The sequence below is a fragment of the Chlamydiota bacterium genome, assembly GCA_012729785.1.
Lineage (GTDB): Bacteria > Auribacterota > Tritonobacteria > UBA1439 > UBA1439 > UBA1439.
Genome location: JAAYCL010000036.1, coordinates 113,294 through 155,645, shown reverse-complemented (window position 1 = coordinate 155,645; position 42,352 = coordinate 113,294). Strand labels below are relative to the sequence as shown.

Annotated in this window: 37 protein-coding genes (1 of these 37 only partly in view); 19 read left to right on the top strand and 18 right to left on the bottom strand. The window is 69.7% G+C overall.

Features of this window, described 5'->3' with window-relative positions; genetic code table 11:
- Nucleotides 1-629 (bottom strand): hypothetical protein (locus GXY35_08935; protein NLW94702.1); only part of this gene is annotated, 629 nt, incomplete at its 3' end.
- A 185-nt stretch (nucleotides 630-814) separates the two neighbouring features.
- On the opposite strand from GXY35_08935, the gene GXY35_08930 reads away from it, so the two are divergent.
- The 6 genes from GXY35_08930 to GXY35_08905 are packed head-to-tail and all read left to right on the top strand — an operon-like array spanning nucleotide 815 to nucleotide 9,776.
- Entirely contained in the window at nucleotides 815-3,148 is a 2,334-nt protein-coding gene (locus GXY35_08930; protein ID NLW94701.1) for a glycosyltransferase family 39 protein, read from the top strand.
- Nucleotides 3,145-4,341, top strand: coding sequence for a glycosyltransferase family 4 protein (locus GXY35_08925; GenBank protein NLW94700.1), 1,197 nt, complete (start codon nucleotides 3,145-3,147; stop codon nucleotides 4,339-4,341). Before GXY35_08930 ends, GXY35_08925 begins: the two co-directional genes overlap by 4 nt.
- A 39-nt stretch (nucleotides 4,342-4,380) precedes the next feature.
- On the top strand, nucleotides 4,381-6,300 hold the full coding sequence (gene asnB, locus GXY35_08920; protein NLW94699.1) for an asparagine synthase (glutamine-hydrolyzing): 1,920 nt from the start codon (nucleotides 4,381-4,383) through the stop codon (nucleotides 6,298-6,300).
- Nucleotides 6,279-7,250 carry an alpha/beta fold hydrolase gene (locus GXY35_08915; protein ID NLW94698.1) on the top strand — a complete coding sequence of 324 codons (972 nt, stop codon included), beginning with the start codon at nucleotides 6,279-6,281 and terminating at the stop codon, nucleotides 7,248-7,250. Before asnB ends, GXY35_08915 begins: the two co-directional genes overlap by 22 nt.
- A 25-nt stretch (nucleotides 7,251-7,275) precedes the next feature.
- Complete coding sequence (locus GXY35_08910; GenBank protein ID NLW94697.1) at nucleotides 7,276-8,355, top strand: radical SAM protein; 1,080 nt, start codon at nucleotides 7,276-7,278, stop codon at nucleotides 8,353-8,355.
- A 38-nt stretch (nucleotides 8,356-8,393) separates the two neighbouring features.
- Nucleotides 8,394-9,776 carry a 4Fe-4S dicluster domain-containing protein gene (locus tag GXY35_08905; GenBank protein NLW94696.1) on the top strand — a complete coding sequence of 461 codons (1,383 nt, stop codon included), beginning with the start codon at nucleotides 8,394-8,396 and terminating at the stop codon, nucleotides 9,774-9,776.
- Nucleotides 9,777-9,883: 107 nt separating this feature from the next.
- Here the strand turns inward: GXY35_08905 and GXY35_08900 are convergent, their stop codons facing one another.
- Nucleotides 9,884-10,522: a hypothetical protein gene (locus GXY35_08900; GenBank protein NLW94695.1), complete on the bottom strand. Its 639-nt coding sequence runs from the start codon at nucleotides 10,520-10,522 to the stop codon at nucleotides 9,884-9,886.
- A gap of 127 nt (nucleotides 10,523-10,649) precedes the next feature.
- Here GXY35_08900 and GXY35_08895 point away from each other — a divergent pair, with 127 nt between their 5' ends.
- From GXY35_08895 to GXY35_08875, 5 genes are all read left to right on the top strand, one after another.
- Nucleotides 10,650-11,477 (top strand): hypothetical protein, encoded by an 828-nt coding sequence (locus GXY35_08895; GenBank protein NLW94694.1) that lies wholly within the window; start codon nucleotides 10,650-10,652, stop codon nucleotides 11,475-11,477.
- Nucleotides 11,474-12,571 carry an FtsX-like permease family protein gene (locus GXY35_08890; protein ID NLW94693.1) on the top strand — a complete coding sequence of 366 codons (1,098 nt, stop codon included), beginning with the start codon at nucleotides 11,474-11,476 and terminating at the stop codon, nucleotides 12,569-12,571. Before GXY35_08895 ends, GXY35_08890 begins: the two co-directional genes overlap by 4 nt.
- The gene (locus GXY35_08885; protein NLW94692.1) at nucleotides 12,564-13,235 is read left to right on the top strand and encodes an ABC transporter ATP-binding protein; all 672 of its coding nucleotides are present in this window, start codon (nucleotides 12,564-12,566) and stop codon (nucleotides 13,233-13,235) included. The genes GXY35_08890 and GXY35_08885 overlap by 8 nt, the downstream gene beginning before the upstream one ends.
- 89 nt (nucleotides 13,236-13,324) lie before the next feature.
- Nucleotides 13,325-13,975: a hypothetical protein gene (locus tag GXY35_08880; GenBank protein NLW94691.1), complete on the top strand. Its 651-nt coding sequence runs from the start codon at nucleotides 13,325-13,327 to the stop codon at nucleotides 13,973-13,975.
- A complete protein-coding gene (locus tag GXY35_08875) occupies nucleotides 13,972-14,718 on the top strand; it encodes an outer membrane lipoprotein carrier protein LolA (protein NLW94690.1) in 747 nt (248 codons plus the stop codon). The genes GXY35_08880 and GXY35_08875 overlap by 4 nt, the downstream gene beginning before the upstream one ends.
- Before the next feature lie 34 nt (nucleotides 14,719-14,752).
- On the opposite strand, the gene GXY35_08870 is transcribed toward GXY35_08875, so the two are convergent.
- The 6 genes from GXY35_08870 to GXY35_08845 form a co-directional block, all read right to left on the bottom strand.
- Nucleotides 14,753-19,036: a CoA activase gene (locus tag GXY35_08870; GenBank protein ID NLW94689.1), complete on the bottom strand. Its 4,284-nt coding sequence runs from the start codon at nucleotides 19,034-19,036 to the stop codon at nucleotides 14,753-14,755.
- On the bottom strand, nucleotides 19,033-19,878 hold the full coding sequence (larE, locus tag GXY35_08865; GenBank protein ID NLW94688.1) for an ATP-dependent sacrificial sulfur transferase LarE: 846 nt from the start codon (nucleotides 19,876-19,878) through the stop codon (nucleotides 19,033-19,035). The genes GXY35_08870 and larE overlap by 4 nt, the downstream gene beginning before the upstream one ends.
- 72 nt (nucleotides 19,879-19,950) lie before the next feature.
- On the bottom strand, nucleotides 19,951-20,580 hold the full coding sequence (locus GXY35_08860) for an HNH endonuclease (protein ID NLW94687.1): 630 nt from the start codon (nucleotides 20,578-20,580) through the stop codon (nucleotides 19,951-19,953).
- A gap of 139 nt (nucleotides 20,581-20,719) precedes the next feature.
- The gene (locus GXY35_08855) at nucleotides 20,720-20,869 is read right to left on the bottom strand and encodes a hypothetical protein (protein NLW94686.1); all 150 of its coding nucleotides are present in this window, start codon (nucleotides 20,867-20,869) and stop codon (nucleotides 20,720-20,722) included.
- 86 nt (nucleotides 20,870-20,955) lie between these two features.
- Nucleotides 20,956-21,432, bottom strand: a complete 477-nt coding sequence (locus GXY35_08850) for an HIT domain-containing protein (GenBank protein NLW94685.1) — start codon at nucleotides 21,430-21,432, stop codon at nucleotides 20,956-20,958.
- A 26-nt stretch (nucleotides 21,433-21,458) separates the two neighbouring features.
- Nucleotides 21,459-21,692, bottom strand: a complete 234-nt coding sequence (locus GXY35_08845) for a zinc ribbon domain-containing protein (protein NLW94684.1) — start codon at nucleotides 21,690-21,692, stop codon at nucleotides 21,459-21,461.
- Nucleotides 21,693-21,867: 175 nt separating this feature from the next.
- Here GXY35_08845 and GXY35_08840 point away from each other — a divergent pair, with 175 nt between their 5' ends.
- Genes GXY35_08840 through GXY35_08830 form a run of 3 tightly spaced genes read left to right on the top strand, consistent with a single transcriptional unit; the run spans nucleotide 21,868 to nucleotide 25,155 of the window.
- The gene (locus tag GXY35_08840; GenBank protein ID NLW94683.1) at nucleotides 21,868-22,740 is read left to right on the top strand and encodes a hypothetical protein; all 873 of its coding nucleotides are present in this window, start codon (nucleotides 21,868-21,870) and stop codon (nucleotides 22,738-22,740) included.
- A gap of 49 nt (nucleotides 22,741-22,789) precedes the next feature.
- Entirely contained in the window at nucleotides 22,790-24,151 is a 1,362-nt protein-coding gene (locus GXY35_08835; protein NLW94682.1) for a hypothetical protein, read from the top strand.
- 35 nt (nucleotides 24,152-24,186) lie between these two features.
- Entirely contained in the window at nucleotides 24,187-25,155 is a 969-nt protein-coding gene (locus GXY35_08830) for a Ppx/GppA family phosphatase (protein NLW94681.1), read from the top strand.
- A gap of 84 nt (nucleotides 25,156-25,239) precedes the next feature.
- Here GXY35_08830 and GXY35_08825 read toward each other — a convergent pair whose 3' ends face one another.
- The 6 genes from GXY35_08825 to GXY35_08800 form a co-directional block, all read right to left on the bottom strand.
- On the bottom strand, nucleotides 25,240-25,707 hold the full coding sequence (locus GXY35_08825) for a hypothetical protein (GenBank protein ID NLW94680.1): 468 nt from the start codon (nucleotides 25,705-25,707) through the stop codon (nucleotides 25,240-25,242).
- 158 nt (nucleotides 25,708-25,865) lie between these two features.
- A complete protein-coding gene (argF, locus tag GXY35_08820) occupies nucleotides 25,866-26,804 on the bottom strand; it encodes an ornithine carbamoyltransferase (protein ID NLW94679.1) in 939 nt (312 codons plus the stop codon).
- Nucleotides 26,805-26,876: 72 nt separating this feature from the next.
- Entirely contained in the window at nucleotides 26,877-28,115 is a 1,239-nt protein-coding gene (locus tag GXY35_08815; protein ID NLW94678.1) for a threonine synthase, read from the bottom strand.
- Between the two features lie 94 nt (nucleotides 28,116-28,209).
- Complete coding sequence (arcC, locus tag GXY35_08810) at nucleotides 28,210-29,181, bottom strand: carbamate kinase (GenBank protein ID NLW94677.1); 972 nt, start codon at nucleotides 29,179-29,181, stop codon at nucleotides 28,210-28,212.
- Between the two features lie 56 nt (nucleotides 29,182-29,237).
- On the bottom strand, nucleotides 29,238-29,504 hold the full coding sequence (locus GXY35_08805) for a hypothetical protein (GenBank protein NLW94676.1): 267 nt from the start codon (nucleotides 29,502-29,504) through the stop codon (nucleotides 29,238-29,240).
- A 32-nt stretch (nucleotides 29,505-29,536) separates the two neighbouring features.
- Nucleotides 29,537-30,553, bottom strand: coding sequence for an ornithine carbamoyltransferase (locus tag GXY35_08800; protein NLW94675.1), 1,017 nt, complete (start codon nucleotides 30,551-30,553; stop codon nucleotides 29,537-29,539).
- Nucleotides 30,554-31,067: 514 nt separating this feature from the next.
- Here GXY35_08800 and GXY35_08795 point away from each other — a divergent pair.
- The 5 genes from GXY35_08795 to GXY35_08775 all read left to right on the top strand — a co-directional run bounded on the left by GXY35_08795 (nucleotide 31,068) and on the right by GXY35_08775 (nucleotide 37,718).
- Nucleotides 31,068-32,261, top strand: coding sequence for a hypothetical protein (locus GXY35_08795; protein NLW94674.1), 1,194 nt, complete (start codon nucleotides 31,068-31,070; stop codon nucleotides 32,259-32,261).
- A 292-nt stretch (nucleotides 32,262-32,553) separates the two neighbouring features.
- Nucleotides 32,554-34,029, top strand: coding sequence for a pyridoxal-phosphate dependent enzyme (locus GXY35_08790; GenBank protein NLW94673.1), 1,476 nt, complete (start codon nucleotides 32,554-32,556; stop codon nucleotides 34,027-34,029).
- A gap of 172 nt (nucleotides 34,030-34,201) precedes the next feature.
- Entirely contained in the window at nucleotides 34,202-35,773 is a 1,572-nt protein-coding gene (locus GXY35_08785; protein NLW94672.1) for a PQQ-binding-like beta-propeller repeat protein, read from the top strand.
- A gap of 63 nt (nucleotides 35,774-35,836) precedes the next feature.
- The gene (locus tag GXY35_08780; protein ID NLW94671.1) at nucleotides 35,837-36,739 is read left to right on the top strand and encodes a tetratricopeptide repeat protein; all 903 of its coding nucleotides are present in this window, start codon (nucleotides 35,837-35,839) and stop codon (nucleotides 36,737-36,739) included.
- A gap of 40 nt (nucleotides 36,740-36,779) precedes the next feature.
- Nucleotides 36,780-37,718 carry a hypothetical protein gene (locus GXY35_08775; GenBank protein ID NLW94670.1) on the top strand — a complete coding sequence of 313 codons (939 nt, stop codon included), beginning with the start codon at nucleotides 36,780-36,782 and terminating at the stop codon, nucleotides 37,716-37,718.
- A gap of 10 nt (nucleotides 37,719-37,728) precedes the next feature.
- Here the strand turns inward: GXY35_08775 and GXY35_08770 are convergent, their stop codons facing one another.
- The 4 genes from GXY35_08770 to GXY35_08755 all read right to left on the bottom strand — a co-directional run.
- Nucleotides 37,729-39,378, bottom strand: a complete 1,650-nt coding sequence (locus GXY35_08770; GenBank protein ID NLW94669.1) for a GDP-mannose dehydrogenase — start codon at nucleotides 39,376-39,378, stop codon at nucleotides 37,729-37,731.
- Nucleotides 39,379-39,575: 197 nt separating this feature from the next.
- A complete protein-coding gene (locus tag GXY35_08765; protein NLW94668.1) occupies nucleotides 39,576-40,862 on the bottom strand; it encodes a hypothetical protein in 1,287 nt (428 codons plus the stop codon).
- A gap of 16 nt (nucleotides 40,863-40,878) precedes the next feature.
- On the bottom strand, nucleotides 40,879-42,129 hold the full coding sequence (locus GXY35_08760) for a GTP-binding protein (GenBank protein NLW94667.1): 1,251 nt from the start codon (nucleotides 42,127-42,129) through the stop codon (nucleotides 40,879-40,881).
- Nucleotides 42,130-42,154: 25 nt separating this feature from the next.
- Nucleotides 42,155-42,352: the end of a sulfate adenylyltransferase subunit 2 gene (locus tag GXY35_08755; protein NLW94666.1), read on the bottom strand. 606 nt of this gene lie beyond the right edge of the window; the window shows 198 of its 804 coding nt (coding positions 607-804); the start codon falls outside the window, past its right edge; it ends in the stop codon at nucleotides 42,155-42,157.

The window sequence follows — 42,352 nt, the reverse complement described above, 5'->3', positions numbered from 1 at the left end:
CCGGCTCCCCCGCTCCAGGTGGGAAGGGCCTTGCGGAACGCGTACAGGACGAGCAGGGCCGCGGGGAGTTCCGGGTAGATCAGGTTGGCGTAGAAGATCACCGGCGGGGTGAGGACGACCGCCGCCACGGCCAGCAGGGGGGAAACGAGCGGCACGCAGCCGGGTCGGTCCAAAGAGGCCCGGCCACCGGCCAGGTCGACGCAGAGGAGCCAGGTGTTGACGGCGAGGAGGGCGGCGAGGAGGTTCAGGAGGATACAGGCGAGGGCGCGGGGGGAAAGGCCCGTCCGCAATGCCAGCGCGTAGACGGGCGCGATGAGGAGCGGGAGGCCGGGGGTGTGGATCGACCATGCCTCGCCCCGGGCACAATCCCTCCGCGCGATGTGCCCGCCGCACCGCTCGACGCCGAAACGGCGCCCGTCCCGGTTCAGCGCGTTGTTGTGCAGGTTGAGGTCCCCGTCGACGGCGAGGCTGTGCGCGAGCAGCAGGTACGACGGCTCGTCGCCGGCGAACGCCCTCGTCGCGCGAACGCCCTCCGCCCGGATCCCGACGAGGAGCGAGCGGCAGAACGAGAAGACCGCCAGCGAGGCGACAAACACGGCGAGCGGCGCGAAGGCGGCGCGGGTCTTCATCGGGCGCATTGTACCACGGGCGGCGGATGAGGGACAGGCCGGCGCGGCGCCTCCTCCGCGGTCGCGTATCGGCGCCGCCCCCCCCACGACGGAAGGAATGTGTGGGGGGCCGCTGACCATGCGCCCGCCTTATCCGCCCGGGGCGGCGTTTGCCCTAAAGGGGCGCATTCTGTATACTGGCGTCCGTGAACGCACGACGCAGGGTGTCCCCGCTCCTTCTCGGGGCGGCACTCGCCTTCCTCGCGGGGGTCCCGCGGCTGTGGGACCTGGGGGGGACCGACCTCAACGCCGACGAGCTCACCTGGATCACCCGCGGGCGCCGGTCCGTGGCGTCCCTCGCGGCGGGCAGGCTCAGGGAGGCCACCGCCCCGTTCGGCCACCCCGGGGTCGTGCCGGGGGTCCTGATCGGCGCATCGCACGCCTTTCTCGGCGAGGGTGCCGCCGGACGCTCGCTCGAACTGATGGACCCGATCGCCGCCGCGCGGCTGCCGATCGCACTCGTCGGCACGGCGACCTGCGTCCTCCTCTTCGCCGTCGGCAGGAGATATTTCGGGGACGCGTCGGCGTTCTGGGGGGCCGTCTTCCTCGCCCTCCTCCCCTCGCACATCGCCCTCTGCCGGATCGCGCACATCGACTCCACGCTCACCCTCTTCTTCGCCCTCTCCCTCCTCCTCTACCTCCTGTACACCGCCCGCCCCTCGCCGCTCCTGCTGGCCGCCTCCTCCGCGGCGTGGGCGTTCGCCCTGCTCAGCAAGTCCCCCGCCTTCATCCTTCCGGCCATCCTCCTCTCCTGGAAGCTGTGCGTGCGGCTCCGCGATGGCCGCGGGGGCGCGCCCGTCGCGTCGCCCGCCGACGCGGCGTGGCTCGCCGGCGGCCTCCTCCTGTACGCCCTGCTCTTCACCAAGCTCTGGTACGAGCCCGCCCAGCTCCATTGGAGCGGCTACGGCTCCCGCCTTCTCCCCGCGCGGCGGGCGGCGGAGCTTTTCGAGCGGGCGGCGTCCGTTCCGATCCCCCTCGCCCTGGGCGCGGCGGCGCTCCTGTTCGCCGCCGCGCAGGCGGCGCGGGCCGCGCGCCGCCGGGCGGTCGCCGCCGCCGCCTCGTGCCTGGCCGCCGTCGCCCTCCTCCTCGCCGCCGCGGGGATCTTCCGGAGGCCGCTCCTCAACCACCTCAATCTCGCCTCGAAGGTCTACGCCATCGGCGAGGCGGGGCACATGAAATACTGGATGGGAAGGGTCGTCACGTCGCCGCCGTCGTGGTTCTACCCGTTCATGCTCCTCATCGCCACGCCCCCGGCGCTGCTGGCGTCGCTCTTCGTCGGACTGTTCCTCGCCGGACGGGCGTTCGTCCGCAGGGAGCCGCGCTGGCAGGGGTTGCTGCTCTGCGCGGTCGCGGCGACCGTCTTCATCGCGGTGATGAGTCTCGGCCGAAAGATGGGGTTCCGCTACCTCAGCCCGGTCCTCCCGTTTCTCTGCCTGCTCGCCGGCGAGGGGTTCGCCGCGGCGGGGGCGTTTCTCGGGCGCCTCCTCGGCCCGAGGCGCGCCGTGCAGGCGGCCGCGGGCGCGATCGTCATCGGCGCGCTCTGCGTCCCCCTCCTGAACGTCTTCCCGGAGTTCGACATCTACTACAACGCCCTGGTCGGGGGGCCGGCGGGGGCGGTGAGGATCGTGGCGGTCGGGGCGCGGACCGGGACGCGCGAGGCGGTCGAGCATATCCGCGCCCGCGCCCGCGAAGAGGACGCGGTCTACGCGATGGGGCTCTACAGCGAGTTCCGCCACTACTGGGAGCGCGGGCGGCCCGGCCCCCCGTGCGACATACTCATCAACCGGGCCGCGCCCGCCGACTCCGACTGGCTCGTCGTCCCGCTCGGCCACCGGCTGAAGAACCTCGAGCGGGAGACGCTGCGGCTCTCCCGAGGCCTGCGCAGGGTCCACACCGTCTCCCGCTGCGGCGTCGACTTCATGGAGGTGTACCGGCTGGACGCCGCCCCGCGCCAAGACACCGGAGGCTACGAGGCCGAGCGGATCCGGGCGGCGGGGGGCGCGCAGGTCGAGGACGCGGGCGCCTCGGGCGGGGCGGCGGTGGAAGCCCGGGACGCGGGCGGCAACGAACTGCTCACGGCCGGGCCGTACGCGCGCTACGCGGCGGGACGATGGCGGGCGACCTTCAGGGTCAAGGCGCGCACGATCCCCCCGGGCGGGCCGTTCGGAACGGTCCTTGTCACCGGCGTCTCCGCGGCGGACGCGCTCGCCTCCGCCGACCTGGACCCGTCCTCCGTTCCGCGCGCGGACGTCTGGCTCGACGTCCCGGTCGCGTTCGAGAACGACCGGCCCCGGCGCCTGCAGTTCCGCGTCGAGTCGCGCCTCCCCGCGGGCCTTCGCGTCGACTCGATCCTTGTCGAGCGAATCGGGGCGTTTCCCCCCCTCCCCTCGCCCGAGCGGCGGGCGCCGAACAATCCGCTTCACTTCGAGGAGGAGCGGGGGGTATACTCTCCCCGCACCCCGGAAACGGCGCTCCGATGAAAATCCTGATGCTCGCACCCGAACCGTTTTTCAGCGTCCGCGGTACCCCGTTCAGCATCCGCAACCGTGTGCGGGTCCTCTCCGAACTCGGCCACGAGGTGGACCTCGTCACCTACCACCTCGGCGAGGATATCGCCTTCCCCGGTTTGACGATCCGCAGGATCCCGGCCCTGCCGTTCATACGCCACGTGCGGGTCGGCCCCTCCCCCGCGAAGCTCCCGCTCGACCTCCTGCTGTTCTGGACCGCCGCGGCGTGCTGCGCCCGCACGAGGTACGACTGCGTGCACACGCACGAGGAGGCGGCGGCGATGGGGGTGGCCCTCCGCGTCCTCCTCGGCATCCCCCACATCTACGACATGCACTCGAGTTTGCCCGAGCAGCTCCGCAACTACAACTACCCGCGTCTCCTCCCGGGCCTCTGCGCCCGGGCCGCCCGGCTCTTCGAGCGCTGCGTCCTCCGGCACTCCGACGCGGTGATCGCCATCTGCCCCCACCTGAAGGAGATCGCGCTCGCCGCGGGCGCGCGCGGGAGGGTGGACGTCGTCGACAACCTTCCGCTCGGCCCCGACTCCTGCGAGACCGACCCCGCCGACGCGGCGCGGCTCAGGGCCGAACTCGGGCCGGAGGGGGCGGTGATCGCCCTGTACACGGGCACCTTCGAGTACAACCAGGGGCTGGAGGCGATCGTGCGCGGGATCCCGCGCGTGGCCGCGGCCTGCCCGGACGTCGTCTTCGTCTTCGTCGGCGGCGAACCTCCGCAGATCGAGGCGATCCGGGCGCTCGGGGAACGGCTGGGCGTCGGGAAGCGCCTGATCCTCCCCGGCAGGAAGCCGCCGGAGGAGATGCCGCGCTGGATGGCCGCCTGCGACATCCTCCTCTCCTACCGGCAGATAGGCACCAACACGCCGCTCAAGCTCTACTCGTACCTCCGCTCGGGGAAGCCGACCGTCGCCACCGACCTGCTCGTCCACACCCAGGTCCTCGACCGGGAGACGGCGATGCTGACGGAGCCGACCGTGGAGGCGTTCGCCGACGGGGTCGCCGCGCTGGCGCGCGACCCGGGACTCCGCAACCGCCTCGGGGCGAACGCGCGCCGGCTCGCGGAGCGGCGCTACTCGTACCGGGCCCATTTCGAACGGGTGCGCGACCTGTACGCCCACGTGCAGGCCCTGGCGCGCGCGGGGAGCGCCTGAGGCGCCGCCGTTTTCCGCGCGCTGATCGGGGGAGACGCGATGTGCGGCATCTGCGGCATCGTCGACCGGAACGGGCCTCCCGCGCCCGACGAGGCGCTCGTCGGGCGCATGGCGGCGACGCTCGCCCACCGCGGCCCCGATGACCGCGGCGCCGTGCTCCTCCCCGGCGGCCCCCCCTTCGTCGCCCTCGGCCACACGCGGCTGAGCGTCATCGACCTCTCCTCCGCCGGGCACCAGCCGATGCCGAACGAGGACGGCTCCGTCTGGCTCGTCTTCAACGGCGAGATCTTCAACTTCGCCGAGCTCCGGGCGGACCTCGAAAAACGCGGGCACCGGTTCTCCTCGCGGACGGACTGCGAGGTCGTCGTCCACGCCTGGGAGGAGCACGGCGAGGGATGCCTGGACCGTTTCGTGGGCCAGTTCGCCTTCGCCCTCTGGGATTCGCGCCGCGCAACCCTCTTCCTCGCGCGCGATCATACCGGGATCAAGCCGCTCTACTACCTCCACGAGGGGGGCCGTTTCGCATTCGCCTCGGAACTCAAGGCGCTCCTCGAGCGCCCCGGCATGCCGCGTGAGATCGACCCGCACGGCCTCGACGACCTCCTCACCTACGAGTTCATCCCCTCCCCCCGCACGATACTGAAGGGGATCCGCAAGCTCCCCCCCGCGCACCGCCTCTCCCTCAAAGACGGCGACGCCGTCCTGCGCCGCTACTGGGAGCCCCGCTACGAGCCGGTCCGGCGCCCCGAGGGCGAGCTGTGCGAGCGTCTCCTCTCGGTCCTGCGCGAGGCGGTGCGGAGCCAGCTCGTGAGCGACGTCCCGCTGGGGGCGTTCTTGAGCGGGGGGCTCGACTCGAGCACCGTCGTCGCCCTGATGTCCCAGACGGCCGCGGAGCCGGTGCGGACCCTCTCGATAGGGTTTCAGGACCGGAGCTACGACGAGCTCTCCTACGCGCGGGAGGTCGCGGCGCATTTCGGCACGCGGCACGAGGAGTTCATCCTGCGCCCCTGCGCGCCGGAGCTGGCCGAGAAGCTCGTCCGCCACCTCGACGACCCGATCGCCGACTTCTCCGTCTTCCCCACCTTCCTCGTCTCCCAGGCGGCGCGCCGCCGCGTCACGGTGGCCCTCACGGGCGACGGCGGCGACGAGGTGTTCGGCGGCTATGACACCTACTGCGCCCAGCGGTTGTCGACCCTCCTTTTCGGCGCGGCCCGCCTCCTCGGGAAACCGCCGCTCTCGCGCCTGATCTCTTCCCTGAGACCGCCCGAGAAGAAGAAGGGCGCGGTGAACCGCCTGAAGCGGTTCGCCGAGGGGATGGCGCTCCCCGCCGACCTCCGCCACTTCCGCTGGATGGTCTTCCTCTCGGAGCGCAACAAGCGGGCGCTCTACACCGACGCATTCCGGGACCGGCTCCTCGACGAGGAACCGTACGCCCCGATACGCGCGCAGTTCAGGCGTTTCGCCGGGGCGGACGGGCTGAACCGCCTCCTCGCCGTCGACCTGGCCACCTACCTGACGGACAACTGCCTCGTCAAGACGGACCGGATGAGCATGGCCTGCGCGCTCGAGACGCGCGTGCCGCTGCTCGACCACCGGGTGATCGAGTTCATGGCATCGGTCCCCCCGGAGATGAAGGTGCGCGGTTTCCGGCGCAAGTACCTGCTGCGCAGGGCGGTGGCGGGGATCCTCCCGCCGCGGATCCTCGCGCGCGGCAAGGAGGGGTTCAGCATCCCGATGCGGAGCTGGCTCAGGAAGGAGCTGCAGCCCCTGATGCGCGACCTGCTGTCGGAGGGGGCGTTGCGGCGGCGGGGCTTCTTCAGGCCCGAGGAGGTAGGGCGGCTCGTCACGGAGCATCTGGACGGGCGCGAGAACCACGCGCACCGCCTCTGGGCGCTGATGCTGTTCGAGATCTGGGCGCGGGAGTTCGTGGATCGGCGATGCGCACCATCATGTCGGTAGTGCGACGGATCCTCCCCGCCGCGGCGTGCCTCGCCGCGGGGATTTTCATCGGCGCGGAGGGGGAGCGTCTCTCGACCCTGTTCCGCTGCCGGATCAGGGAGGTCACCTTCTCCGGCCCAAAGCACCACGCGCTCGTGGGCAGGGTCTACCAGCCCCGCGGCCTCCCCGGGCGGCGATACCCCGCGATCCTGTTCGTCCACGGCCTTCTCCCGAAAGGGAAGGACACGCCGCTGTACGTGCACCTGATGCGGCGGCTGGCCCGCAAGGGCTACCTCGTCTTCGCGTTCGACCTGGGCGGCTTCGGCGAGTCGGGCAAGGCCGCCAACTACAACATCCCGCGCGACTGCGATTTCACCCGCGACACGGAGGCCGCCCTGTCCTACATGCTCCGGCACCTCCCCGTGGACCGAACGCGGCTGGCCGTCGCCGGCCATTCGATGGGGGCCAATCTCGCCGTCGCCGTCGGGACGAAAGACGAGAGGGTCGGCAGGATCATCGCGATCTCGCCAGGGAACTTCATGGATACGGCCGGCCCCGAATCGGAGGGGACATCCCCCCTGCAGCGCCGCTTCCAGCGCACCGTCCAATGCGAGATCACCCGCGAGCAGTGGGAGAGGATCAAGGGGCCGCTGAACATATTCCGGTACCTGCCGCTGCGGAGCTCGGCGCAGGTCCTCCTGATCGTCGCCGAGGCCGACGCGGCCAACATCATCGCGTACAGCGCCAGGTTCCACGACCGCCTCGAGGTCCCGAAACGCTTCGTCTCGATCCCCGACGTCAATCACAACTTCGGCTTCGACATCCTCTCCGCGGAGGAGATGCTCGAACCCGCCGGCGTCATCCGCCTCGCGCGGGCCATAGACAAATGGATGGCGGCCCCGTCGATCGGCCGAGGCGGCCGGGAGGGCGCACCGGAGTCGGCGCCGCCGCTCGACCGAGGCGGACGATGATGCTATACTGTGCACGGAAATGACCATGCACCCGGTGAAGATCGGACGCTACGCGTCCACCGCCTTCAATGTCCTGCGCAAGCCGCTCCGCATGCGGAACGCCCCCATCCACCTGATCCTCGAGAACACCACCGTCTGCCCGTTCAGCTGCATCATGTGCTCACGCGCCCGGGAGGTGGAGGATCCGCACCATATGGCGTTCGACCTGTACCGGCGGATCATCGACGAGGTCGATCCGCTCCATCTGTACCTCTCCGCGGCCGGGGAGCCGCTGCTCCACCCCGAGCAGCCAAGGATGATCCGCTACGCATCGGAGAAGGGGATCAAGACCTGCCTCGTGACCACGCTCGCCGCCCACGCCTTCCCCCTCGAGGAGCTCGTGCGCAGCGGCCTCGACCTTCTCAAGGTCTCGATGGACGGGGCGTCCGAGGAGACCTATCGGCGGATCCGCGGGACCGACTTCCACCCGCGCGTGCTCCAGAACGTCGCCCGGATCGGGGAGATCAAGAAACGGACCGGCTCCCCGACCCCGTTCATCCGCTTCCAGTTCGTCGTGCAGAAGGAGAACTTCCGGGAGGCGGCGGAGATCGTCCGCCTCGCGCACCGCTGCGGCGTCGGGGCGGTCTTCTTCAAGCCGCTGTCGATCTTCCGGATCGAGGATCTGGTCGCGGATTTGGTGGGCGGGATTGACCGCGGCGAGTTCGAGACGTCCTTGCGGGAGGCGCGGCGGGTCGCCCGCGAGCTCAAGGTGCGCACCAACCTCGACGACTTCCTCTCCTACCTGCTCCCCCGCCACTGGGAGGCCTACGCGGGGGGGGAGCAGTTCCGCACCCTGGCGCGGCACTGCATCGTGCCATGGTTCTCCACGTTCGTGCGGATACACGGCGAGGTCTCCTTCTGCTGCTACGCCAAGATCCAGGACGCCAAGGTCGGTTCGATGGCCGAGGAGTCCTTCGAACGCATCTGGGCCGGCGACCGCTACCGCGCGATGCGCGCCGTGCTGCGGACCGGGGGGTTCCCGATGCCGGACTGCCGCCTGTGCGTGCCGCAGCGGCTCTCCCATCTGTTCAACTACTGGAAGATCATCCCCGGCTACCACGGCTGACCGCGCGCGGCATCGCGGCGGTTTCCGGAAACGCCCCTATGCGCACCGCGGCGCTCCGAACAGTGAAGGCGATCGTCGAGGCCGGCCTCTGCCACCGGTGCGGGGCGTGCGCGGCGATCTGCCCGCGCGGCGTCCTCGCCCCCGGCGACGATGCCTACCCGTCGTGGACGGGGAGGGAGGAGGCCTGCACCGACTGCGGCCTCTGCGTCCGCGTCTGTACCGGGACCGGGTTCTCGTTCCCCGAGCAGTCGCGCCGCATCCTCGGCGGCGAAACCGGGGTCGGCGACGGGCACGGCCGCTTCCTCGCGGCGTTCCTCGGCCACGCGCGCGATCCCGAGGTGCGGGGAGGCGGGACCTCCGGCGGCGTCGCGACGGCCCTCGCGCTTCACGCGATCGACACGGGGAAGGCGCGCGGGGCGTTCGTCGTCGTCCCCGACGAAACGCGGGGGTGGAAGCCGAAGGCGGCGATCGCGCGCACGCGCGGGGAGGCGGCGGCGGGCGCTTCCTCCAAGTACCCGGCCTGCGCGGCGCTCCACCTGTTCCGGGGGATCGAGAAAAACGGGCCGTACGTCTTCACCGGGCTCCCCTGCCACGTGCAGGCGGTGCGCCGGCTCGCCGAGCTGAACCCCGCGGTCGGGGAATCGCTCGCGCTCGTGACCGGCCTCTTCTGCCACTCCTGCCTCGACCACCGGGCGCTCCGCGACCTCCTCGAGATCTACCGGATCGACGAGGCGGCCGTCGAGCGCGTCGAGTATCGCGGCGGGAAGCTCCCCGGCTACATCCGGGCCCGGATGAAGGACGGCGCCCTGCGGTACCTCCCCTACCCGCACCTCGGCCCCGACCGATACCGGCCCAACGCCAAGGAGTGTCTCACCCTCTTCTTCAAGCTCTACTCCCCCCCCCGCTGCCGCCTCTGCATCGACGCGACATCCGAGTTCGCGGACGTCGTCGTCGGCGATCCGTGGGTGAAGGGGTGGGAGGCGGAGGCGAAGCTCCGCGGCGGCTACAGCTTCATACTCGCCCGCACCGAGCGGGGGCTGGGCGCCCTCGAGAAGGCGCGCGCGGACGGGGCGCTCGTCCTCGAGCCGTTCCCCGCGGAGCGCGTCGCGTCGAGCCACCAGCCGATGGTGCGCATGAAACGCCTGCGCGCCTGCCGCGGCATCGAACGGAGGAGGCGGCGGGGTCTCCGGTTTCCCGACTACGGCTACGCGGCCGTCCCCGCCGCAACGGCAACGCTGCGGGAATCGCTGCGCGCGGCGACCTACCTCGCCGCGGACAGGCCGCGCCTGCGGCGTTTCCTGTTCAGGATTCTGCTCTCGCGGCCGGGACGCCTGCTCGTGGGGGCGATCTTCTTCAGACGGAGGGTCGTCCAAACGCTCGTGGAGAAGGCGAAGCGGCGGATCCGCCCCGCGGGCGCCTGAGCGGCCGCGCACAGGGGCGGATCGTCAACGATGGGGCGTGAAAAAACACCGGGGGCCCCGGAAAGCCGGCCCCCGGTCCGTTCAGGATGTTACAAAGCCGCCCGCGATCACTGCCCCAGCCAGACCTCCACCCGCCCGAGGACGGCCGGACCCTGCCCCGCCTCCTGGTCGAAGGTGATGCAGCCGGGCACCGCGTTCGAGCCGCAATGGAAGTAGCCGTCGAATTTCTCCTCTCCCGTCACGAGGTTCTTCAGGCTGAGCGCGTAGCGCCCCGTTCCCGGGAACCAGTACGAGGAGAGTTCGTACGGCGTGTTCAACTTGTAGCCGATCTTGGATGAGATCGGACGGTAGGTCGGGGGCTGGTCGTTCGCCTGCACGCTGTTGTAGGCCCCCATCGAGTACTTGTAGATCATCGCGCCGCCCGAGGTCCTGACGTTCACCGAGAAGCCGTTGCGGTTGCTCCCCTGCATCATGACCCGGGTCACCACCCGCAAGCGGACGGACGGGATGGTATTCGCGCGCAGCCCCATGCCGCAGCTCCCGCCGAAGTAGTACGCGTACTGGGCGAGCGGGTGCCCGACGAACATCCTCCTCGGCCATCTGAACCCGCCGATCCCGCCCCATGCGCCCTGGCCGCCGCTCCAGTCCTCCGAATAGATCCTCACCGGCGCAGCATCCGCGCCCGCCGCGCACAGCAGCGCGCCCAACCACAGCGCCACGACCGCACACCGCCTCTTCCAGACCATCGCCACCTCCGTTCCGCGCATCCGTTCGCGCGAGGGGGAAGTATACCATCCGGCCCGGGGCGGGGCAAGGGCCTGGGCGGCTTTGGGCTTCAACGGGAGGGGCGATTGTGCTATTCTGCCCCACGCCATGCGAGCGCACCCCCGTCGCCTTCCGCCGCTTCTCCGCGCCCCGCTCCTCGCGCTTACCGCCTTCGCGGTCGCGGGCTGCGCGATCCTCCCGCCGCGCGCCCAGGCCCCCGCGCCGATGCTGACCGCCTCGCGGGAGGAGCTTCTGGCCCGCATCGCCCCGGGCGGAACGGGCGTCCAAACGCTGCAGGCGGCGTACGCCGCCTCGTTCGCCTGTCCCGCGCGGGGGCCCGCGCGCGCATTCTCGGGGATGCTGGCGCTGGAGCGCCCGGGAAAACTCAGGATGCGGGGCGGGGCGGCGATGCTGCCGACCCTCTTCGACCTCCTCGACGACGGCGGCACGATCTCCGTCCACGTGCCCAGGGACCGGGCCCTCTACCGCGGCCGTTCCGCCTCCGCCCTCCCGGGAAGCTTCCCCGACGCGGCGCTCCTCGCCGAAGCGCTCCTCGGCCTGCGCGGCGAAGACGGCCTCGTGCACGCGATGGAGACAAAGCCGGAATGCTATCTGCTCCACTCGTTCGACCCGGTCGCGGCGGCGCTCGCGCGCAGGGTGACGTTCGACCGCCGGGACCTCTCCCCCGTGCGGTACGAGTATTTCGACCGGGAGGGGCGTCTCAGCCGCGATCTCCGATGCGCCGACTTCTCCCCGGCCGACGGGGCAGCCGTTTCGCTCCCGCGGCGGGTGGCGATCGAGGCGCCCGCGGAAGGCGCGCGGCTGCTTCTCCGCCTTTCCGACCTCCGCGTGAACCCCGCCTTCGCCGACGGCATGTTCACGCTCGCCCCGCCCCCGGGGACCGCCGTCCGGCCGCTCGCGGAGTGCGCGCAATGACGAACCTCGTCGTCTCCAACGTCCTCCACCGCAAGACCCGGAGCCTCGTCTGCGTCGCGGCGGTCGGCATCGGCATCGCCCTCTACCTCGTCCTCAACGGCCTCTGCCGGGGGATGATCTCGGAGTCGGCGCAGCGGATGCGCAACACCGGCGCGAGCGTCATCGTGCAGCCGGCCGGCTCCTCGGGCCTGCTCGCCTTCAAGGGGAGCAGCCTCCCGGTGCGCTACGGCGCGGAGATCGAGACCGTCGACGGCGTGGACGCCGCCTGCCCGGTGCTCACCTGGACGACCACGATCGAAAAGGTCATCTACGTGATCTACGGCCTCGACCTCGACCGGTACGAGGCGGTCGGCGGGCGGCTCGAGATGCTCGAGGGCCGCCCCTGGCGCGGCCCCGGCGAGCTCCTCCTCGACAGCCGCCTCGCCGCCGCGAACGGCTACCGCGTCGGCGATCCGATCCCGCTGCTCGGATCCCGTTTCGCCGTGGCGGGGATATTCCGCAGCGGCGTCGGGGCGCGCGTCTACCTGCCGCTCTCGACGCTCCAGGAGACGATGCACCTCGAGGGGATGTGCTCGCTCTTCTTCGTGAAGATCGTCCCCGGCGCCGACGCGGCTGAGGTGGCCGCCCGCATCGACGCGCGCCTGCCGGCGCTCAGGGCGAGCGCGCTCGACCGGTACGAGGACGCGGTGGTGAACGAGATCACCGGGCTCCGCGAGTTCTTCGGGGTCATCACCTCGACGGCGCTCGTGATCAGCTTCCTCGTCATCCTCCTGACGATGTACACGACGATCGTGGAGCGGACCCGCGAGATCGGGATCCTCCGTTCGCTCGGGGCGACCCGCGGGCGGATCCTGCGCCTCGTGGTCGGCGAGTCGCTCCTGCTCTGCGCCCTCGGGGCCGCCGCCGGGGTCGTCTTCACCGTCTCCGCGCGGCTCTGGCTCGCCCGGTCGCACCCGCTCCTGACGATGGAACTCGGCGTCTGGGGTATCGCCCGCTCGACGCTCCTCGCCCTCGCGGGGGGCGTCCTCGGGGCGCTCTACCCCGGCTTCAGGGCCGCCCGCGTGGACCCGGTGGAGGCGCTCAGCTATGAATGACGCGGCCGCCTTCGTCGTCGCCGCGGGGCTCCACAAGATCTACCGGAGCGCGGCCGGGGACTGCGAGGCGCTGCGCGGCGTCGACCTCGAGATCGGGCGGGGCGACTTCGCCGCGCTCGTCGGGCCGTCGGGCTGCGGGAAGTCGACGCTCCTCCACATCGTCGGCGGCCTCGCGGCGCCGACGGCGGGGACGGTCAGCGTCGCGGGGAAGCGCCTGGACGGGCTCGGCGACGCCGCCCTCTCACGCCACCGGGGGAGGACTACCGGCTTCGTCTTCCAGCGGTTCAACCTCCTCCCCACGCTCTCCGTCCGGGGCAACCTGGCCCTCGCCCAGAGGATCCGGGGGCTCGACGAGGCGGGGATCGACGCGCTCCTCGAACGGGTGGGCCTGGCGTCCAAGATGCGCCGCCGTCCCTGCGAGCTCTCGATGGGCGAGCAGCAGCGGGCGGCGATCGCGCGCGCCCTCGCGCACCGGCCCGCCCTCCTCCTCGCCGACGAACCGACCGGGAACCTCGACTCCGGCAACTCCGCCCGGATCCTCGACCTCCTCGGCGAGATGCACCGAGATCTCGGGCAGACGATCTTGCTGGTGACGCACGACCCCGGGGTCGCCGCGGCGGCCGGACGGATCGTCAGGATGCGCGACGGGCGGATCGAGGCCTAAGAGGCGCGTTCACCACGAAGAACACGAAGGACGAAACGGGCCCGTCCTGCAGCATTCCCTTCGCGTCCTTCGCGGCGCGACGCTGAACTATGGAAACGGAACGGCGCCCCCTCTCGGCGGCTCGCTGGTTCTCGTGGTTCGCCGTCTACGCCGCGGCGATGGCCGTTCTCGTCCACTGGCTGTGGACGACCGGGCGCGCCCCACTCGCCCAGCTCGCCGGCTTCGCGCTCGTCGTGAGCTGCGCCTGCCAGTTCTGCCCGATCCAGATCATCCCCCTCTTCCTCTGGATCGGGCGCTCCTGGAACCCGTTCCTCGTCGCCCTCGTCGGCTCGGCGGCGACCGCCGTCGCGAACCTGCACGACTACTACGTCCTCACCGCGCTCCTGAGGGTGGAGCGGATCGACCGGGTGCGGGGCACCGCGTCGTACCGCCGCGCGGCGGAGTGGTTCGCGCGGTGGCCGTTCTGGACGCTCGTGGCCTCGAACATCGTGGTGCTCCCGGTGGACGTGCCGCGCCTCCTGGCCATCTCGACGCGCTACAGCCGCCCCCGGTTCGTCCTCGCGACGCTCGTCGGGCGCTACCCGCGCTACCTGCTGCTCGCCGGCCTGGGGTACCAGCTCAAGCCCAGCAACCGGCAGATCCTCGCCGTGCTGGCCGCCCTCGCGGCGGTCTGGGTCCTGAAGAGGATATGCCAACGTCTGCGCACGGGGCGGCGCGCCCCGGAGGGAGGTGCCGAATGAACACGCTGCGCTCGACGATCCCGGCCGCGGCGCTCCTCATCGCGGGGTGCGCGTCCCCCGCAGCCGCCCCGCCCCCGCCCGCGGAGGCGACGCAGGAGGCGCCGGCGCCTGTCCGCCCCGCCGGGACGGCCGCGTCGCCCGTGGCCCGGACAGGCGGCGTCACGACCGAGGAGGTGTTGAAGAGGATGGAGGAGGCGGGCCGGGCGCTCGTCGCGCTCCGGGCCGACTTCCGGCAGGAGCGGACCTACGCGCTCTTCGGGGAGAAACGCGTCTCCTCCGGCACGATCCGCTACAAGCGGCCGGGGATGATGCGCTGGGAGTACCGGGAACCCGACCGCACCGCGATATTCCTCAAGGAGGGGCGGGCCCTGATGTACATGCCGGAGATCAGGCAGGCGCAGAGGATATCGCTCGCGCGGGACCGGAAGACCGAGTCGCTCCTCATCGGCTTCGGCAACACGGCGGAGGAGATCAGGCGGAACTTCGAGGCCGAGGCCTCCGCCGGGCCCGACGGGATGCCGGTCCTCGACCTCGTCCCGAAATCGGCCGACCTCAAGTCGCAGTTCCAGCGGCTCCGTCTCGTCATCGACCCGGCGCGCGGGATCCCGGTGCGGAGCGAGCGGTTCGAAACGGGCGGGGACACGACCGTCTTCATCTTTTCGAACGTGACGACCGACGCGCCGATGGACGACGCGGAGTTCGACTTCCGCATCCCCCCGGGGACCGAGGTCGTGGAGTACTAGTTTTCACGCCCCGCAGACCGGCGCGCGGGGAGGCCTACGCGGTGCGGACCGGGGGAGCCGCCGCGTCGATGCAGGCGGCGCGGGCCTGGTGCATGAACGCCTCGATGCGGGTACTGTCGTCGATCCCCTTCTGCCCGTCGTAGGTCATGTTGAGCCAGGGGACCATCCGGTTCCGCTCGCGCACCGTGCGGGAGACGGCGGCGGAGACCATCCCGGGCATGCAGGTGAACGGCATCGCGTTCACGATCCCCGACGCCCCTTTGCGGATATAGTCGATCGCCTTCCCGATGGTGAGGATCGCCTCGCCCCCGAAGGTGTGGTGCATGTAGGGGGCGCTCAGGGCGAGCAGCTCCTCGATCCCCGTCTCGTGCAGGTTGAGGAGCATCCCGTCGAATATCGAGAGCAGGCGCGCCTCGTCGATCTTCTGGACCTTCTCCTTGACGAGCCCCTTCAGGAAGTCGACGTACCTCCCCGCGGCGATGCTGTTCTCGAGGTAGCGGTTCGTGGTGTAGAAGACCCACTCGGTGACCGGGGCGACCCACGCCTCCCCGCCGAGCCGCTCGACGAGCGCGACGATATCGTTGTTGCAGAAGCGGTTGCTCCGGACGTAGATCTCCCCCACCACCCCGACGATCGGTTTCCTCCCCCCGCTGCGGTCGATCCGGACCCCGCGGAAGATCTCGCGCACCTGCCGGAGCCGGGCGAAGATCGCATCCCCCCCCTCCTCGATCCCCTTCACCACCAGGCGGAGCGACTCCTCGAAGGCCCGGTTCGTCTCGCCGGGGATGGTCTCGTAGGGGCGGTGCTCGCGCAGAAGCTTCTCGAGGATATCCACCGCGAGAAGGCCGCGCCACGCCAGGCGCCTGAACTCGTTCCCCTTGACGCCGATCGGCGAGGCGTACGAGTCGCTCGACTCCGGCGCGACGATCGGGACGTCCTTCAGGCCGAGGTCGTCGAGGATCATCCGGTGCATCTGGGCGTACTGCCCGAAGCGGCAGGGGCCGGTCGCGGTGGGCATGAAGAAGGCGGCGGTGCGGTGGTCGAAGCCCGGTTCGAAGAGCTTCTTCAGCATGTCGCCCGTGGTCGTGATGAACGGGAGGCACTCCCGCCCCGAGGCGAACTGCCGCCCGATCTCCATCGTGCGCTCGTCCGACTCGGGGAGCGGCTCCGACGGGTAGCCGAAGGCGCGCACCGCCGCGCTGAACGCGTGCGCGTGCAGCGACATCAGCGGCACGTAGAGCGTCCGGCGCCCCTTCAGGGCCACCCGGCGAAACCTCCAGTCGGAGACGGGCGGGGCCTCGCGGAAGTTGGCGAGGCTGTCGACGAACGCCTCGCAGCGGGTGACGATCCCCGCGTCGGCGCTGTGCTCGTCGATCTCGAGCTGGAGATACGGCTTCCCCTCCAGCTTGCTGCGGAAGAAATGCTCGATGAACGAGTCGGGCCCGCACTTGAAGTTGGAGAGATAGACCGCGAAGAGGCGCGGGTCGTTGCGCACGAGCTGGGCGGCGGCCAGGAGGCGCTGCCCGTAGCGCCAGTACATGTTCGGGAACTGGTCGTAGAGGTCGACCGCCTCCGCGTCGAGAAAATCCTGCGGCAGCGGCACGACGCCGAGCGCGCGCAGTTTGCGGGGGAGGTTGAGGTTGACGCCGGCGTCGTTGGTGTTGTACGGCCTTCCCATGACGACCATCGCCCGCCCGTTCGGTCCGAGCGCCTCCAGCGCCTCCTTCGCCACGGCGCGCAGCGCCTCCGAGAAACGGCCCTGCGCCTCCTCGGCCGCCGCGAGCGCCCTGCGGACCGCGGCGGCGGGAAGGCCCATCCCGCGCCCCATCCGCACGAGGGACCGCTCGATGCTCTTCCTCCCGCGCAGATACATCAGCGGCGGCTCGAGGAGCTTCACCGGGGCGCGGTCGAGATCGAGCGCGGAGCGGAGCATGTACGGGATCGCCTGCACGAGCGGGCAGCAGTAACTCTGGGAGACGCGCGTCCGCGGGCGGGCCATGCTGATGACGCTCGGGAGGAACAGGTAGTCGAGCTTCTCGTCGAGGAGGCTCAGCACGTGCCCGTGCACGATCTTGACGGGGAAGCAGGTCTCTGTGGAGAGCCGCTCCACGGAGCGGTGGATGATCTCCGGGGTGGTGCACTCCGACAGCACCACCTCGAAGCCGAGCGCCCTGAAGAACTCCCGCCAGTAGGGGAAGAAGTCGTACAGGTGCAGGACGCGCGGGATGCCGATCCTCCCGCGCGGCGTCCCCCGGGGCGCGTACCGCCGGACGCCGTCGAGCTCCTTGCGGGTCTCCCCCTCCCCCGCCGCCAGGAGCAGCCGCTCCCGGGCGGCGAAATGGTCGGGCAGTTCGCGTTCCCGCCGGTCGTCGCGCACCTCGTACCGCTCGCAGCGGGCCCCGTAGTGCAGCGGACGCTCGCCCGCGAAGGTGACCCGCCGTATCTCGCAGAGGTTGTCGCAGCCGCTGCAGGTGAACGAGGTCGAGTCGAACGCCCTTCGGCTGAGATCGAAGCCGTGGAAGCGCCCCCCCCCGCGCCCGCCGGTCTCCCGCATCGCCAGCAGGGCGGCACCGATCGCCCCGGTGACGTCGTGGTGTGGGGGGACGATGATCTTCTTCCCGGTGACCTTCTCGAACGCCGCGACCACCCCGCGGTTCCACGCCACCCCCCCCTGGAGGAAGATGACGTCGCCGATATGCCGGTCGCCGACGACCTTGTTGAGGTAGTTGTGCACGATCGAGCAGGCGAGCCCCGCCACGAGGTTCTTCTTGCCCATCCCCCGCTGCTGGTGCGCCACGAGGTCCGACTCCATGAAGACGGTGCACCGGTCGCCGAAGCGTCCCGGGCTCTCCGCCTCGAGGGCCAGCGCCCCGAACTCCTCCTCGATGCGGATGCCGAGTTTCTCCGCCTGCTCCTCGAGGAACGAACCGGTCCCCGCGGCGCAGACCTTGTTCATCTCGAAGTCCACGACCGCGCCGCGCTTCAGGCTGATGTACTTGGAGTCCTGGCCCCCGATCTCGAAGATCGTGTCCACGTCGGGATCGAGGTGGACCGCAGCGGTCGCCTGCGCGGTGATCTCGTTCCGGACCACGTCGGCCCCGATGTAGTCGCCGATCAGGTAGCGCCCCGACCCGGTGGTCCCGACGCCGCGGACGCGGACGAGGCGCCCGATCTCGTCGCCGACCTCCTTCAGGCCCCGCCGCACCGCCTCGAGCGGTCTCCCCGCGGTGGGCAGGTAGCGGCGTGAGAGCACGGCGCCGTCGCGGTCGACGACCACCACGTTCGTGCTGAGCGAGCCGATGTCGACCCCGACGTACGCCTCCACCGGCTCCGTTGCCTCGGCCGGCAGCCCCCGCACGGCCCCCGGCCGCGCCCCGCCCTGCGGATCGAGGAGGAGCGGCTCGCAGCCGCCCTCCTCCGTCTTCCGCCGGGCGAAATGGCCTTGGACCGCGTCCGGCCCGCGGAAACGGCCGGCGGTGTCGAGCCCCTCCCCCGCGGCGTAGAGGGCGGCGCCGATCGCCCCCATGGCGGCGTGATGCGGCGGCACGATCAAGGCGCCCGGCTTCAGGCCGAGCACGTCCTCGAACGCCCGCACGACCCCCGCGTTCGCGGCCACCCCCCCCTGGAAGACGATCGGCGGCGTGAAGGCGCGCCCCTTCCCGACGTTGCTCGTGAAACTCCGGGCGACGGCCCAGCAGAGCCCGGCGACGATATCGTAGTCGGGGGTGCCGATCTGCTGGAGGTGGATCATGTCGGACTTGGCGAAGACCGAGCACCTCCCGGCGATGCGCGGGGGGCGCTGCGACCGCAGGGCGCGCTCGCCGAACTCCCGCTCGATCGACAGGCCGAGCCGGCTCGCCTGCTGGTCCAGGAACGACCCGGTCCCCGCCGCACAGACCGTGTTCATCGAGAAATCCTCGATGATGCCCCGATCGGAGGACGGATCGTCCCGGACGAGGATGAGCTTGGAGTCCTCCCCTCCCATCTCGATGATCGTGCGCGCCCCTGGGCAGAGACGCGCGGCGGCGCGGGCCTGCGCGATGATCTCGTTCACGAACTCGGCCCCGAGGATCTCGCAGGCGAGCCTGCCGCCGGAGCCGGTGGCGGCGACCGCGCGGATCAGATGGAGCGGATGCGCGGCGAGGAGCTCCCGCAGCATCCCCTCCATCACGGAGAGCGGGTGGCCCCGGTGCCGCCGGTACCAGGCGCCGAGGAGCGCCCCGCCGGAATCCACGACCGCCGTCTTGACGCTCACCGAGCCGACGTCGATGCCGACGTACCGCGGGCCCTCGGGGGGTGCGACGGGACGGGCGCTCATCGCCTCCCCCTCCGCGTCCGCCTGGGCCCCTTCGCCCCGAGCGCCTCGTTGAGGCTCCCCGTCCGGTACCCCTCGAGGTCGACGGAGACCGCGGTGAATCCGAGGCGCCTGAGCGCACGCGCCGCCGAGAGGCGCGCGCGGCGGGAGACAAACGCGCCGACCTGCGCCGGGTCGACCTCGATCCGCGCCGCCGTGCCGTCGGCGCGCACGCGGACCCGCCGGAAGCCTTCGGCCCGCAGCAGTTCCTCGGCCCGTTCCACGCGGCGCAGCGCCGCCCGCTCGATCGGCCGGCCGTAGGGGATGCGCGACGCGAGGCAGGCCGCCGGCTCGCGGTCCCAGCCGGGAAGCCCGAGCCGGCGCGAGAGCAGGCGGACATCCCGCCGGGTGAATCCCGCGTCCCTGAGCGGGCTCAGGGCGCGCATCTCCCGCGCCGCCCGTTCGCCGGGGCGGTAGTCCCGGGAGTCGTCCCGCTGGGACCCGAGCGCGACCGCCGCGATCCCCTCCCTCGCGGCGACGGCCCGCAACGCGCCGAGGAGCCCGCGTTTGCACCAGTAGCAGCGGTCGGCGGGGTTCTCCCTGAAGCGCGGATCCTCGAGTTCCCGGGTCCTGACAACGCGGTGCCGGACGCCGAGCCGGCGCGCGATGCGGCGGGCCTCCCGCCGCTCGGCGGCGGGGAAGGTCGGGGAATCCGCCGTCACGGCGAGCAGACGCCGCCCGAGCACGGACGCGGCGACCGCGAGCAGCAGCGTGCTGTCCACCCCGCCCGAGTAGGCGACGAGCAGGCTCCCGAGGGAGGCGAGGCGCCGCTTCAGACGCTCGTGCTTTACCGTCAGTGCGTTCATAGTCTCACGTGCCGTGCGGGGAAACCGGGGCGCGGTACCGCGGGGAGGGGCTGCGGGTCCGTGCGCGTTTGCTCACCCGGCGCCGCCGAGGATCTGGACGTTCCACGCCGCGGGGTCGAGGAACTGCTCCCAGCTCGCGCAGACGCCGCGTCTGAAGGCGATCTGATTGAACGGGGACCAGCGCGGCTTCTTCGGCTGCCGGAGCAGCCCCATGCCGGAGGACTCGAGCGTCTTCTCGCCCTTCTTGAGGTTGCACTCCACGCAACTGCAGACGAGGTTGGTCCAGGTGGTCGCCCCCCCCAGCCTGCGGGGGACGACATGATCGAGGTTGAGATCCTGCTCCCTGAACGGACGGCCGCAGTACTGGCAGATGTTGCAGTCGCGCAGGTAGATGTTCCTGCGGGTCAGCTTCACCTCCCGCGCGGGAAGGCGCTCGTAGGCGCGGAGGATGATGATCTCCGGGAGACGGATTTTCATCGTCACCGTCGCGACGTACTCGGCGCAGCGGTCGTCGTTCCAGCGCATCGCGGCCCAGCGGGGGAAGTCGCACACGGCGAACGACCCGTTCTCCCGGTAGATCACCTGCGCGGCGCCGCGGTACACGAGCGAGAACGCCCGCCGCATCCCGCAGACGTGCACCGGCTGCCAGAGCCGGTTGAGGACCAGCACGCTCCTCGAAAGCTTGGGTTCATCGCGTTTCATAGCGGGGACACAGTATACCGCGGCGGAGCGGGACGGTCAAGCGGACGGGGCGGGCCGTGGGAGGAACGGCCGGGGCGCCGGGGGGGCGACAGACGCGCCGCGAAGCGCGATGCGCGGCAGGACGCTGCGTGACGAGGGGTCAGGCGTTCGCCGGCGCCTCAACCGCGCACGGCTTCTCGGCCGTCTGCTTGTCGAGACACCTGATCAGCCTGCCGGTTTCCGGACGCAACTCGCACCGGTCCTTCTTTACGCAATCCTCGCAACAGCCATGCAGTTCCCGCCTCGACATACCCGATCCTCCCGTTTGATCCTCGATTTCGAATCCCGCGCCGCACTCGTGTCATCATAGCCGATGGACCGGCGGCGAAAAAGCATTTATTTTTTCCCTCCGCGGAGGAGGGCGTACATCTCGTCGAGCGACTGCGGAATGACCTTGGTCCCCGCCGTGACCGGCATGAAGTTGGTGTCCCCCTCCCATCGCGGCACCAGGTGGACATGGAGGTGGCCGGCGACCCCGGCGCCCGCCGCCATCCCGAGGTTGATCCCGACGTTGAATCCCGCCGGGGAGAGCGCCGTTTTCAGGAGGGCGACGGAGTCTTTGACAAGCAGGATGAGCTGATGGAGTTCCGCGGAGGTCAGCTCCTCGAGGCCGGCGGCGTGCCTGAACGGCGCGACCATCAGATGTCCGTTGTTGTACGGGTAGCGGTTGAGCATCGAGAAGCAGCTTTCGCCGCGGACGACGATATGGTTCAGGCGGTCGTCGCCTGCGGCGGGCTTGTCGCAGAAGATGCACCCCTCGGGCGCCCCCCGGCCGACGTACGCGCTCCGCCACGGCGCCCAGATCCGTTCCATCGCGTTCACCTCCGAATCGCGGCGCCTCACGAGGCGCGGCAGCTCCGGCAGCGCCCCGGCGCGGGCCGGCACCCCGCACATCCGCCCCCCGCCGAGCCGCCCCGTCCCGCGGCGCCTGAAATGCCGAAACAGGAGATGAGCCGCCGCGCTCGATGCGCCCCGCAGGCGGGACAGGCGCGTCGCGCCGCGGGCGGACCGCTCCGCTCGAGACGTTCGAAGACCTCCCCGCAGGAACCGCAACGGTACTCGTAGAGCGGCATCGGTCGATATCCCCCTGCACGAGTATAGCAGGATTTCCACCTGTGCGAAGGTGAATGACGCGCGGAGGTGAACGGACCGAAAAAAGATTTGTAATGCCCTCCCCCGCTGGTATACTTATAGCGCACGGGGGTACGTCGCACAGTGGGCCGATCATTCATCCGGGAGGGGATATCCATGGAAAGGCGAGTCGGAAAAAGCGTCATCACCCTATTTCTCTGCCTCGTGGTGCTCTCGGCCCTCATCTTCGTCTTTTTCGAAAGCAACCGGAGCGAGCCGACCGCCCTGGCGACGAACGTCCTTCCCACGCCGACGCCGCCAACGCTCGTGGAGCTGGTGGATCCGCGGGCGTTCACCAGCGTGATGGACGAGTACGACTACGACCTGTTCCGCAAGACCGGCGAGGACCGTTACGAATACGTTGCCCCCCCCGCCTACGACTACGCCTCTCCCTCCTTGATCGATCGTCTTTCCGTTGGGGAGCTCGGGATCGCCACCGATGAGATCGATCCCGCGAGCCGCGAGACGACGATCCACCTGACGCTCGCGCAGGCGCCCCCCGCGACCCCCGTGGTCACCCCGACGGCCGATCCGCCGCTCGCCGGGTCGCCGACGCCCACGCCCCGCCCGACCGTCACGCCGTTCCCGGTCATGCTCGGCGAATACAAGGCACTCACCTACTACATCACGCCGGCCACCAAGACCGTCATCCTCGACGGCGGCGCCTCCACGGCGACGGTCCAGATAATGCCCGACGTCGTCGACGCCTATTTGGCCGTCCGGACGCCCGCGGGGAATCTCGTCTTCATCACCACGTTCTCCTACACCCGCATGAACTACACCTCGCACCCGGTGCCGATCGTGAGGAATTCGCAGATCCAGAATCTCAAGGGCCCCATCTTCATCTTCAAGATGACCAGCCTGAACCTGCCCGGGCACTATAAGATCTACGCGGTGATGGTGCCGCCCGGCGCGAACGTCTGGGACTCGAGAAACTGGATCAGCAACCTCGCCACGCTACAGATGAACTACGGCGTCATCGCGGAGTAGCCGCCTCGGCGGCGCCCGCCCGCGCCGGCCGATGCGGGGGGAGGATCGGATGACGATGGGACGAAACGCCGTCTCGCCGTCCGTGCGCCGGGCGCCCGCCGTGCCGGCGCGCCGTGTCGCCCTCCTCCTCGGCCTGCTCCTCCTCTGTGTTGCCGCCGCGTCCCCCGCGCCTGCCGCCGAGCTCCGGATCATGTCCTGGAACGTGACCAAACTCAGCCGAAAGGCCGGCGTGGAGACGGTGCGGATCATCCAGGGCCTCGCCCCCGACGTCGCGCTCCTCCAGGAGTGGTACGTCGGCTACCCCGTGCGGGACGACATCGAGGGGTGGATCGAGGCCGCATTCGGGGACGGCTTCTCGTACCATAGGGCCGACAGCGGCTATTTCAAGAACGGCATCGTGAGCAGATGGCCGATCACCGCGTCGGGGAGCTGGCCGGATCTCCAGAAGCCGAACTACAATCACGACTGGGCGATCATCGACATCCCGGGCCCGATCGACCTGCAGATCGTCAGCGCGCACCTCGACGCGTCCGATCAGGACGTCAAGATCGGCCAGATCAAGGATATCATCGACTACATCGAGGCCAACTTCTCCAACAGCCACTACCTGATGCTCGGCGGCGACTTCAACACCACCAATCGCACCTCCGAGCCGATCCCCACCCTCCTCGACGAGGCCAACTGGACCGACTCGTGCTGGGTCACCATCTCGGACGGGACCCCCCAGGACCAGAACGGCGACGACGACACCAATCTGAACCGCACCTTCAACTACGACTGGCTCGTCCCCAACACCCTGCTCGGCGCGCAGATCATGCCGCTGGACCTCGGCGGCGACGGCGGGCCGTACCTCGGCGGCATCGTCTTCGACAGCCGCGTCTTCACCCCCCTCTCCGCGGTCGCCCCGATCCAGTTGGGCGACACCGACAACGGCGCCCAGGATCACTGCCCCGTCGTGAAGTCGTACGACATCCTCATCGCCCCTCCGACGCCGACACCGACACCCCCAGTCGGGCCCACCCCCACGCCGGGCACCCCCTACTCGGACTGGCCGGTGAAGCTGCATGCCAACGGCGCCGTCCTCCCCGCCGACGGCACCATCTCGGTGACCGCCACCCTACACGGCTGCCTGACGCCGTTCTACGCGTACGTGCGGCTCATCGATCCGTTCGGGCGGATGATCTACCTGCAGAGGATCCCCGGGGTCGAGACGCGGCTCGTCCCGACCGTACCGGTGCGGTTCATCGAGGACGGCCCGTGGGTGCTCGATTTTCCGCTCGACGGCTACCCGGTGCTGCAGACGCCGCTCGCCGGAGCCGCCCGCGGCCAGTGGAGGATCCAGGGCGCGTTCCTCGACACGGAAGGCAACTTCGTCGGCGGGATCAACGAGTTGCGCGTCACCATCGAGTAACCGGGGGCGCCCCGCAAATACCCGCCTCCCTCCGCATGCGCACGGCCGCCATCGACATCGGTTCCAACTCCGTCCGCCTCCTCGTCGCCGAGCGCGCGCCCGGCGGGGGGCTCTTTGTGTGCAGGCGCGGCCTCGAGATCACGCGCCTCGGAGAGGGGATCGCGAAGGGCGGCGCCATCGCGGAGCGGGCGGCGGAACGGACGCTCGAGGCGGTCGGGCGGCTGGCGGCGGCCGCCCGAGAGGCGGGGGCGGCATCCGTCCTTGCATTCGGCACCGCGGCGCTGCGCGAGGCCGCCAATGCCCTCGTCTTCATCCGCCGCGTGCGCGAGACGGCCGGGATCGATGTCAGGGTTCTGACCGGCGGGGAGGAGGCGCTGCTCGCCTGGCGCGGGATGACCCGCGTCCTTTCGCCTCCGCTTGACGGCGTCGTCGCGGTCGACATCGGCGGGGGGAGCGTCGAGCTCGCGGCCGATCCCGCCGGGGGCTTTCCCGTCTCGGCGAGTCTGCCCCTCGGCTGCGTCAGGATGACGGAGCGGTTCCTCTCTTCCGACCCGCCCGCCGGCGCCGGGATGGAGGCGCTCCGGCGGCACGCGTCGGAGACGCTGGCGGCTGGAATGCCGACCTCCATCCCGCGCCCGGCAACGCGCCTCGTCGGGGCTGGGGGCACGATCACCTCCGCCGCGACGCTCTCGCTCGGCCTCGACACCTACGCGCCCGAGAGGATCCACGGTTTCGCGCTCACGAGCCGCGAGGTCGGCCGCCTCGCCGCCCTCCTCGCCTCCCTGCCCCTCGCCCCGCGCAGGGAGATCCGCGGCATCGAGGCGAAGCGCGCCGACATCCTCCCTGCCGGCCTCCTTGTCCTGGGGGCGGTGATGGAATTCTTCTCCGTCCCGTCCCTCACCGTCAGCGACGAGGGGATCCTCCACGCCGCCCTGCTCGAGTTATCGGGGTCGGACCAAGATATCACGTTGCGCGGGAATGAGTTACGTACAAATATTCCCTGAGAAAGGCCTTTGGAAGCGATCTTGAGGCCCAAAAACCGCAACTCCTTCCACCCCAACAAGGTTTTGTGGTCCGATCCCAAGCCGTCACTGAAAGAGGGGGATGCCGGGGTGGCGTGCGGCGAGGTCGATCAGGGGGCCTTTCAGCCCCATCACGAAGGCGATGTTGCTGCCGCGTATGACCAAGAGGCGGTCGCCGGTCGAGATCCGATAGGCGGCCAGCGTCCCGGGGGGGAGGCGCAGCGACCCGCGGCGGTCCACGGCGACACAGGCGTAGAGGCGTCCCTTGAAACGCAGCGGAACGCCCGCACGGCCGCGGCGGTCCGCGAGCTCCGGGTGCGCCGCGAGCACGCACGAAAGTTGCGATCCCGCCATCAGACGTTCCGTGGAGACGGTGACACCGCCGGTCGTCCGACTGCCCGAGGCGAGGATGGCCCAACCGCCGGGCCTGAGCCCGTACTCCCGCAGCGTTTCCGGAGGGACCGGAACGGCGCCTCCGGGCCCGACGCGCGACCAGCCGAATATGTACTTGCCACCCTTGGAGATCTGCGGCATCGTCTCCTCCCCGCCCGCCGACGGATCGCCTCAGTATACCGACGCGCACTCGCCGTTCACAGGGGCTTCAAGGACGCTGCGCGGCGCGGGGGGAAGGCGGCGGACCAGCCGTGCGGCACACGGCCCAACGCCGCGGTCGGGCTGCGGACCGTCGAGGGCTATCTTCGCGCCCCCATCAGGAGCGACATGACGCCCTTCTGGACGTGCAGCCGGTTCTCCGCCTGGTCGAAGATGATCGAGGCGGGCCCGTCGAGGACCTCGTCGGTCGCCTCCTCGCCGCGGTGCGCGGGCAGACAGTGCATCACCTTCGCGCCCCGCTTCGCCTTCGTCATCAGGCGCCCGTTGACCTGGAACGGGCCGAATACCTTCAACCGCTCCTCCCGCTCCTTCTCCTGCCCCATGCTCGCCCAGACGTCGGTGTAGACGATGTCGGCGCCGGCGACCGCCTTCGCCGGATCGCGCTCGAGAAGGATTTTCGCCCCCGCCTTCTCCGAGGCGGCCCATATCGCCCCGTTTGGCTCGTAGCCCGACGGGGGGCAGATGACGAACGAGAAGCCGAGCGCGGCCGCGGCCTCGACCCACGAGTTCGCGACGTTGTTCCCGTCCCCGATGAAGGCGACGGAGACCCCGCCTAGGTCGGGCTCGGCGGGATCGAGCCCGCGCTGCTCGGCGATCGTGTAGACGTCCCCGAGTATCTGGCACGGGTGGCTCAGGTCGGTAAGGCCGTTGATCACCGGGATCGACGCGTGCCGCGCCAGGTCCGCCACGTCCTGGTGCCTGAACGTCCTGATCATGATGCCGTCGAGGTAGCGGGAGAGCGTCCGGGCGGTGTCGGCGATCGTCTCGCCGCGCCCGAGCTGGAGGTCGCCCATACCCAGGTGGAGGGCGTGCCCGCCGAGCTGGAACATCCCGACCTCGAACGAGACGCGCGTGCGCGTCGACGGCTTGTTGAAGATCATCCCGAGCGCCTTGCCCGCGAGCACCGGGGTCGGCGTCCCCGCGCGGAGGGCGTCCTTCAACCGCTTCGTTTCGGCGAAGATCTCGTGGATCTCGCCGCGCGACAGATCGGAGATCGCGACCAGGTCCTTCACCTTCATCCCGAATCCTCCATCGAGCGCCCGCCCCGCCGCGGATTCCCGCGGATCCGGTCGATCGGCGGCCGCGCCGCGCTACGCCAGCTTCGCCGCCGCGACCGCCTTCTTCAGGGCCCCGAGGTCGGGCGCGATCGGCACCGTCTTCCCGGCGATCCGCATCGCCGTGTCCACGTCCTTGAGGCCGTTGCCGGTGACGAGGCAGACGACGCGCTCGCAGCCGCGGATCCCGCCCTCCCCGGCGAGCTTCTTCAGGCCCGCGACGCTCGCGGCGCCGGCCGGCTCCGCGAAGACGCCGCATTCCCTGGCGAGGAGCGGGACGGCCTCGAGGATCTCCTCGTCGGTCACCGTCACCGCCATCCCCGTGGAGTCGCGCACCGCCCGGACCGCCATCTCGCCGTCCCGAGGCAAATCGACCGAGATGGAGTCGGCGATCGTGGTCGCCCTGACCGGCCTGACGACGCCGTCGCCGTTGACCGCGTCGGCGATCGCGCTGCTCCTGGAGGACTGGACCGCGACGAGGCGGGGGAGCCGGTCTATGAGCCCCACGCCGTGCAGGTCGCGGAACCCTTTCCAGATCCCGCTGAGGATGTTGCCGTCGCCCACCGGCACCAGAACGAGGTCCGGGACCTCCCAGCCCAGCTGTTCACAGATCTCGAACGAGCAGCTCTTCTTCCCCTCGCGCGTGTACGGGTTGTAGCCGGTGTTCCGGTTGTACCAGCCGTACTCCTCGGCGGCTTGGAGGCACAGGTCGAACGCCTCGTCGTACGTCCCCTTCACGGCGAAGACCTTCGCGCCGAAGACGAGGAGCTGCGCGATCTTGGCCTTCGGGGCGGTCTCGGGGACGAAGATGATGGGGCGCAGGCCGATGCTCGCGCAGAGGCACGCGGTCGACGAGGCGGCGTTTCCGGTGGAGGCGCCGCAGATCTTGTCGAAACCGAGTTCGACGGCCTTGGCGACCGCGACCGCACTCGCCCGATCCTTGAACGAGGCGCTGGGGTTCCGCCCGTCATCCTTCACCCAGAGCGCGCCCGCCCCGACGGCCCCGGCGAGCCGGTCCGCCCGGTAGAGCGGCGACCAGCCGACCTGGAGCGGCATCACGCCCGCCTGCCCCTCGAGCGGGTACAGATCTCGATAGCGCCAGATCGAACGGTCGGCGCATCCGGCGAGCGCCGCGCGCGTGAGCGTCTTCCCGGCGGCCTTGTAGTCGTAGACGACGTCGAGGTTCTTCCCGCAGGCGCCGCAGACGTACGTCATCCCCCGGGCGTCGAACTCCTTCCCGCACCCGGCGCACCGCAACCCCAGAACGTGGTTCATCTCCCCACCCTTACGCGACGGGGGCCGAGGGCGCCCCCGCCCCCGGCCCCCGACTGCGATCGCGCCCCCCCGCCGCCCCGCGTGGGGCGCGGGATCATTCCTTCACCGGGTCCGGGATGATGCGCGTCCCGGCCCTGCCGACGAGGGCCTCGACGGCCTTGTCGAGCGAGGTGATGATGGCGCAGTCGCCGCCCCACTCGACGAAGCGGATCGCGGCGAGGACCTTCGGCCCCATGCTGCCGGCCTTGAAGTGCCCCTCCTCGCAGAGCCTCTTCATTTCGGAGACGGTGACGGTCCGGACCGGCTTCTCCTGCGGGGTGCCGAAGTGGATGCGGGCCGCATCGACGTCCGTCAAGACGAGGAAGATGTCGGCGCCCACGACCTCCGCGAGGCGCTCGCCGGCCTTGTCCTTGTCGATGACCGCCGCGGTGCCGCGAAGGTTGTCGTTTGTATCGTACACGACCGGCACGCCGCCTCCGCCCGAGGCGATGACGACGATGCCGGCGTCCACCATCCGACGGATCGCGACGTACTCGATGTTGCGGATCGGATCGGGGGATGCCACCACGCGGCGGAACCGTTTCGCCACGCTTTTGGGCTTGACCTCCTTGATGACGTAGTCCGGGCGCTCGCGCCGCAGTTTCGCGGCCTGGTCCTCGGTGTAGAACGGGCCGACCGGCTTCGTCGGGTCCCGATAGTCCGGATCGTCCTCGCTGACGAGCACCTGGTTGACGATCGAGACGACCGGGAGCGGCAGCTTCTCCTTCCAGAGCATGTTCTGCATCGTCTGCTGGAACATGTAACCGATCTGCCCCTGGGTCATCGCTCCGACGATATCGAGCGGCTGGGCCGGCACCTCTCCCAGCGCGCCCTCCTGCTGGAGGAGAAGGTTCCCCGCCTGCGGACCGTTTCCGTGCGTGATGACGAGCCGGTGCCCGAATCTGAGCATGCTCACGAGCTGCGCGCACGTGGTCTCGACGTTTTTGAACTGCTCCTCGGCCGTCCCCCTCTCGTCGGCCTGCTTGATGGCGTTTCCGCCCAACGCCACGACGATGATCCTCCTCATCGATGCTGCACTCCTTCCTGAGGTGTTTCACGCAGGCCTGGCCGGAGGCCGGAAACCTACCTCCGATCCTCGCCGCGGCGTGCCGTTCCCGCCTCGCGTCTGCGGCCGTACGCCCACTGCAGGAGCGCCAGGATGCACGACGCCGTCGCGAAACTGGCGATCTGCACCCCGAGCCCGTACCCCGCCACCGCCTCCGCCAGCGCCACCACCGCCGCAACGCCGAGGGGGAGGAGCGACGAACCCATCCGCATCCAGACCCCCAACAGCAGGAGGGTGGCGACCACGGCCCACGGCATCCAGGGTTGCACCGTATTCGGGTCCACGATCGCCCGCCCTCCCGTTGTTTCGCCGACGCTCAGAGTCCCGCCATCGTGAGGGCCATGATCGCCTTCTGCACGTGCAGGCGGTTCTCCGCAACGTCGTAGATGATCGAACGCTTCCCGCTGGCGATCTCGTCCGTCACCTCGCTCCCGCGGTCGACGGGCATCGGGTGCGTGAAGAGGGCGTCGTTGGTCAGCTTCATCTTCTCGTCGTCGCAGATCCACTCCGTGTGCTTGCTCGCCTTCTCGATCTCGCTCTGCTTGTCGAGATGGCCCGACTTGTAGGCCTCCGGCGTCACCCAGTTGCGGGAGTAGACCACGTGCGCGTCGCGGTACCCCTCACGCGCGTCGTGCGTGATCTCGAACTTCGACTTGTTCCTGGCGCAGTTGCCCTTGACCGCCTCGATCACCGCGGGGTCCAGGTCGTACCCCTCCGGGTAGGCGAGCGTGACGTCCATCCCGAAGCGGGAGGAGACGAGGAGGCTCTCCTGCACCGAGCACCAGGACCGGGCGAGGGCTCCCCGTCCCCATACCTGGACCAGCTTCTTGCCCTTGAGGTTCTTCCCGAGGTGGCGGCGGAGGCCCATGATGTCCGCGAGCCCCTGGCACGGGTGGAACTTGTCGTGGGCCATGCTGACGATCGGGATGCGAGCCCATTTCGCGTACTCCTCGAGGAGCTCGTGCCCCTGGCCGTAGTAGGAGATCTTGTCCTCGAGGATGCGGATGCCGAGGCCAACGGCGTAGCGGCTCATCACGTTCGCCGCGTCCTCGACCGTCTCGCCGGCGGTCCTGGCCGTCTTGAGGCGCATCGACGTCGGCTCGAGAAACTGCGCGTGACCGCCGAGCTCGGTCGCGGCGCACTCGAAGCTCTGCCGGGTACGGACGGAGGGGTTGTAGAAGAACATGAAGAAGGTTTTGTTCTCGAGGAGACTCGTGTACTTCTTGCTGAACCGATTCTTCTGCATATCCTCCGCGAGCTCGAGCACCTTCGTGAGCTCCGTGATGTCCCAATCCTGCGTGCAGAGCAGGTCCCTGCCGGTCAGTGTTGCCATGTGGCCCTCCCTCTCCTCTCTTCTCCCGCGCCCCCCCACGAACGCGCACCGCGCGCGCCCCATGAAGGCGCAGGTGGCAGGCGCATGGTGCGCCTGCCACCCGTCCAGATCAGGTCCGACGCGCCCGCGATCAGGTGCGCGCCACGATCGAATTCCAAACCTGCCGGCGCTTCTCCGCCTCGCCGTTCCACGACCCGTTGTCTTTCAACCGGAGCGCCGCCGTGCCGCACCAGTGCGCCCCGACTGTTGCAGAATGCAATAGTATGGGGCGGACGGAACCCGAAGTCAAGCCGAAAGTGGAAAACGGACGTGGAAAGCGGAACGCGGTCGCCCGAAAGCGGTCGCCGGGCCTGAACGTTCCGGGGGGATATGCGCAGCGGGGGGGAATGGATGCGCGAGGGGGGTATCCGGGACCGGATCCGCAGCAAGCCCGACCTGCAGACCGCAGCCCGGCGGACACGATGGACCGCCGGCGCGCTTTCGTGGTATATACAGCGCGGAGGATGCCGCCGTCATGCCGAACTCACTCATCACGAGAGTCCTGCGCAGGATCCTGCCGCTCTGCCTGATCCTGGCCGCGCTCCGGCCGACGGCGCTCATTCCAGGCCTCTTCCTCGGCGGGCGGTGCGCCGCGGCGCACGAGGAGCTCACCGGCGCTCAATTCCTCGCCGAGTTCAAGACGCGCGTCGCGGCACGCGACAGCGGCGCCTTTGTCCGTCTCGACGATTCCGACGTGGAGTGCTGCTTCAAGGCCCTGATCGAGGCGCTGCTCGCCGAAGACCTCCACGCGGCGGGGGTCGAGATCGACGCCCTCGATGCCTGCGGCGTGCGATACCGCACGCTGGCGCTCGCCGACACCCCGGCCGACGATCCGATTTTCGGTTTCATGGAGACGGCGTTCCCAGGCGATCCCGACTACCGCGGGTGGGGCGCGGCGCTCGTGCGCCCGCGCGCGCGCACCCGCATCGTCTACCAGGCGCCGCACGTACGTGCCGACCTTTACACGGAGGATATCGCGCTCCACGCGCTGCTCCGCGACGCCGGCGCGTGGATGGCCCTGTTCGCCGGCACCCATCGGTACGCCAACGGGGACGCGGACGGCGACGGGGATGAGGACTCCGACGCGGCCCACGACACCGAGAACCTGTTCCACGCGCTCACCGCCTATCTGGCGAGACGGGGCGAGGCGCGCGGCGGCACGCCATGGGTCGTGCAGTACCACGGCGCCGCCGATCGCGACACCGAGCCGGACGTGGTCGCCTCGGGCGGCGCCCCCGCCCCCGGATGCCCGCTCGTGTCGATCGACGACGCCGTGGACGCGGCCGGCAATATCCGGTCGGGGGTCTGCGGCTGGTCGGAAGAGAAAGAGGGCGAGGACGGCGACTACCTGCTGTGCGTCTCTTCGAACGTGCAGTACGCGTTGATGCGGGGGATGGGGATCGGAGACGGGTTCCTGCATCTCGAGATCGAGCGGGCAGCGCGCGCCGACTACCATGCGGGGAGCGGACCGGGTCATGACGGGGTGCTCGATCTGCTGGACGCCGTGGCGGAGATCCTCGGCGGCGCCTCCCCTCCCGCCCCGCGTCCCCTGTCCGTCAGGATCAGTTTCCACCCCCCCTCGGTCCCCACCCCCCCCGGCCACCTGAATGACGAAGGGCTGGACTACGGCTGCAGGGAGGAGCCGTTCCACCTCTACGGATGGCGGTGAGTGCCCCGCGCGGGAGCCGTGAACAGGCGGCATGGATCCGCGCCATACCCTCTTCCTTTCGTGGCGTGGATTATGGCACTTTCCAGGTGTGCACCTTTCAACCTCAAATCCTTAAAAAGGTGTGCACTTTTCAACCTTAAATCCTTGAAAAGGTGTGCACTTTTGAATCTTAAACGACAGTCGCCGCCATGGATGTTGAGTATCAGGCGCACCTGTGCTAATATCAGCTTTCGCGTCCTCCCCGCAGAAGGGGCGGGCGGTCACCATTACACGGAGGGGCGAGATGATCGGCATGATTGACCTGAAGGTCGACAAGAAGAAGCTGGAGAAGGCGGTCCAGCGCTGCAGGGAGCGCAACATCATCATCCCGACCTTCAAGGAGCAGAAAGACCCGTCGCGCGTCCCCGCCAAGATCAAGGCGCGCCTGAAGAAGACCGGCCTCTGGGACTTCGACTCCGTCAACCTCTTCCGGATCACCTGGAAAAACGAACCGGTCGCGAACGGCGGCCTCTACGGCGGCGTCAACCACCTCGAGCTCCCGAAGGAGCTCACCGGGACGGAGGCGCGCATCATCTGCCTCGTGGGCAAATGGTTCCCGACCGGGGCGCACAAGGTCGGGGCGAGCTTCGGCTGCCTCGTCCCGCGCCTCGTCACCGGGCAGTTCGACCCGACCGCCCAGAAGGCCGTCTGGCCCTCCACCGGCAACTACTGCCGCGGCGGGGCCTACGACTCCCATCTCCTCGCCTGCGAGTCGATCGCCATCCTCCCCGAGGAGATGAGCAAGGAACGCTTCGAGTGGCTGAAGCAGGTCGCCGGCGAGGTCATCGCCACGCCCGGCGGCGAGTCGAACGTCAAGGAGATCTACGACAAGTGCTGGGAGCTGCGCAGGACGCGCAAGGACGATATCGTCATCTTCAATCAGTTCGACGAGTTCGGCAACCACCTCTGGCACTACGAGGTCACCGGCCACGCGATGGAGGAGGTGCTGAAGAAGGAGATGCGGAACGGCGACCGGTATGCGGGCGTTGTCCTCACGACCGGATCCGCCGGGACGATCGCCGCCGGCGACTACCTCAAGAAGCGCTTCCCGACCAGCAAGATCGCCGCCGGCGAAGCGTGGCAGTGCCCGACGCTCCTCCTCAACGGCTTCGGCGGGCACCGGATCGAGGGGATCGGCGACAAGCACGTCCCCTGGATCCACAACATGCGGAACACCGACATGATCATCGCCGCCGACGACAACGACTGCGTGAACGTCATCCGGCTCTTCAACGAGCCGTCCGGCCGCGAGTACCTCAAAAAGCAGGGGGTGTCGAAGGCGTGCATCGACCGCCTCGACCTGATCGGGATCTCGGGCGTCGGCAACATCCTCTCCGCCATCAAGTTCGCAAAATGGTACGAGCTCGGGGCCCACGACGTCGTCTTGACGGTCCTCACCGACTCGATGGAACTCTACGGGAGCCGCGTCACGGAGTACCGCGAGCAGTTCGGGGCCTACACCGAGCTCGACGCGGCGCGCGACTACCACCGCTGTCTGATGGCTGTCACGACGGACCGGATGGCCGAGCTCGGGTACTGGGACCGCAAGCGCGTCCACAACCTGAAGTACTACACCTGGATCGAGCAGCAGGGGCGCGAGCTCAAGGAGCTCAACGCCCAGTGGTACGACTACCCGGCCTACTGGGACCGGATCCAGGGCCAGGCGGACGAGATCGACGCGTTGATCACGGAGTTCAACGAGCGGACCGGGCTGCTCAAGAAGCTCTGACCGGCGTGACGGTTGTCCGCACGCTGCGGCAACGAGAGGCCGCGGAGGGCGGTGAGCCGCTCCGCGGCCCGATTCGCGAGGACGGAACGCGGACAGAGGGCGGCGCTTCCCCCTTCCGTGCGGGGGGGCGGCTGTGCTATGCTCATAGCGTCGCCCACAGGGGAGGATGCCTATGAGGCCGCGCGCTGCCGTCGCTCCCGCGCTTGTCGCCGCTGTCGTCACCGCCCTCCCGTTCCTCATAAGCTCCGCCTGCAGCGCGCAGCCCGCCGCCTCTGAGTGGCCGATGTTCCGCCGCGATGCGCGGCGCACCGGCCTCAGCGGCCGCCAGGGGACGCTCAACGGAACGCTCTCCTGGAGCTACCAGGCGGGCGAAGGGATCGTTTCCTCCGTCGCGCTCGGCACGGACGGCGAGCTCTACGTGGGGTCGGATGACACGCGCCTCTACTCCTTCACCCCGGCCGGCGCATTCCTCTGGAGCTACCAGTGCGGGGACAAGGTCGCCTCCTCTCCGGCGATCGCCGATGACGGCTCGATCGTCGTCGGTTCGGAGAGCGCCCGGATCCTCGCCCTGACGAAAAGCGGCGCCTTCATCTGGAGCTACCAGGCTGCGGATCCGGTCTCGAGTTCCCCGGCCATCTCCGACGACGGCCTCATCGCGCTCGGCAGCGACGACATGAACCTGTACGCGTTCTCCTCCACCGGGACATTCCTCTGGAGCTACTACTCCAGCGGCGCGGTGCACTCCTCCCCGGCGATCTCCTCCGACGGCACGATCCACTACGGCGCCGCCATCAGCGTCTTCTACGCGCTCAACAGCGTCGGGACCCTCGTCTGGTCCTTCAGCTCCGAGTACGGCGGCATCAACTCCTCCCCCGCGATCGCGCCCGACGGCAGCCTGGTCTTCGGGGCGCACGATCACCGGGTCTATTCGGTCTCCTCCTCGGGCGGCTTCTCCTGGAGCTACCAGACCGCCGGGCTCGTGGACTCCTCGCCCGCGATCGCCGCCTCGGGGGATATCTGGATCGGGTCGAAGGACAAGATCCTCTACGCGCTCGACTCGAAGGGGGCCCTGCGCTGGTCGTACACCGCCTCCCTCGAGATCAACTCCTCCCCCGCCCTCTCCTCGGACGGCATGGTCTACTTCGGCTGCGACGGGGCGTTCATCTACGCGATCGCCTCCTCCGGCGTCCTCGCGTGGAGCTACAAGGCCTCCGACGCCGTCTCCTCCTCCCCCGTGATCTGGGCCGACAGCAGGGTGAGCGTCGGTTCCCTCGACAGGTGCCTATACGTCTTCGGCGGCGGCCCTCCGCCGCCCACGCCCACGTTCGGCCCCTCGCCCACCCCGACCCCCTCCCCGTCGCCGACGCCCGTGCCGACGCCGCGTTTCCGCCTTTTCCTCAGCAGCCACTCGGCCAGCGCAGGGGAGCCGTTCAGCGTCCGCGTGCAGATCCAGCCGCTCGGCTTCATCGTCGACGCGTACGGCGTCATCTCCGGCCCCGCGGGGACCTACTCGTTCGTCCTCGGCCGGCCGATGGAGCTCGTTTCCGGGATACGGCCGATGGCCAGGAAGATGTACGGCCTCGATTTCGCCTACGAGGGCACCCTCTTTTCGCTCCCCCGGATCCCGCGGGGGATATCGGGAACCTACACGGTGACCGCGGGGTTCGTGCCCAAGGGCGCGCGGCCGGCGATCGAGAACGCGGTGTACCAGTACTACGCCCAGGCGCAGGTCATCGTACAGTAACGGCCGCGGCCGTCCGGCGACGCGGCGCATCCTTCAAACACGGCCGCGCCCGGAGGGGGTCCCATGGAGATTGACAGGCAGCGCGCGCGCGGCGACGGGGAATCCGCCTCCGCGGCACCGGAGGCGCAGGGGGCGCGGCGCGCCTGTCTTGCCCGCCTCGCGGAGTTCAGGGAGCGGGTCGAGGCGCTGGGGAAGGAGCTTGACGACTTTCGGAGGAGACTCGACGAGCTCGAGCTCGCCCTCCCCGCCTTGCCCGAGAAGACGGCACCCCCGCACGAGGCGCCCCCCCGGACGGCGGAGGAGGGCCCCGACTACCTCGAGGGGATACAGGGCCGGATCCACCTCCTCCTGCACGAGGAGACGGAGTCGGCGGAGCGGATGCAGGCGGATCCCGTCTCGGACGCCCGGATGGTCTGCCCTTCGTGCGGGACGCTCGCGGACCGTGCCGCCGAGGCGTGTCCCGACTGCGGCGCCCCGACCGCCCCGGCGCCCGACGGGGCGGGGAGGATCTTCCCCCTCCCGCCGGAGAGGTTCCTGCGCGTCTTCAACGACCGGTACGGCTGGTTCCTCAGGGCGTTCGACAAGGCGACACACTACGCGGACCGGAAGGGGGATTACGACAAGGCGATCGATCTCCTGCAGCCGGTGGCGCGTTTCATGGAGGAGAATCTTTCGCTCCTCAGGAGCAAGCACAAAGATTTCAAGCTCGCCCTCGCCTACGCCTACCTCGGGCGCTGCTGCTTCCAGAGCGGCCGCATCGAGGAGGCGGTCAGGCACTACAAGAAGGGGATCCTCTTGAGGGCCGGGAATTCGTACAACTGCGAGATCGGCCTCACCGCCGTCTACCGCGACCTCGTCCGCCGGGTGAGGGAGACAGGCCGCCCCCTCGCGCCGGAGGCCCGCTCGTATCTGAGCCCCCGCGAGATCGAAACACTCAACACGCTGGGGACACGCGACGCCACCTGACTCCCGAGGGCGCGCCCCCGCCCCGCAGCCGCTACACGCGATGACCACGACACTCGATATCTGCATCGCCTGGGAATGGAAGTACGACAAGGATTTCATCGCCCTCCTCCGCCGGAACTGCCTGGGGTGCGGCCTCTCCACCTGCGTCGTGGATCCCGGGAGCCTCGCCGAGATCGAGCGCGCGGTGGCCTCGGGGGAGCTCGCCTTTAGGGCGTTCTTCGACCGCGCCTCCGACACGAACCCCGCTTTCGTCCCGCTCGCCGCCGCGCTCGGAAACACGGAGACGCTCTGCGTGAACCCGCTCCCCGACGTCGAGCGGGCGATCGACAAGGCCGCGATGCACCACGAGTTCTCGATCCGCGGCATCGACGTCCCCCGCACAATCATCCTGCCGGTCTTCAGGGACGACGACCCCGCGGAGGCGCTCCCCGTCCTCGGGGAGCTGGGGGTTCCGTTCATCGTCAAGCCCGCGCACGGAGGCGGCGGCCTCGGGGTCCTGGTGGGCGCGCGTTCCCTCGCGGAGGTGCAGGCGGCGCGGATGGAGTTCAGGCACGACCGGATCCTCGTCCAGGAGAATATCGTCCCGAGGCTCATCGAGGGGAGGAAGGCCTGGTTCCGCGCCTACTACGCCGGGGGTGACACCCTGCTCTGCTGGTGGGACCCGCAACGGCACATCTACGAACGGGTGACGACGGACGAGGCGGCGCGATGGGGGCTGGGGAGGATGGAGGCGATCACGCGCGAGATCCGCGCGATCGCGCGGTTGAACTTCTTCTCGACCGAGATCGCCCTGACCGATTCGATGCGGTGGGTCTCGGTCGACTATGTCAACGACCAGTGCGACATGCGGTTCAAATCGAGAACGCCGGAGGGGGTTCCCGACGACGTGGCGCAGAGCATCTGCGGCTCCCTGGCGCGCTTCGTCGCGCGGGAGGTCTGCGGGAAGACGGCTGCCCCGCCGCCGCACCCCGGTCGCTGACTTCGCAAGCCTACCGCCGCTCCCTCCGCACCTCGTCCTTGATCCGCTGGATATGCCCGCGCCCCAGCCCCTTCACCTCGCAGCCGAGCTCGAAGTACCGCTTGATCTTCGCGTCGTCGAGCATGCCGAAGCAGTCGATGATCGCGGCGGCCCCCCCGATCATGCGGACCACCTCGTCGGGATCGAGGCGCAGATACGGCGCGTGCCGGACGGCGAAGATCACCGCGTCCGCGCCGGAGAGCCCCTTCTCGAGGTCGCTGCAGACCCGCACCTCCGCGAGCCGGTTTTGCCCGCGGAAGAACCCCTTCTTCCCGTGCCCCTTCCCGGGGTACGACTCCTGCTTCTCCAGCTCCGGCCACGACCGCACGTACGGGTCATGGACCCTGATCTCCGCCCCCATCTCCGAGAGGCGCCGCGCAATGATCTCGGACCCGCTGTAGCGGGTGTCGCCGACGTCCTCGCGATACGAGGCGCCGAGGAGCAGGATCTCCGCCGCGGCGACCGGGCGGTTCATGTTCCGCAGGGCGTCCCGCGTGATCTGGGCCGCATGGAGGCCTCGCGTGTCGTTGATGTCGATGGCGAGCGGGGTGATCTTGAAGATCTCGTCCTCGAAGCCCAGGATATGCCGGTAGGCCCACATCCCGAGCCCGCCGTCCTTCGGCAGGCAGTAGCCGCCGATGCCGGGGCCCGGGAAGATGATGTTGGAGTGCGTGGGGCGCACCTTGATCGCGTTGATCACCTTGACCAGGTCCACGCCGTTCCGCTCGGCGAAGAGACTCCACTCGTCGAGGAACGCGAGGCAGGCGGCGCGGTAGCTGTTCTCGACGATCTTCGCGGTCTCCGACTCGATCGGACGGTCCAGGACGGTGAGCGGGTACCGCTTCGTGTTCAGGATTTCGTTCAAGAACCGCACCACCCGTTCCCGGGCCCGGGGATTGATCCCGCTGCAGACGCGCCAGAAGTCGCGGATGCTGGCGACGTACTCCTTCCCCGGCATCACCCGCTCGTAGCTGTGGGCGAGGAGCGGATCGGAGGCGATGCCGCGCTTCCGGAACGTTTTCCGCATGATCGGGTACGCCACCTGCTCGGTCGTCCCGGGGGGCACGGTCGTCTCGATGAGGACCAGCGTCTCCGGCCGGATATGCCGGGCGATGATCTCCAGCGACTCCTCGAGGGCGGCGATGTCGGCCCACCCCTTGCGCACGTCGCCGAGGGCGTACTTGGCGTAGTCGCACTGGACGTCCACGACGACCACGTCGGCGAGGGAGAGCACGTCGTAGACCCAGGTCGCGACAAGGGTCTTCGTCTCGAGGACGCAGCGGCGGATGATCCGCGCCACCTCGGGGTCCTCCGCCTCCACCGGGGGGACGCCGCGGTTGAGGAGCGGTATCTTCCAGTAGGAGCGGACGCTCGGGCGCTGCATCCCGATCACGAACTTCGACGGCCTGCCGCCCTTCCCCCTGCTGTCCGCGACGATCGCCGCCATCACGGCGCCGACGAACCCGACCCCCATCACCACCACGACCTCCCGCTTCTCCTTTCGGTGGGCCGCGGCGAGTTTCTTCACCCGGGCGAACTCCCTGGGGTACTCCTCCGGACGGGGCAGCGGGAATTTAGCCCCGGAGGGGCTGATCGAGTAGAGCCGCTTGTTCGCGTTCATCCTGCCTTCCTTTCAGCGCCGCGGCATCCGGCTGCAAAGGGGTATTGTAGCAGAACGGCCGGCCGCCGTGATCGGTCAGATGGCCTGAGGGCGATCCGCTCCCCCGCCCCGGGATCGACCCATCCGGCGCACGGCGCCCTTCCTCCTCGACAGGCGGGGGGCACGATGACGAAGCGGAGGCGCCCGAAACGGCGGCACTAGCCGGCGAGCCCGCGCTCGACGAGGGCGCGCACATCCCCGACCCACGGCGCGGCGGGGATCTCCGACGGCGGGATGGCCGAGGATCGCACGAAGAGGAACGCGTCGTCGTGCGTGTGCATCCCGGTGAAGACGCCCCTGGAGACCAGCGCCGGTGCGGCGAGGCGCCCCTTCAGATCGAACCCCCGCCGGGGCAGGAGCACGAGATCGGGGGCCTCGGCGATCCGGCTCCCCGCATAGAGCTCCTCTCTCGAGAAGACGCTGCGGATCACCGGCCTCCCGTTCACCGAGAGATCCTGGAGGGCGCCGGCGACGTCCCGGGCGACGCGCTCCCGGTCGCCGGGATCGACGCATCCGCGCGGGTACCGCCCCCGGAGGTTGACATAAATCCGCGCGGGATCGAGGGCGAACGCCCGGCTCCCCTCCCCCACCCCTTCGAACGAATCCCGTGTCGGGCTCGCGATCTTCAGAAAGCCGGCGTCGGCGAGGGCCCTGTTGACGTTGATCTCCGTCTCGACGAGGTCGAAGCCGTGGTCGGAGAGCAGCACAAGGAGATCGTCGGCCCCGACTGTCTCGTACAGCTCGCCGAGATAGCCGTCGATCCGTTTGAAGTGCGCCCGGAAGGCGCCGGCGCGGGGGTGGGCGTCGTTCTCGAACGCCTCGAAGAGGAAATGGGAGAGCCGGTCGGTCCCGGTGAAGGCGAGGAAGAAGATATCCCAGCGCTCCCGTGCGAGCAGGAAGCGGGCCGCCCGGATCCTCGCCTCGAGCGTCGCGTCGAGGTCGCGCAGGAAGGCGTCGATGTCGGAGTGGCCCTTGGCCGCGTCCACGTCGATCCGGTAGCCGAGCCGCTCGAGCTCCGGGATGAGGTGTTTCGGATATGTCGCCCGCGCGAGGTCGAGGGCTACGAAACCCGACACGGTAACCCCGTTCATGGTGCGCGCGGGATAGGTGCCCGGGATGTTGACGATCGCGGCCCGCGTGTCCGGCATCTCCTCCCAGAACGGAGGCGCCTTCAGGTCTCCGAACGCGGGAAACGAGAACTGGTAGGTGCCCGGCCGCAGGTTCATGAACCCGTAGATGCCGTGAACGCCCGGGTTCCTGCCGGTGATGATCGTGCTCCAGGCGACACAGGAGATCTCCGGGATGGAGGAGGCCATCCTCCGGAGCGTCCCGGTCGCGAGTATCGCCCCGAGGTTCGGCATCGTCCCGTCGGAGGCGTACCGCTCGATGAGCCGGTGGGGTACGCCGTCGAGGCCGACGATGACCGCGCGCGGGCGGGGAGGCATTCCGGTCTCCTTTGGATCAGGGGCCGGGACGGGTGATGATCCCCCCGGCGACGATGTCGTTCCCCCTCTCGAGGACGAAACGGCCCAATTCGGGGATGTCGCTGAAGAGCTCGAAGGCGACCGGGCGTTCGGTGCGGACCAGGACCTCGCCCACCTCGGTCTCTTCGAGCGCGCGGGCGTTCTCCTCGATGACGTCGAGCGTCGAGGAGTCGATCCTCTTCCCGATCGTTTCGATCCTGCAGGGCGTCTCCTGCGTTCCAAGGCGCAACGTGAGCCTCTCGCCTGCCGCGCACGCCTCCGCGGCCATCCAGAACAGGTTCGCGCTGACCGCCGTACCGAGGCGCGGGGGGTCGCCGAGGGCTCCCAGGAGATCGCCGCGCCGCGGCGCCGCCCCCCCCGAGAGCAGCACGCCGATGCACTCCCCCGCCTCCGCGGAGGCGCGCGTCGCGCCGAACTCGAGAACCTTCGCCACGGTCGCCCGCTCCTCCCCGGGGAAGATCCTCACCGCGTCCCCCTCGCGAAGCGAGCCGGATTCGATCCTGCCCGCGACGATGCGCCCCGCCTCCCGCTCGTAAACGTCCTGCACGGGCATCCGGAGCGGCTTCTCCCTGAGGTCCCGGTCCTTTTCGAGGGTGTCGAGGGCGTCGATGAGCGTCGGCCCCTTGTACCAGGGCATCTTCCCGGAGGGGGAGGCGAAGTTGTCCCCGCCGGTCCCCGAGACCGGAATGACGAACGAGGGGGCGATCCCCAGACGTTTGAGGAAGGCGGCGATCTCGCCGCGCACGCGCTCGAACGCCGCCTTGTCGTAACCGACGAGGTCCATCTTGTTCAGGACCAGGATGTTCTTCCTCAGGTTGAGCATCCCGAGCACATAGGCGTGCCGCCGCGTCTGCTCCATCACCCCTTCATGCACATCCACGATGAGGATGGACGTCTCGGCCTGGCTCGCCCCGGTGATCATGTTCTTCATGAACTCCTTGTGCCCGGGGGCGTCGATGATCACGTAGTCGCGGCGCGCGGTGTGGAAGAAGGTCTGGGCGGTGTCGATCGTCATCCCCCGCTCCCGCTCCTCGCGGAGGTGGTCCATCACGAAGGCGAACTCGACCGGCTTCCCCATCTCCTCGCACGTCTTCCGGATGACCTCCATCCGGTCGGGGGAGAGCGAACGGGTATCGTAGAGGAGCCGCCCGATGAGGGTGGACTTGCCGTGGTCCATATGGCCCACGATGACGATCTTCATGTTCTCGCGCCCGCGTGTCTGCGCCATCGATCTCCCTTTCGCCGCCCGCCGTTCACATGTAGCCGAGCGCCCGCAGCTTCTGCATCGTGTACGCGTCTTCCTTGTCCTGCGCCCGCCCCGAACGCTCGGAGACGTTCGTCGTCTCTATCTCGCGGATGACGGCGTCGACGGTCTCCGCGTCCGACTCCACGGTCGCGCAGCAGCAGGCGCAGCCGATCGAGCGGTAGCGCCTCCCCCCCTTGGCGAAATA

Coding starts and splice junctions, on each gene's coding strand:
- GXY35_08925 (NLW94700.1), top strand. CDS start 3,145: ATGAAAATCCTGATGCTCGCACCCGAACCGTTTTTCAGCGTCCGCGGT.
- asnB (NLW94699.1), top strand. CDS start 4,381: ATGTGCGGCATCTGCGGCATCGTCGACCGGAACGGGCCTCCCGCGCCC.
- GXY35_08915 (NLW94698.1), top strand. CDS start 6,279: ATGCGCACCATCATGTCGGTAGTGCGACGGATCCTCCCCGCCGCGGCG.
- GXY35_08910 (NLW94697.1), top strand. CDS start 7,276: ATGCACCCGGTGAAGATCGGACGCTACGCGTCCACCGCCTTCAATGTC.
- GXY35_08905 (NLW94696.1), top strand. CDS start 8,394: ATGCGCACCGCGGCGCTCCGAACAGTGAAGGCGATCGTCGAGGCCGGC.
- GXY35_08900 (NLW94695.1), bottom strand. CDS start 10,522: ATGGTCTGGAAGAGGCGGTGTGCGGTCGTGGCGCTGTGGTTGGGCGCG.
- GXY35_08895 (NLW94694.1), top strand. CDS start 10,650: ATGCGAGCGCACCCCCGTCGCCTTCCGCCGCTTCTCCGCGCCCCGCTC.
- GXY35_08890 (NLW94693.1), top strand. CDS start 11,474: ATGACGAACCTCGTCGTCTCCAACGTCCTCCACCGCAAGACCCGGAGC.
- GXY35_08885 (NLW94692.1), top strand. CDS start 12,564: ATGAATGACGCGGCCGCCTTCGTCGTCGCCGCGGGGCTCCACAAGATC.
- GXY35_08880 (NLW94691.1), top strand. CDS start 13,325: ATGGAAACGGAACGGCGCCCCCTCTCGGCGGCTCGCTGGTTCTCGTGG.
- GXY35_08875 (NLW94690.1), top strand. CDS start 13,972: ATGAACACGCTGCGCTCGACGATCCCGGCCGCGGCGCTCCTCATCGCG.
- GXY35_08870 (NLW94689.1), bottom strand. CDS start 19,036: ATGAGCGCCCGTCCCGTCGCACCCCCCGAGGGCCCGCGGTACGTCGGC.
- larE (NLW94688.1), bottom strand. CDS start 19,878: ATGAACGCACTGACGGTAAAGCACGAGCGTCTGAAGCGGCGCCTCGCC.
- GXY35_08860 (NLW94687.1), bottom strand. CDS start 20,580: ATGAAACGCGATGAACCCAAGCTTTCGAGGAGCGTGCTGGTCCTCAAC.
- GXY35_08855 (NLW94686.1), bottom strand. CDS start 20,869: ATGTCGAGGCGGGAACTGCATGGCTGTTGCGAGGATTGCGTAAAGAAG.
- GXY35_08850 (NLW94685.1), bottom strand. CDS start 21,432: ATGGAACGGATCTGGGCGCCGTGGCGGAGCGCGTACGTCGGCCGGGGG.
- GXY35_08845 (NLW94684.1), bottom strand. CDS start 21,692: ATGCCGCTCTACGAGTACCGTTGCGGTTCCTGCGGGGAGGTCTTCGAA.
- GXY35_08840 (NLW94683.1), top strand. CDS start 21,868: ATGGAAAGGCGAGTCGGAAAAAGCGTCATCACCCTATTTCTCTGCCTC.
- GXY35_08835 (NLW94682.1), top strand. CDS start 22,790: ATGACGATGGGACGAAACGCCGTCTCGCCGTCCGTGCGCCGGGCGCCC.
- GXY35_08830 (NLW94681.1), top strand. CDS start 24,187: ATGCGCACGGCCGCCATCGACATCGGTTCCAACTCCGTCCGCCTCCTC.
- GXY35_08825 (NLW94680.1), bottom strand. CDS start 25,707: ATGCCGCAGATCTCCAAGGGTGGCAAGTACATATTCGGCTGGTCGCGC.
- argF (NLW94679.1), bottom strand. CDS start 26,804: ATGAAGGTGAAGGACCTGGTCGCGATCTCCGATCTGTCGCGCGGCGAG.
- GXY35_08815 (NLW94678.1), bottom strand. CDS start 28,115: ATGAACCACGTTCTGGGGTTGCGGTGCGCCGGGTGCGGGAAGGAGTTC.
- arcC (NLW94677.1), bottom strand. CDS start 29,181: ATGAGGAGGATCATCGTCGTGGCGTTGGGCGGAAACGCCATCAAGCAG.
- GXY35_08800 (NLW94675.1), bottom strand. CDS start 30,553: ATGGCAACACTGACCGGCAGGGACCTGCTCTGCACGCAGGATTGGGAC.
- GXY35_08795 (NLW94674.1), top strand. CDS start 31,068: ATGCCGAACTCACTCATCACGAGAGTCCTGCGCAGGATCCTGCCGCTC.
- GXY35_08790 (NLW94673.1), top strand. CDS start 32,554: ATGATTGACCTGAAGGTCGACAAGAAGAAGCTGGAGAAGGCGGTCCAG.
- GXY35_08785 (NLW94672.1), top strand. CDS start 34,202: ATGAGGCCGCGCGCTGCCGTCGCTCCCGCGCTTGTCGCCGCTGTCGTC.
- GXY35_08780 (NLW94671.1), top strand. CDS start 35,837: ATGGAGATTGACAGGCAGCGCGCGCGCGGCGACGGGGAATCCGCCTCC.
- GXY35_08775 (NLW94670.1), top strand. CDS start 36,780: ATGACCACGACACTCGATATCTGCATCGCCTGGGAATGGAAGTACGAC.
- GXY35_08770 (NLW94669.1), bottom strand. CDS start 39,378: ATGAACGCGAACAAGCGGCTCTACTCGATCAGCCCCTCCGGGGCTAAA.
- GXY35_08765 (NLW94668.1), bottom strand. CDS start 40,862: ATGCCTCCCCGCCCGCGCGCGGTCATCGTCGGCCTCGACGGCGTACCC.
- GXY35_08760 (NLW94667.1), bottom strand. CDS start 42,129: ATGGCGCAGACACGCGGGCGCGAGAACATGAAGATCGTCATCGTGGGC.